This window comes from Sinosporangium siamense (assembly GCF_016863435.1).
GTDB lineage: Bacteria > Actinomycetota > Actinomycetes > Streptosporangiales > Streptosporangiaceae > Sinosporangium > Sinosporangium siamense.
The window spans coordinates 115,344-167,763 of record NZ_BOOW01000037.1; the positions used below are offsets into that span (position 1 = coordinate 115,344).

47 protein-coding genes (1 of these 47 running past the window's edge) are annotated in these 52,420 nt (G+C 68.2%); 26 read left to right on the forward strand and 21 right to left on the reverse strand.

What is annotated here, in order from left to right:
- The 4 genes from Ssi02_RS39440 to Ssi02_RS28750 form a co-directional block, all read left to right on the forward strand.
- On the forward strand, positions 1-1,374 hold the 3' portion of the coding sequence (locus Ssi02_RS39440) for an RDD family protein (protein ID WP_204030716.1). The gene continues 399 nt to the left of window position 1, outside the view; 1,374 of the gene's 1,773 nt are visible here — the last part of the coding sequence; its start codon lies beyond the left edge, outside the window; its stop codon occupies positions 1,372-1,374.
- Between the two features lie 1,441 nt (positions 1,375-2,815).
- On the forward strand, positions 2,816-3,145 hold the full coding sequence (locus tag Ssi02_RS28740; protein ID WP_204030717.1) for a histone-like nucleoid-structuring protein Lsr2: 330 nt from the start codon (positions 2,816-2,818) through the stop codon (positions 3,143-3,145).
- 326 nt (positions 3,146-3,471) lie between these two features.
- A complete protein-coding gene (locus Ssi02_RS28745) occupies positions 3,472-5,979 on the forward strand; it encodes an ATP-dependent Clp protease ATP-binding subunit (protein WP_204030718.1) in 2,508 nt (835 codons plus the stop codon).
- 464 nt (positions 5,980-6,443) lie between these two features.
- On the forward strand, positions 6,444-7,394 hold the full coding sequence (locus Ssi02_RS28750) for a sugar phosphate isomerase/epimerase family protein (protein ID WP_204030719.1): 951 nt from the start codon (positions 6,444-6,446) through the stop codon (positions 7,392-7,394).
- Positions 7,395-7,848: 454 nt separating this feature from the next.
- Here the strand turns inward: Ssi02_RS28750 and Ssi02_RS28755 are convergent, their stop codons facing one another.
- Positions 7,849-8,721: an HhH-GPD family protein gene (locus Ssi02_RS28755; RefSeq protein WP_204030720.1), complete on the reverse strand. Its 873-nt coding sequence runs from the start codon at positions 8,719-8,721 to the stop codon at positions 7,849-7,851.
- Between the two features lie 557 nt (positions 8,722-9,278).
- On the opposite strand from Ssi02_RS28755, the gene Ssi02_RS28760 reads away from it, so the two are divergent.
- Entirely contained in the window at positions 9,279-9,962 is a 684-nt protein-coding gene (locus Ssi02_RS28760) for a hypothetical protein (RefSeq protein WP_204030768.1), read from the forward strand.
- A gap of 91 nt (positions 9,963-10,053) precedes the next feature.
- Here the strand turns inward: Ssi02_RS28760 and disA are convergent, their stop codons facing one another.
- The 3 genes from disA to Ssi02_RS28775 all read right to left on the reverse strand — a co-directional run bounded on the left by disA (position 10,054) and on the right by Ssi02_RS28775 (position 13,599).
- Positions 10,054-11,139 carry a DNA integrity scanning diadenylate cyclase DisA gene (disA, locus tag Ssi02_RS28765; RefSeq protein WP_204030721.1) on the reverse strand — a complete coding sequence of 362 codons (1,086 nt, stop codon included), beginning with the start codon at positions 11,137-11,139 and terminating at the stop codon, positions 10,054-10,056.
- 296 nt (positions 11,140-11,435) lie between these two features.
- A complete protein-coding gene (radA, locus tag Ssi02_RS28770) occupies positions 11,436-12,848 on the reverse strand; it encodes a DNA repair protein RadA (RefSeq protein WP_204030722.1) in 1,413 nt (470 codons plus the stop codon).
- 52 nt (positions 12,849-12,900) lie between these two features.
- Positions 12,901-13,599, reverse strand: a complete 699-nt coding sequence (locus Ssi02_RS28775; protein WP_204030723.1) for a class I SAM-dependent methyltransferase — start codon at positions 13,597-13,599, stop codon at positions 12,901-12,903.
- Positions 13,600-13,768: 169 nt separating this feature from the next.
- On the opposite strand from Ssi02_RS28775, the gene Ssi02_RS28780 reads away from it, so the two are divergent.
- The 6 genes from Ssi02_RS28780 to Ssi02_RS28805 all read left to right on the forward strand — a co-directional run bounded on the left by Ssi02_RS28780 (position 13,769) and on the right by Ssi02_RS28805 (position 20,028).
- Positions 13,769-14,599: a sugar phosphate isomerase/epimerase family protein gene (locus tag Ssi02_RS28780; protein ID WP_239129941.1), complete on the forward strand. Its 831-nt coding sequence runs from the start codon at positions 13,769-13,771 to the stop codon at positions 14,597-14,599.
- A 4-nt stretch (positions 14,600-14,603) separates the two neighbouring features.
- Positions 14,604-15,266, forward strand: coding sequence for a TetR/AcrR family transcriptional regulator (locus Ssi02_RS28785; protein ID WP_204030724.1), 663 nt, complete (start codon positions 14,604-14,606; stop codon positions 15,264-15,266).
- A 207-nt stretch (positions 15,267-15,473) separates the two neighbouring features.
- Positions 15,474-17,597, forward strand: a complete 2,124-nt coding sequence (locus Ssi02_RS28790) for a (Fe-S)-binding protein (protein WP_204030725.1) — start codon at positions 15,474-15,476, stop codon at positions 17,595-17,597.
- Between the two features lie 161 nt (positions 17,598-17,758).
- Entirely contained in the window at positions 17,759-18,646 is an 888-nt protein-coding gene (locus Ssi02_RS28795; RefSeq protein ID WP_204030726.1) for a hypothetical protein, read from the forward strand.
- Positions 18,643-19,710, forward strand: coding sequence for a glycosyltransferase (locus Ssi02_RS28800; protein WP_204030727.1), 1,068 nt, complete (start codon positions 18,643-18,645; stop codon positions 19,708-19,710). The genes Ssi02_RS28795 and Ssi02_RS28800 overlap by 4 nt, the downstream gene beginning before the upstream one ends.
- Before the next feature lie 36 nt (positions 19,711-19,746).
- Positions 19,747-20,028 (forward strand): metal-sensitive transcriptional regulator, encoded by a 282-nt coding sequence (locus Ssi02_RS28805; protein ID WP_204030728.1) that lies wholly within the window; start codon positions 19,747-19,749, stop codon positions 20,026-20,028.
- 182 nt (positions 20,029-20,210) lie between these two features.
- Here the strand turns inward: Ssi02_RS28805 and Ssi02_RS28810 are convergent, their stop codons facing one another.
- From Ssi02_RS28810 to Ssi02_RS28820, 3 genes are all read right to left on the reverse strand, one after another.
- Positions 20,211-20,372, reverse strand: coding sequence for a hypothetical protein (locus Ssi02_RS28810; protein ID WP_204030729.1), 162 nt, complete (start codon positions 20,370-20,372; stop codon positions 20,211-20,213).
- A gap of 243 nt (positions 20,373-20,615) precedes the next feature.
- Positions 20,616-21,890 carry a hypothetical protein gene (locus Ssi02_RS28815; protein WP_239129943.1) on the reverse strand — a complete coding sequence of 425 codons (1,275 nt, stop codon included), beginning with the start codon at positions 21,888-21,890 and terminating at the stop codon, positions 20,616-20,618.
- A gap of 149 nt (positions 21,891-22,039) precedes the next feature.
- Positions 22,040-22,573: a gamma carbonic anhydrase family protein gene (locus Ssi02_RS28820; RefSeq protein ID WP_204030770.1), complete on the reverse strand. Its 534-nt coding sequence runs from the start codon at positions 22,571-22,573 to the stop codon at positions 22,040-22,042.
- 132 nt (positions 22,574-22,705) lie between these two features.
- Between Ssi02_RS28820 and Ssi02_RS28825 the strand changes: the two genes are divergently transcribed.
- On the forward strand, positions 22,706-23,827 hold the full coding sequence (locus tag Ssi02_RS28825) for a coiled-coil domain-containing protein (protein ID WP_204030731.1): 1,122 nt from the start codon (positions 22,706-22,708) through the stop codon (positions 23,825-23,827).
- 642 nt (positions 23,828-24,469) lie between these two features.
- Here Ssi02_RS28825 and Ssi02_RS39660 read toward each other — a convergent pair.
- The 3 genes from Ssi02_RS39660 to Ssi02_RS28840 form a co-directional block, all read right to left on the reverse strand.
- A complete protein-coding gene (locus Ssi02_RS39660; protein ID WP_307825814.1) occupies positions 24,470-24,772 on the reverse strand; it encodes a hypothetical protein in 303 nt (100 codons plus the stop codon).
- Positions 24,773-24,892: 120 nt separating this feature from the next.
- Positions 24,893-25,645 carry a GntR family transcriptional regulator gene (locus Ssi02_RS28835; protein WP_204030732.1) on the reverse strand — a complete coding sequence of 251 codons (753 nt, stop codon included), beginning with the start codon at positions 25,643-25,645 and terminating at the stop codon, positions 24,893-24,895.
- Positions 25,646-26,056: 411 nt separating this feature from the next.
- Positions 26,057-26,782, reverse strand: coding sequence for an IclR family transcriptional regulator (locus tag Ssi02_RS28840; RefSeq protein ID WP_239129945.1), 726 nt, complete (start codon positions 26,780-26,782; stop codon positions 26,057-26,059).
- 104 nt (positions 26,783-26,886) lie between these two features.
- Between Ssi02_RS28840 and Ssi02_RS28845 the strand changes: the two genes are divergently transcribed.
- From Ssi02_RS28845 to kynU, 9 genes are read left to right on the forward strand one after another with little or no spacing between them, the layout of a single operon-like run.
- Positions 26,887-28,341: a 2-hydroxymuconic semialdehyde dehydrogenase gene (locus tag Ssi02_RS28845; protein ID WP_204030734.1), complete on the forward strand. Its 1,455-nt coding sequence runs from the start codon at positions 26,887-26,889 to the stop codon at positions 28,339-28,341.
- Positions 28,334-29,131, forward strand: a complete 798-nt coding sequence (mhpD, locus tag Ssi02_RS28850) for a 2-keto-4-pentenoate hydratase (protein ID WP_204030735.1) — start codon at positions 28,334-28,336, stop codon at positions 29,129-29,131. Before Ssi02_RS28845 ends, mhpD begins: the two co-directional genes overlap by 8 nt.
- Positions 29,128-30,075, forward strand: a complete 948-nt coding sequence (locus Ssi02_RS28855; RefSeq protein WP_204030736.1) for an acetaldehyde dehydrogenase (acetylating) — start codon at positions 29,128-29,130, stop codon at positions 30,073-30,075. Before mhpD ends, Ssi02_RS28855 begins: the two co-directional genes overlap by 4 nt.
- Entirely contained in the window at positions 30,072-31,082 is a 1,011-nt protein-coding gene (gene dmpG / locus Ssi02_RS28860; protein ID WP_204030737.1) for a 4-hydroxy-2-oxovalerate aldolase, read from the forward strand. The genes Ssi02_RS28855 and dmpG overlap by 4 nt, the downstream gene beginning before the upstream one ends.
- Positions 31,079-31,858 (forward strand): 2-keto-4-pentenoate hydratase, encoded by a 780-nt coding sequence (locus tag Ssi02_RS28865; RefSeq protein ID WP_204030738.1) that lies wholly within the window; start codon positions 31,079-31,081, stop codon positions 31,856-31,858. Before dmpG ends, Ssi02_RS28865 begins: the two co-directional genes overlap by 4 nt.
- Positions 31,855-32,310: a RidA family protein gene (locus tag Ssi02_RS28870; protein ID WP_239129948.1), complete on the forward strand. Its 456-nt coding sequence runs from the start codon at positions 31,855-31,857 to the stop codon at positions 32,308-32,310. Before Ssi02_RS28865 ends, Ssi02_RS28870 begins: the two co-directional genes overlap by 4 nt.
- Positions 32,307-32,822, forward strand: coding sequence for a 3-hydroxyanthranilate 3,4-dioxygenase (locus Ssi02_RS28875; RefSeq protein WP_204030739.1), 516 nt, complete (start codon positions 32,307-32,309; stop codon positions 32,820-32,822). The genes Ssi02_RS28870 and Ssi02_RS28875 overlap by 4 nt, the downstream gene beginning before the upstream one ends.
- Positions 32,823-32,825: 3 nt before the next feature.
- Entirely contained in the window at positions 32,826-33,812 is a 987-nt protein-coding gene (locus Ssi02_RS28880) for an amidohydrolase family protein (protein ID WP_204030740.1), read from the forward strand.
- Between the two features lie 48 nt (positions 33,813-33,860).
- On the forward strand, positions 33,861-35,081 hold the full coding sequence (gene kynU / locus Ssi02_RS28885) for a kynureninase (RefSeq protein WP_204030741.1): 1,221 nt from the start codon (positions 33,861-33,863) through the stop codon (positions 35,079-35,081).
- A gap of 112 nt (positions 35,082-35,193) precedes the next feature.
- Here kynU and Ssi02_RS28890 read toward each other — a convergent pair whose 3' ends face one another.
- From Ssi02_RS28890 to Ssi02_RS28905, 4 genes are all read right to left on the reverse strand, one after another.
- Positions 35,194-35,562 (reverse strand): MmcQ/YjbR family DNA-binding protein, encoded by a 369-nt coding sequence (locus Ssi02_RS28890; RefSeq protein ID WP_204030742.1) that lies wholly within the window; start codon positions 35,560-35,562, stop codon positions 35,194-35,196.
- A 142-nt stretch (positions 35,563-35,704) separates the two neighbouring features.
- Positions 35,705-36,019, reverse strand: a complete 315-nt coding sequence (locus Ssi02_RS28895) for a hypothetical protein (RefSeq protein ID WP_204030743.1) — start codon at positions 36,017-36,019, stop codon at positions 35,705-35,707.
- Between the two features lie 550 nt (positions 36,020-36,569).
- A complete protein-coding gene (locus Ssi02_RS28900) occupies positions 36,570-38,126 on the reverse strand; it encodes an RAD23 family protein (protein WP_204030744.1) in 1,557 nt (518 codons plus the stop codon).
- Between the two features lie 42 nt (positions 38,127-38,168).
- Entirely contained in the window at positions 38,169-39,566 is a 1,398-nt protein-coding gene (locus Ssi02_RS28905; RefSeq protein ID WP_204030745.1) for a hypothetical protein, read from the reverse strand.
- Positions 39,567-40,227: 661 nt separating this feature from the next.
- Here Ssi02_RS28905 and Ssi02_RS28910 point away from each other — a divergent pair.
- Genes Ssi02_RS28910 through Ssi02_RS28920 form a run of 3 tightly spaced genes read left to right on the forward strand, consistent with a single transcriptional unit; the run spans position 40,228 to position 43,322 of the window.
- On the forward strand, positions 40,228-40,914 hold the full coding sequence (locus Ssi02_RS28910; RefSeq protein ID WP_204030746.1) for a hypothetical protein: 687 nt from the start codon (positions 40,228-40,230) through the stop codon (positions 40,912-40,914).
- 7 nt (positions 40,915-40,921) lie between these two features.
- Entirely contained in the window at positions 40,922-41,428 is a 507-nt protein-coding gene (locus Ssi02_RS28915; protein WP_204030747.1) for a DMT family transporter, read from the forward strand.
- 22 nt (positions 41,429-41,450) lie between these two features.
- On the forward strand, positions 41,451-43,322 hold the full coding sequence (locus tag Ssi02_RS28920; protein ID WP_204030748.1) for an MFS transporter: 1,872 nt from the start codon (positions 41,451-41,453) through the stop codon (positions 43,320-43,322).
- A gap of 243 nt (positions 43,323-43,565) precedes the next feature.
- Here Ssi02_RS28920 and Ssi02_RS28925 read toward each other — a convergent pair whose 3' ends face one another.
- Positions 43,566-45,032: a hypothetical protein gene (locus Ssi02_RS28925; protein WP_204030749.1), complete on the reverse strand. Its 1,467-nt coding sequence runs from the start codon at positions 45,030-45,032 to the stop codon at positions 43,566-43,568.
- Positions 45,033-45,672: 640 nt separating this feature from the next.
- Positions 45,673-45,966, reverse strand: coding sequence for a hypothetical protein (locus tag Ssi02_RS28930; RefSeq protein ID WP_204030750.1), 294 nt, complete (start codon positions 45,964-45,966; stop codon positions 45,673-45,675).
- Between the two features lie 265 nt (positions 45,967-46,231).
- Here Ssi02_RS28930 and Ssi02_RS28935 point away from each other — a divergent pair, with 265 nt between their 5' ends.
- The gene (locus tag Ssi02_RS28935; RefSeq protein ID WP_204030751.1) at positions 46,232-47,305 is read left to right on the forward strand and encodes a hypothetical protein; all 1,074 of its coding nucleotides are present in this window, start codon (positions 46,232-46,234) and stop codon (positions 47,303-47,305) included.
- Positions 47,306-47,494: 189 nt separating this feature from the next.
- Here Ssi02_RS28935 and Ssi02_RS28940 read toward each other — a convergent pair whose 3' ends face one another.
- Together Ssi02_RS28940 and Ssi02_RS28945 are read right to left on the reverse strand one after the other, a co-directional pair.
- Entirely contained in the window at positions 47,495-47,914 is a 420-nt protein-coding gene (locus Ssi02_RS28940) for a hypothetical protein (protein WP_204030752.1), read from the reverse strand.
- Between the two features lie 190 nt (positions 47,915-48,104).
- Positions 48,105-48,761 carry a hypothetical protein gene (locus Ssi02_RS28945; RefSeq protein WP_204030753.1) on the reverse strand — a complete coding sequence of 219 codons (657 nt, stop codon included), beginning with the start codon at positions 48,759-48,761 and terminating at the stop codon, positions 48,105-48,107.
- A 237-nt stretch (positions 48,762-48,998) separates the two neighbouring features.
- On the opposite strand from Ssi02_RS28945, the gene Ssi02_RS28950 reads away from it, so the two are divergent.
- Positions 48,999-50,168, forward strand: a complete 1,170-nt coding sequence (locus tag Ssi02_RS28950) for an ADP-ribosylglycohydrolase family protein (RefSeq protein ID WP_239129951.1) — start codon at positions 48,999-49,001, stop codon at positions 50,166-50,168.
- 190 nt (positions 50,169-50,358) lie between these two features.
- Here Ssi02_RS28950 and Ssi02_RS28955 read toward each other — a convergent pair whose 3' ends face one another.
- The 3 genes from Ssi02_RS28955 to Ssi02_RS28965 form a co-directional block, all read right to left on the reverse strand.
- Complete coding sequence (locus tag Ssi02_RS28955) at positions 50,359-51,135, reverse strand: hypothetical protein (RefSeq protein WP_204030754.1); 777 nt, start codon at positions 51,133-51,135, stop codon at positions 50,359-50,361.
- A 73-nt stretch (positions 51,136-51,208) separates the two neighbouring features.
- The gene (locus Ssi02_RS28960) at positions 51,209-51,439 is read right to left on the reverse strand and encodes a hypothetical protein (protein ID WP_204030755.1); all 231 of its coding nucleotides are present in this window, start codon (positions 51,437-51,439) and stop codon (positions 51,209-51,211) included.
- Between the two features lie 185 nt (positions 51,440-51,624).
- Positions 51,625-52,170 carry a DinB family protein gene (locus tag Ssi02_RS28965; RefSeq protein WP_204030756.1) on the reverse strand — a complete coding sequence of 182 codons (546 nt, stop codon included), beginning with the start codon at positions 52,168-52,170 and terminating at the stop codon, positions 51,625-51,627.
- Positions 52,171-52,420: the final 250 nt, after the last annotated feature.

Genomic DNA, 52,420 nt, shown 5'->3' on the forward strand with positions numbered 1-52,420 from the left:
ACGACCGCCTACCGGCGCTCGGCGGGTGCCACAGGCGAGCACGCCGGTGGTCAGGCCGGCTACGGTCAGGAGGCGTCCGGGCCACAGGGCACTGACCCGCGCGGATATGGCCCCCAGGGTTATGGGCAGGCCGTCGCCGGGCAATCCGGCCCAGGCACAGGTCCCGGTCAGCCGGCACCCGGCCACGCTGCTTACGCTCCGCAAGGGGGTCACCCTCAGGACCACGGTGTGCCCGGCGCCGGTGGACACGGCCAGGGGGTTTACGGTCACCAGGGTTATGGGCAGCCGGGTTATGGTCAGCCCGGGGCCCAAGGGGGCGCTCCCGGACACGGGCAGCCGGCCGCATATGGCCAGGCGGCTTATGCGCCGCAGGTTCAGGGTGGGCATGGCCAGGGCACGCAACCTCCCACCGGGCCGCAGCCCGCCTATGGGCAACACCCCGGATATCCGGCACCCGGCTTCGGGCAGCAGGGCTACGGTCAGCAAAGCCAGGGTCAGCCGGGCTACGGCCGGCAAAACCCCGGCGGGCCGGACTACGGTGCGCAGGGTTACGGCGGGCAGGGATATGGCGGTCAGCCCGGTTATCCGCCTCCACCGGGTGCGCAGCCGGTCTCCTATCAGCAGGCGGCGCCGCCTTACGGTCAGTCGCCGCACGGCCAGGCTCCCTATGCTCAAACGCCCTACGCTCAAGCTCCGTACGGCCAAGCCCAGTACGCCCAAGCCCAGTACGGCCAAGCCGGATATGGCCAGGCTCCCTATGGCCAGCACGGTCAGCCCGCCTACGGCCAGTCCGCCTATGCCCAGCACCCCTATGGTCAGATGCCATATGGCGGCCCCGTGCCCCCGGGTGCGCCGGCTCCACCGGCCGAGTGGTGGCAGCGGTTGCTGGCGCGGTTCATCGACGTCATCCCGCTCGCCTTACTGGTCGGCGCCTTCACCCTGATCATCAATGGTCTTCTCGTCAGGGGCGAGCGGTGGAACATGGAGACGCAGACCATCGACCCGGCGAGCGGCGGCACGCTCGCGAGCATTCTGATCGCCCTGTTCACCACCCTCGTCTACTTCGGCTACGAGTTCCTCATGCTCCAAAAGGGCGGGCAGACCCTCGGCAAGATGGCGATGCGCACCCGCGTGGTCATGGTGGGCGGCAGTCTCGCGCCGGGCGGGCTTCCGGTCGAGGTCGTGTTGCGGCGGGCCGGTGTGCTGTGGGGCGGGAGCCTGCTGACGATGGTCGCCGTGGGTGGCTTTCCCCTCGGCACTCTCCTTTTCAGCCTGTTCGCGCTGGTCAATGTGCTGTGGCAGTTCTGGGACAGGCCGCTCCAGCAGTGCCTGCACGACAAGGTCGCGCAGACGGTCGTGGTGAAGGTCCCCTAGTTCAACCGGCGCGCGGTCGAACCCGGCCGGGTCCGGCGGTGCGCTTTCGAACCGGCTGCCGTGCCTGAGGCGGGTCCGCCGGAGACGATGCCGGTTCTCCCAGCACGGTCATGGTTTGTACGGCGCCGCCCGCATGCCGGCCGGTCGGGTGGTGGAACGAAATGGCCAAGGGCTCGCGTCAAAGTCATGCAGGGAGTCGGCGCGGATCCACGTCGTCGTGTGGAACCTAGGGCCGATCAAGGCGTGGAACGAGTGCCGGCGAAGGGGAGGGACCGAGGACTCCTGTCCCTTTTCTCCTTATCTATAGGTAGGTGTGACAGTTCTATAGGCCCTAAGGTGTTGGGCAGGGGTTCCCGAGGGGACTCTCCAGAGCCGCGGCGTGGTCTGCGCCGGGCATGAAAGATCACTAACCATAGAGGTTGATCAGCTTTACCTGGCAAACCCCTCCGTGAGGGGAAAAGTGGTAGGAATGGTGACAGTTCGCTGGTGTAGCTCGGCCCGGTGATGTGGTTTCGGCCACCTCCGCTGGTTTCGTGCCCGCCGCCGGGCACCGTTTCCTTCCCCTGTGACCTGGACTCCGGTCCCTTCAAGCAAGCGCTGTTTCGCTCGAGCTCCGGCTCTTCGTCCAGGCGCCGGTTTAGTGTGCTTCCGCCGTACCTCGGGGGCTGTTGTCAAGTTGAACTGGAGCACGATCAGCGGGTGAAGTTGTTCTTGTTCCGGTGAGCACACAGGTGTCCTCAAAGTGGCTAGTGTGCACCTAGCGCAACGTCGCCCGAGTCTTCGGTATCACCTTTAACGGGTGAACGATTCCCGACCTCTTCATTCTCCTCCCTGCGTCGTGCCAGGTTGAGGAGCACATGTCGCGCTCAAGACCGCTGCCGCTGGTCACGCGACCAGTCTGAGGTGGGCCTTTCCGGTGAAGTGATCACAGGCCGCTTGACCGTGGGGGCCTATTGCAAGATTTAGGCAGCACATCCCGTAGCGCATCCGGTAAGGGGTCTGGAGAGACAGCCATTAAGCTGTTACCCGCCCCGAGGTGCGCAGATGGCTAGCCCTGCCCTGTGAGGGGTGCTCAGTCGCGCTATCGTCGTCTGTGGGGCATCTGCCCCCTGTCCTCGTCCTCCTCCCTGCGGCGCCCGCGCGCTTGTGAAAAAAGACCATGGCCCCGAAACAGTCTCCCGGCGCTGAGCGAGGACGAATGCCGGAACTATTGGAACCCTTCATACCCCTGCGGTCCGTCGCGTGCGCCTTCATCTAAGGTTGCTGAAGCCACACCGATCCTGGGCCGGCGGTCGTCGCCCAAACCGGGGCGATGGGGGCGACAAGCGGGCCTGAGCCCAGACGGTCACTCGAATCCTTCGGGTCGTGAATTGTGTGAGCGGCTTTTCCGGTATATGTTTGGCTCGCCAATGAAACAATGCCCCGCGAAAGGATTGCGTGCATGGCCAAGCAGATCCAGGAGATTCTCATCGACGACCTCGATGGTGGCGAGGCCAATGAGACCGTCACCTTCGCGCTTGACGGATCGTCCTATGAGATTGACCTGAGCAACGGAAACGCCAAGAAGTTGCGCGAGGCGCTCACGCCTTTCGTGCAGAGCGCGCGTCGGGCGAGCACGACCGTCACGCGCCGCCGCCGCGGCGGACAGCGGGCCCTCACCCGCGACAAGAGCGCAGAGATCAGGCTCTGGGCGAAGCAGAACGGCCTTCCCGTCAGCGAGCGCGGTCGAATCGCCTCCTCCGTCGTCGAGAAGTACGAGGCCGCGCACTAGGGTCTTACCTTCGGGGCGCGGCAGGTCCGGCTTCGCCCTCGGGTTCAGTGCATAGGCTTTTTGCCGAACCATGCGCTTATGACGACCGCCTAGGACCCCGGCGGTTGCCATAAGCGCATGATCGCGTTTTCGTGCTCTTGAAACCTCGTTCGCTTGCGGCGTAGCGGGAACACCCGACCCCCGACTAGTAGTTGGATGGAGGGTGAACGCCCTGCTCTCGGGGAACGTCTTCCTTGATAGAGCGGTCATCGAGACGGGGCTGGCATGCGGAATGATGGGGCCGGACTCCTCCGGGTCCGACTGACCGCTCTGTGAGGAGCGACGAGATGTTCGAGAGGTTCACCGACCGTGCGCGTCGGGTTGTCGTCCTGGCCCAGGAAGAGGCCCGGATGCTCAACCACAACTACATCGGCACTGAGCACATCCTTCTCGGTTTGATCCACGAGGGTGAGGGAGTCGCCGCCAAGGCACTCGAGAGCCTGACGATCAGTCTTGAAGGTGTGCGCCAGCAGGTCGAGGAGATCATCGGCCAGGGCCAGTCTGCGCCGTCGGGGCACATTCCGTTCACCCCGAGGGCCAAGAAGGTCCTTGAGCTGTCGCTCCGCGAAGCCCTGCAGCTAGGCCACAACTACATCGGCACCGAGCACATCCTGCTGGGCCTGATCCGCGAGGGCGAGGGCGTCGCCGCCCAGGTGCTCGTCAAGCTGGGCGCCGACCTCAACCGGGTGCGCCAGCAGGTCATCCAGCTGCTCCACGGCTATCAGGGCAAGGAGCCAGCCGCCTCCGGCGGACCGCAGGAGTCGGCTCCCTCCACCTCCCTGGTGCTGGACCAGTTCGGCCGCAACCTGACCCAGGCCGCCCGCGAGGGCAAGCTCGACCCGGTCATCGGCCGTGAGAAAGAGATCGAGCGGGTCATGCAGGTCCTCTCGCGCCGCACCAAGAACAACCCGGTGCTGGTGGGCGAGCCAGGCGTCGGCAAGACCGCCGTGGTCGAGGGCCTGTCCCAGAAGATCGTCAAGGGCGAGGTGCCCGAGACACTGAAGGACAAGCAGCTTTACACGCTCGACCTGGGTGCTCTGGTCGCCGGTTCCCGTTACCGCGGTGACTTCGAGGAGCGCCTGAAGAAGGTGCTCAAGGAGATCCGCACCCGCGGCGACATCATCCTGTTCATCGACGAGTTGCACACCCTCGTGGGCGCGGGCGCCGCCGAGGGCGCGATCGACGCGGCCAGCATTCTCAAGCCGATGCTGGCGCGCGGCGAGCTCCAGACCATCGGCGCCACCACGCTCGACGAATACCGCAAGCACCTGGAGAAGGACGCCGCCCTTGAGCGGCGGTTCCAGCCGATCCAGGTGGCCGAGCCGTCGCTGTCGCACACGATCGAGATCCTGAAGGGTCTGCGCGACCGCTATGAGGCGCACCACCGGGTGTCCATCACCGACGGTGCCCTGGTCGCCGCCGCCCAGCTCGCCGATCGCTACATCAGCGACCGCTTCCTGCCCGACAAGGCGATCGACCTGATCGACGAGGCCGGCTCGCGCATGCGCATCCGCCGCATGACGGCCCCGCCGGACCTGCGTGAATACGACGAGAAGATCGCCGTGGTGCGCAGGGAGAAGGAGTCCGCGATCGACGCGCAGGACTTCGAGAAGGCCGCCGCCCTCCGCGACCAGGAAAAGCAGCTCATGCTCAAGCGCGAGCGGCGTGAGAAGGAGTGGAAGGCCGGCGACATGGACGTCGTGGCCGAGGTCACCGAGGAGCTCATCGCCGAGGTGCTCGCGACCGCGACCGGCATTCCGGTCTTCAAGCTCACCGAGGAGGAGTCCCAGCGGCTGCTGCGCATGGAGGACGAGCTCCACAAGCGCATCATCGGCCAGGACGACGCGATCAAGGGCCTTTCGCGCTCCATCCGGCGCACCCGTGCCGGTCTGAAGGACCCGCGCCGTCCGGGTGGGTCGTTCATCTTCGCCGGTCCGTCCGGTGTCGGCAAGACCGAGCTGTCCAAGGCTCTGGCTGAGTTCCTGTTCGGCGATGAGAACGCGCTGATCATGCTGGACATGTCGGAGTTCATGGAGAAGCACACGGTTTCGCGGCTGTTCGGCTCCCCGCCCGGCTATGTCGGTTACGAGGAGGGCGGTCAGCTCACGGAGAAGGTGCGGCGCAAGCCGTTCTCGGTGGTGCTGTTCGACGAGATCGAGAAGGCGCACCCGGACATCTTCAACTCGCTGCTGCAGATCCTGGAGGACGGTCGCCTGACCGACGCCCAGGGGCGGGTGGTCGACTTCAAGAACACCGTCATCATCATGACGACCAACCTCGGCACCCGGGACATCTCCAAGGGGATCGGGGTCGGGTTCGCGAAGTCCAACGACGCCGAGTCCAACTACGACCGGATGAAGTCCAAGGTGCAAGAAGAGCTCAAGCAGCACTTCCGGCCCGAGTTCCTCAACCGTGTCGACGACATCGTGGTCTTCCACCAGCTCACGCCCAAGGAGATCATCCAGATCGTGGACCTGATGCTCGCCCAGGTGGCCGAGCGTCTGAAGGACCGCGACATGGGCCTGGAGCTGACGTCCGAGGCCAAGCAGCTGCTGGCCGACCGGGGCTACGACCCGGTGATGGGAGCACGTCCCCTGCGGCGTACTATCCAGCGCGAGCTGGAAGACATGTTGTCGGAGAAGATCCTGTACGGCGAGCTCCGTCCCGGCCAGACCGTCAAGGTCGCGGTCGAGGGCGAGGGCGACGCCGCGACGTTCACCTTCCACGGCGAGACGTCCCCCTCCCCGAGGGTTCCCGACTCGGCGGCGGCGATCGTCGAACCGATCCAGAAGTGATCCAGCACCGTCCCAGAACTTCGCTGGAACACCGCTCGCACTGATCGAGCAAGACCCGGGCAACGACCCGTTTGGCCAGGTCAGAGCGGCAAATAGCGGCAGACCCCGCGTGAGACTTCTCACGCGGGGTCTTCGCTATTCTGTGCCCGAAAGCTGTCGCACCACCACAAGTAGTACTACACTGTGTAGAGCGAATTCGGCCAGGTTTTCCTGCTGGGCGCGTCTGTGAGCGCCGCCCACATGCGGACTAGGCCGCATCCCCCCTGCGGTGTAGTAGGACTCCGCTGACGGGCGGATGTGGCGACCCAGACCGATCGGGCAGGCTACGTGTGGCGTGCCCGGGGGGCCGAGTTCCCGGTAGGGAGGGGATCCCTGCCCATGGGCGGGCCGCTGTGGGCGGTGGTTTCGGACATGGGTTGAAGACGGCACCCTTCATCGGTTTGCAAGCCTGTGGGAGGCACAAAATGCGGCTGCGTCATGAGGGCGGCACGCTCGTACACCTGGCCTACAACGCTGGAGTGCACCCCGCTGAGGACCTCGAGAACCTTATCGCGCACCTCACCCGCTACGCCGTCCCGGTGCGCAAGCGCCTCGGCGTCGAGCGCATGGGCATAGGTCTCTGGTTGGCCCCCAGCGTCGCCGATCACCTGGTCGCCGATCGCATCGAGCTCGTACGGCTGCGCCGCTCCCTTGAGGAGCGCGGGCTCGAAGTCGTGAGCCTCAACGGCACCGGCGGTCGCAACCACGACAACCCCGGCCCCGACTGGGCCAAGCCCGAGCGTTACCGCTACACGATGGCGCTCGCCAAGATCCTCGCGTTCCTGCTGCCCTCCGACGTGCGGTTCGGCAGCATCTCCACCATCCCCATCGGCTGGCGCCGCGACTGGCCGGCCGACCTTCACAGCATCGCCGCCCGCCGCCTGGAGCGCCTCGCCCGAGAGCTCCGCGGCCTCTACAGCGTCACCGGCAAGACGATCCGCGTCGGCTTCGAGCCGTGGCCCGGCTGCGTCCTGGAGACCACCGAGCAGGCCCTTGAGCGTGTCTGCGGCATCGACTCCGAGCACCTCGGCGTCAGCCTCGACGCCTGCCACCTCGCCGGCGGAGGCGAGGAACCAGGCGAGGCCCTCCGCGGCCTGGCCGAGGCCGGCGCCACGGTCGTCAAGCTCGGCCACGTGCACAACCACCAGGGCGAGGCCTGCCAGGAGCTCCCGAGCACCCGCTCGGTCCTGGAGGACACCCTCACCGCCATGCTCTCCGGCGCGGTGTACGGCAACGCCCACATCGAGGTCGAGACCCACGACCTGGCCGTCCCCCTGCGCACCAAGGGCCCCGGCGCGCTCGTCTCCATGCTGGCCGACGAACTCGACTGGGCCCGCACCAACCTCACCGCCCTCGGCCTTCAGCTCGCCGCCTGACCGGCGTCACCGAGCGGCACCCGATCGGTCCTTGGCCCGCGCCACACGCGGCCAAGGACCGCTGTTTTTCGGGGCGGCGTCACCCTGTTTTCCGGCCTCGCCCCGGGGGATGCCCGGACCGGGTCCGCGCCGCACCCGGTGCTCGCCGCCCGATCGGGCGTCACCACGAGGCACCCGAGCTGCCCGGCCCCCCTCTTCTCGTGCCGCCGTCAGGCGCGAAGTGCGGGTCAGCGCCCACAGATGGGCCCAGGGTCCATTAACAGCCCTAAACCGGGACGATTGGTAGGGGCGCCGGCTTCCGGCCTGAGAGACGCGTCTGAAGCGGCCGTACGTGTTCCGGGAAATCCGAAGAAACGGTCCGAGGGAGGCTCCTACCCCCCCGGCGGACAGGGGTCCTTGGCCAGGGGAAGGCGGCCAAGGACCGAGGGCGAACGGCGGGATCGCACGGGCAGGGTCAAACGGGCAGCCGGTAGGAATCACCATCCAGGGCCTCGGCGAGACCGTCGGAGATGAGGCCGTCCAGGGCTCGTTCGCGTTGGACAGAATCGTGCCAGACTACGTCCAGGGCCGCCTTGGGCACTGCGCCATGGGCCTGCCGGAGCACGGCGAGCAGGCGGCCGCGGCACTGGCGATCGGTGCCCTCATAGGTCTGGCCCTTGCGTGCCGGGCCGTCGTAGGCCGGTTTTCCGGCCAGGTGCCAGGCGCAGCGGGCCTTGATCGGGCAGTCGGCGCACCGGGGGGCGCGGGCCGTGCACACCAGGGCGCCGAGTTCCATGACCGCCACCGCCCACCGGGCCGCCCCCACTGGTGGGATCAACGCCTCGGCGATCCGCCGTTCGGCCGACGTGGTGGCGTTCGGCGGAAACTCCTCCGCGCTCACGGCACGCGCCAGCACGCGGCGAACGTTGGTGTCGAGCACGGCGTGGCTCTTGCCGTACGCGAAACTCGCGACGGCCGCCGCCGTGTAGTCGCCGATGCCCGGCAGCGAACGCAGGGTCGTGTAGTCGCTCGGCACCTCGCCGCCGTGGTCGGCCACGATCGCCTGGGCGCAGCCGTGAAGGCGCAGGGCGCGGCGCGGGTAGCCGAGGCGGCCCCAATGGCGCACGGCCTCCCCGGAGGACTCGGCGGCGAGGTCGGCGGGGGTGGGCCAGCGGACCATCCACATGGTCCAGATCGGGAGCACCCGGGCCACCGGGGTCTGCTGGAGCATGATCTCGCTGACGAGGACGCCCCAGGGGGTCGCGTCGGTGCGACGCCAGGGGAGGTCGCGGGCGTTCTCGGAGTACCAGTCGAGGATGGGCTCGCGGAGACGGTTCGGCTCGTACACCTGTCCGACCTTAGTCGGGTGATTCCGTGGATATGCCGGTAGCGAGCAAGGCGGTCGTCACTTTGACCAGGGCCATTTTTCTGATCCCACGCATCCTGTTGAGGGAACAATTACCCTAAAACGCCACTAAAGGCCGTAAAACACCGAAATCTCAAGATTGTCGGGAGCGATGGGCAAGAGGCTCCGCCGTCACCCGAGCCCGCCACCCCGCCGGCCCGGGTCTGACCGCCTGCCCGGGCGCGGTACGGCGAAGCCCGGCGGGCCGGATTCCCGGGAGAGCGCCGCAGTCCGGGTCACAGGGCGCGCTTCGTTCGCCCCGCCGAGAGGGCCTCTGCCGTACGGCATGGCCGGGCTGTGGGGGTGGTGCGGGCCGGGGCCGCCAACCCCCGCCAAGGGGGCTCGTGCCGTACGAAAGGGCAGGTCAGGCGGGGGATATATCCCGCCAAGAGCGGAGTGGACATGACGAACGCGCTGATATGCGCGGTCTTCGGTGCAGCGCTCCCCGGCGTACGGCGGGTCGCCGCCTGTGGGGGGCAAGGACTCTCCATACTGTGCGTATGGACCCGGACACGTTTCGTAGTGATGGCCTCGGTGGGCCGGACATCTACTGGCGGCGGCGCATGCTGGTGCTGGTCGCGCTGCTCGTCGTCGTGGCCGTCGTGGCGTGGGCGTGCTCGCGGAGCGCGAGCGGCCCTCAGCGGTCCGCCGCCCCCCTGAGCACCCCCGCCTCCGAGCCCGTGCTGGCCAACCTGCCGTCGCTCACCCCGACCCCGTCCCCGTCACTGGGCGCCTCCCAGACCCGGTCGCAGTCGCCCAAGGCCACCAAGGCCGCACCTCGTCCCAAACGCCCGGGAGAGCCCTGTGCGGAGCGTGACCTGGTGCTCAACCTGGAGGGACGCACCGAGGTCTACACCGGCGACAGCAGACCGGGATTCATGCTCACCCTGGTCAACACGGGCAAGGTCATGTGCACGACCGACGTGGGGCCGCGGGCGGTCGAGATCCGCATCACCTCCGGCGAGGACCGCGTGTGGTCGTCGGCCGACTGCATCAGCGGCGACGGCCTGGACATCCAGCGCCTTGAGCGCGGCATCCCCTACGTTCGCATGATCGAGTGGGACCGCCGCCGATCCGGCCGCGACTGTGTGGGCGATCGCACAGCGGCCCGTCCCGGCACCTATGTGGTGGGTGTGCGCGCGGGCAAGCTGACGGCGCCGAAGGCGGTCTTCCACCTGCGCTGAGCCCGGCGCTCCGCGACACAGCCGAGCCCACGCCGACGCGGGCCCGGGCCAGGGCGGGCGGTGCCGTAGCCCCATAAGCCGGCGGATCGGGTCAGACGTAGCGTTCGAGGATGGACGACTCGGCAAGCCTGGACAACCCCTCGCGCACGCTGCGCGCCCGCGACTCGCCGACGCCCCCGACGGCCTGGAGGTCGTCGACCCCGGCCGCCAGCAGCTTCTGCAGGCCGCCGAAGTGTTCCACGAGGCGGTCGACCACCGTGGACGGCAGTCGCGGCACCTTGGCCAGCAGGCGGAAGCCTCGCGGGCTCACGGGCGCGTCCAGGGCGGCGGGGCCGGTGTGGCCGAGCACCTGGGCGACGGCGGGGAGGTCCAGCAGCTCGGAGGCGTCGAGGTGGTAGAGGTCGTCCATGGCCTCCGACAGTTTGCGGGCGCGGCGGCTGGTGGAGGTCGGCAGATAGTCGCGGACGACGAGTTCGCGTTCGGAGTCGACGCCGGCGACGAGCTCGTCGAGCTGGAGGGAGAGCAGGCGGCCGTCCGTGCCGAGCTCGACGACGTAGCCCTCGATCTCGTCGGCGATGCGCCGCACCATCTCCAGGCGCTGGGCCACCACCGAGACGTCGCGCACCGTGACAAGGTCCTCGATCTCCAGGGCCGACAGGGCGCCGGAGACCTCGTCGAGGCGGAGCTTGTAGCGCTCGAGGGTGGCGAGGGCCTGGTTGGCCTTGGAGAGGATCACCGACGACTCGTCGAGCACATAGCGGATGCCGTCGAGATAGAGCGCGATGATGCGCATCGACTTGCTGATCGAGATGACCGGCATGCCGGTCTGCTTGGCGACGCGCTGGGCGGTGCGGTGGCGGGTGCCGGCCTCGTCCGTGGGAATGGAGGGGTCGGGCACAAGGTGGACCGCGGCGCGGACGATGCTGTGGTCGTCGCCGCGCAGCACGATGGCGCCGTCCATCTTGGCGAGCTCGCGCAGCCTGGTGGCGGAGAAGGCGACGTCGAGCTCGAAGCCGCCGCTGCACAGCTCTTCGACGACGGCGTTGTAGCCGAGCACGACGAGGCCGCCGGTGTGACCGCGCAGGATGCGCTCCAGCCCGTCCCGCAGGGCGGTGCCCGGTGCGAGGGCGGCGAGAGTGGCCCGGCGCCGCTCGTCGGCCCCCTTGTCAGCGATCATGTGTGGCCTGCTGGGGATGAAGAAGACTCACCGAGCATTTCCCCCTCCTAGGTGGTCCTTGTCGGCGGGAGGCCGATCGAGGCCAGGTCGGGTGCGGCTGGATCGGTTGGTTGTGGTGAGGGAACATGGGTGTACGGCGGCCTTTCCCCGACCAACCCGGTGCTTAAACGCGGTGCCCTCGTGAATCCATCACCACCGGTCGTAGCCACATGACCCCCGTTGGTCTCTTATCATGTCCATTTTAACGACCTGCCGCCTTACCCGGCGGCGGGGAAAATGAGCATTGTTCATGTGATCTATGTGACGTGTGTGAGTGCGTCCCACACGTTCTCAGCTTCTACGACGTCAAAACCGGGCGCGAGGTTCGCTGCGGCGCCGGAAACGGGCACAAGTGATCGCTGGCCCTGCCGCCCGGAGTTGCCGGTCGCGAGGGATCCGGTCGGCACAAGAGCCCTGGTGAAGCCGAGCCTCGCGGCCTCCATGAGCCTGCGGCGCACGTCCTTGACCGGGCGCAATTCGCCCGCCAGGCCGACCTCGCCCAGCACCACCAGCCCGGAGGGCAGCGGCTTGTCGCCGGCGGCGCTGGCGACCGCCAGCATCGTGGCGAGGTCGACCGCCGTGTCGCTGAGCCGGATGCCGCCGACGGTCGCGGTGAACACGTCGCAGCCGCCGAGCCGCGCGTTGAGCCGGCGCTCCAGCACCGCGAGCACCATGGTCACGCGGAACGGATCGAGCCCCGAGGTGCTGCGCCGCGGCTGCTGGGCCTCGGTGCGGGCGACGAGGGCCTGCACCTCGGCGGGGATGGGCCGGGTGCCCTCGACGGTGACGGTGACGCAGGTGCCGGGCACCGGCTCGGTGCGGCGGGAGACGAACAGGCCGCTCGGGTCGGTGATGCCTTCGATGCCCTGCTCGTGCAGATCGAAGCAGCCGACCTCGTCGGTGGGGCCGAAACGGTTCTTGATCGCGCGCACCATGCGCAGCCGGGAGTGCCGGTCGCCCTCGAACTGGAGCACCACGTCGACGAGGTGCTCAAGCACGCGGGGGCCGGCGATGGAGCCGTCCTTGGTCACGTGGCCGACGAGCACGGTGGACATGTCGCGCTCTTTGGCGAGCCTGATGAGCGTGGCCGCCACCTCGCGGACCTGGGTGACGCCGCCGGGTGTGCCGGTGCTCTGCGCCGAGCCGATCGTCTGCACCGAGTCGACCACGAGCAGCTTCGGCTGCACGTTGTCGACGTGGGTGAGCACGGCGGAGATGTCGGTCTCCGCGGCCAGGAAAAGCTGGTCCTGCAGGGCACCGATCCGGTCGGCCCGCAGCCTGACCTGGGCGGCGGACTCCTCACCCGTGATGTAGAGCACCGTCTCGCGCCGCGCGAGCTTGGCGGCGACGTCGAGCAGCAGGGTCGACTTGCCGATGCCGGGCTCGCCGGCGAGCAGCACGGCCGCGCCCGGCACCAGGCCGCCGCCGAGCACCCGGTCGAGCTCGCTCACACCTGTTGTGCGCGCGATGGCGATCTCGGCCTTGACCTGGCCGATCGGCACCGCGGGCGCGGTGACGCCGCCTGGGCGCACTGTGGCCGCCCCGGCCCGCACGCCCTCCTCCTCGACCGTGCCCCACGCCTGGCACTCGCCGCAGCGCCCCACCCATTTGGTCGTGCGCCATCCGCATTCGCCGCAGCGGTATCCAGGCTTCTGCCCCGCCTTCGCCATGAGGGCACGGTAGCGCCCCCGGCGGACATTCGAGCAGATGTGCGGGCCGAAACTAGAACTCGCGCCAGCGCAATACGTTCGGATAGTCGATCGACAGACCGGCGGTCTCCGCGATCGCCTCGCGGGCCACCTCTGGGGTGAACTCGATGCGCAGCACCGCCTCCAGGTCCGCCCGGTCGGTGAAGCTCATGCGCAGATCGAGCTCACGCCGCCGCCAGCCCTGCTTGACCCAGAACGCCTCCACGGCGGACGCCGAATAGGTCGGCACAGTGCGCTGAAACCACCGCCCGAAGGCTCCCCGCGTGGCGTCGAGGTCGACGACGAACGCCGCCCCGCCCCGCCGCATCACCCGCGCCAGCTCCTTCAGGCCCGGCTCGCAGCCGGGACCGAAGAAATAGGCCCAGCGCGCCACAGCCACGTCCACCGAGGCGTCGGGCAGCGGCACCGCCTGGGCGCCGGCCACGTGCACCGCGACATTGGCCAGGCCGCGGCAGCGCCGTACGGCTGCCGCCGCGAGATCGCCGTGCGGCTCGACGCCGGTGACCTTGGCCGCGGTGGACGCGTAGAAGGGCAGGTGATAGCCCGTGCCGCAGCCGATGTCCAGCACGTGGGCGCCGTGCCAGGGGCGCACGGCGGCGATCGCGGAGTCGGCGTGCCCCTCGGGGTCGACGGCGCGGTTCTCCACCTCGTAGACCTTGGGGGAGTTCCAGATGTTGGGGCTGGGGATCGCCCCTTTCACGATCCGCGACATGGGCACCACCTTAGGACCACGTCATGGGGGTGTTCGGGCGGCCGGTGAGGACGCGTGGAGTGGTCCGGGAGCGTTGGATACGCCACGCGGCATTCCTGCCGCTTAGGCTGAACTACGTGAACGAGTGCATCGAGTGGGAGGACAGGCACGTCGCGGGCGGGACGCCCAGGTGACCGGCGTCGTTCGCGTGCCGCGCGTCAAGCCGAGTGCCAAGATCGCGCTTTCGACCGCTTCGGTCTATCCGGAGCGCACCCCGGACGCGTTCGAACTGGCGGCCCGCCTGGGATACGACGGCGTGGAGATCATGGTCGGCGCCGACCCGGTGAGTCAGGACGTCGACGTCCTCGAACGGTTGAAAGATCATTATCAGGTGCCCATCCTGGCCGTGCACGCGCCGTGCCTGCTGGTCACGCAGCGTGTGTGGGGCAAGGATCCGTGGGCGAAGCTCGTACGCGCCAAGGACGCCGCCGAGCGCCTCGGGGCGCGGACGGTCGTGGTGCATCCCCCGTTCCGCTGGCAGCGGGACTACGCGCGCGACTTCGAGACCGGGCTGGCCCGGATGCGCGACGAGACCGACGTGGTGTTCGCGGTGGAGAACATGTTCCCTCTGCGGGCGCGGGGCAACGAGGTCGTTCCGTACTCCCCGGACTGGAACCCCGTCGACTACGACTTCCCCCATGTGACGCTGGACATGTCACACACGGCGGTGTCGGGTTCCGACGCGATGGAGATGGCGGGCAAGCTCGGGGACCGGCTGGCCCATCTGCACCTGGCCGACGGCAACGGGGTGTCCAACAAGGACGAGCACCTGGTGCCGGGACGCGGGTCGCAGCCCTGCGCGCAGATGCTGTCGAGGCTCGCCGACACGGGATACGGTGGTTTGATCGTGTTGGAGATCAACACGCGTAAAGCGGCGGGCAGGACGCAGCGCATCGACGATCTGGCCGAGGCATTGGCCTTCGCCCGGTTGCACTTCGCGCCCTCCCCGAGAGGTGTGTGAGGCGATGACGTCCGGTGGTGGGGGTGACGCGCGCGCGGGATCCGGCACGGTCCCGGGCGCGGACGAGGGGAAGCCGGCCGGGGAGACGCCGAAGCGGCGTCCGGGGCGGCGGCCGGGCCTCGTCGACACGCGTGGCGAGATCCTCACCGCGGCGCGTGAGGTCTTCGCGGCGAAGGGGTTCGACAAGGCCACCATCCGCGGCATCGCCCGGGAGGCGAAGGTCGACCCGGCCCTGGTGCACCACTACTTCGCCAGCAAGGAGGGCGTTTTCGTCGCGGCCATGGAGCTGCCCGCCGATCCGAGCCAAGTGGTGCCGTTGTTGCTCGACGGGCCGCGTGAGGAGTGCGGCGAGCGTCTGACGCGGTTCGTGCTGACGATGGTCTCCGACCCCGAACGGCGGAGCCCGGTGATGGCGCTGGTGCGCACGGCGATGACCAACGAGCGCACGGCGGTCATGATGCGGGAGTTCATGTTCGAGGCCGTGCTGGGGAAGGTGGGGGCGGCGTTCGGGGTGCCGCCGCTGCGTATGGAGGCGGCCTTCTCCCAGTTGTTCGGTGTGGTGCTGGTGCGCCATGTGTTGCAGCTGGAGCCGCTGGCGTCGGTGGACCTGGAGGAACTGGTGAAGCTGGTCGCGCCCACTATCCAGAGGTACATTGACGGGACCTGAGTTTGCCAATAGTTGCCTTGACGCCACCCCAGGGATATAAACCCGGAGCATTGTTCTAGCATCGGTGGTGGCGGCACTGCCGCGCGTCTCGCCTTGAGGGCCCTGCGGCCAGTATGTTACTGAGCAGTAGGATGCGTGGCGGCATGGTCGCCACCGTGGATGACCGGTGCGAAGCGCCGGTAGCCGAGGCCTTATGTGGGAGGGCGCGTGCTCTGGGTAGCCGTCATCGGGCTTGTAATGACCGTCGTCGCGCTCGCGCTAGTGGCCCGGCGAGTGCAGTTCCTGTTCAAACTCGCGACCAGCGGGCCCGGCGCCCCCGAGCGCATCGAGTTCGCCAAAGCCAACGTCGGCACCGAGATCAAAGCCCAGCTCGTCGAGGTCTTCGGCCAGAAGAAGCTGCTCAAGTGGACTCCGTCCGGCACCGCGCACTTCTTCGTGATGTGGGCCTTCTTCATCTTGGTGTCGGTCTACCTTGAGGCATATGGCGCCCTCATCCAAGGGGCGATCACCGGCACGCCCGACTTCCACATCCCGCTGATCGGCACCTGGCCCATCCTGGGCTTCCTGCAGGACTTCATCGCGGTCGCGGCCTTCCTCGGCCTGGTCGCCTTCGCCGTGATCCGCATTCGCAACTCCCCGAAGACGATGGGCCGCCAGTCCCGCTTCTCCGGCTCACATCTCGGCGGCGCCTGGCTCGTCCTCTTCATGATCTTCAACGTGATCTGGACGATGTTCCTGTTCCGCGGGGCCGCCGCCAACCTCGGCAACCTGCCTTACGCCTCGGGCGCGTTCATGTCCGACGCCACGGCGGCGCTGCTGCGGCCGCTCGGCACCACCGCCAACCAGTGGCTCGAATACATCGGCCTGCTGCTGCACATCGGCGTCATGCTGGTGTTCTCGGTCATCGTCGTGAACTCCAAGCACCTGCACATCTTCACCGCGCCCATGAATGTCCTCTTCTCCCGCCGCCCCGACGGGCTCGGCGCCGCGGACGTCATGCGCAGCAACGGCAAGGTGCTCGACTTCGAGGAGGCCGACCCCGAGACCGACCTCTTCGGCCGCGGCAAGATCGAGGACACCACGTGGAAGGGCTTCCTCGACTTCTACACCTGCACCGAGTGCGGCCGCTGCCAGTCGCAGTGCCCCGCGTGGAACACCGACAAGCCGCTGTCCCCGAAGATGCTCATCCTCGACCAGCGCGACCACGCCTTCGCCATCGCGCCCTACATCATGGCCACCGAGGCCGAGCGTGAGAACCTCCCCGCCGACGTGCTCGAACTCGCCGGCAAGCCGCTCGTCGGCGAGGACGGCGTCATCCACCCCGACGTGCTCTGGTCCTGCACGAACTGCGGCGCCTGCGTCGAGCAGTGCCCCGTGGACATCGAGCACATCGACCACATCCTCGACATGCGCCGCTACCAGGTGATGATCGAGTCGAGCTTCCCGTCCGAGGCCGGCGTGATGCTCAAGAACCTTGAGAACAAGGGCAACCCGTGGGGCATGTCCGAGATGAAGCGCGCCGAGTGGATCGAGGAACTCGACTTCGAGGTGCCGATCATCGACGAGAAGATGCCCGAGGACGTCGAATACCTCTTCTGGGTGGGCTGCGCGGGCGCCCTCGAGGACCGCGCCAAGAAGACCACCAAGGCGGTCGCGGAACTCCTGCACATCGCCGGGGTGAAGTTCGGCGTGCTCGGCCCCATGGAGGCGTGCACCGGCGACCCGGCCCGCCGCCTCGGCATGGAGTTCCTGTTCAACATGCTCGCCCAGCAGAACATCGAGACCCTCAACGAGGCCGGCGTCAAGAAGATCGTGGCCACCTGCCCCCACTGCTTCAACACCCTGGCCAACGAATATCCGCAGCTCGGCGGCACCTACGAGGTCGTGCACCACACCCAGCTCCTGGCCAAGCTGGTGGACGAGGGCCTGCTCACCCCGGTCACCCCGATCGAGGAGAAGATCACCTACCACGACCCCTGCTTCCTCGGCCGCCACAACAAGGTCTACTCCCAGCCGCGCGACATCATGGCCAAGGTGCCGGGGGTCAAGGCGCAGGAGATGCACCGCCACAAGGACCGCGGCTTCTGCTGCGGCGCCGGCGGCGCGCGCATGTGGATGGAGGAGCGTCTCGGCAAGCGCATCAACACCGAGCGCGTCGACGAGGCCCTCACCACCGACCCCGACACCGTCTCCACGGCCTGCCCGTTCTGCCTGGTCATGCTGGGTGACGCCATCAATGAGAAGAAGAACACCGGCGAGGCCAAGGAGACCCTCGAGGTCGTCGACGTGGCCCAGCTGCTGATCAAGTCGGTCAAGGGGGAGAAGGTCTGATCCCGGCGCGGCACCTTAACAGAATTCACGCGAAATATCTGACTTAGAGTTAAGTTTCAAATAAAGTGATCTCCGCGCGGAAACCTTTCTTTCGCATTACAACTGAATCACGGTAGCCTCAACGTCGCGCGGCTCATTCGGCGGGGAGGGGGCTTGAGGGGATGCGCGTGCTAGTCACGGACGCCGAGGTGACCTTGGCGGACGTCCTCTCGCTCCGGATTTCCGCCGAGGACCCCATCCCCGATGGCACCGACATGGTGCTGCGGCAACGCACCACCGGGGTCGAACGCCGGGTGCGCCTCGGTGCCCCGGGTGCCGAGGCGCGCGACGCGGGGCTCGCGGTTTCGCTGCCCCCGCTGTCGCTCATTCCCGGACGGTGGGACGTCTATTTCGCGCACCACGATCGGCATGAGGGCATACGGCACAGCCATGCCGGGCCCGATGGGGAAAGTCATGGCGTTGATCGGCGGGAAGTGCATGGCGAGGATCGGCGGGAGAAGAACGATCGGCGCTGGCGGGTCAAAAGCATCGACCCCGGATTCTCCCTCGACCACCTAGAGGCATACGCGTTGAGCAGACGCACCCTCGCCTACCGCGCCTACCGCACCCAGACCGGCTTCCTCGCCCTGAAGATCAGTGAGGCCCGCCCAGTCGCCGAGGTCCGCGCCGTGTGGTTCCGCGAAGGGCGGTTCGAGGTGACCGGCCAGCTCGCCTACACCGGGCTCGACGACGACGACGCGCGCCACTCGGCCACTCTCACCCTCTCGCGTGACCGCCCTGACGGCACCCTGGCCAGCGTGGCAACCGTGCAGGGCGTCAGATTCCACGCCGCGCTCTCCCTGTGCGACATGCTGGACGCGCACTACGGCACCTGGGAGCCGACGCTCGCTGTCGAGGGCCTGCCCGAGCCGCTGCGGCTGCGGGCCAGACTCGACGACGTGGACGGCAAAGGCCGCCGCCTCCACTATCCGGCCGCCGAGGTGGACGGCGTGGCGATCCAGCCCGTCTACACCGACGACGAAGAGCTCCGCCTTGAGGTGAACGGGTGAAGATCTCGCTGCTGGTGCCCTCGGCGTACGGCATGCGCGGCGACATCCGCTCGACGCTGAACCTCGCCACCGAGTTGTCCAAACGGCACGACGTCGAGGTGATCAGCGTCAAGCGGCAGCGGGAGAAGCCGTTCTTCCCGGTGGGGCCCAAGGTCACCATGCGGTGGTTGTTCGACGGGAGACCGGGGGTGCGGCATCTGTTCCCGTCCGGGCAGATGCGGGCGGACGTCGCCCTGTGGCGCACGCTTCGCACGCTCCGGTCCGACGTGCTCATCACCACACGGCCGGGCCTCGCCGTACAGGCCGCGCGTTATGCGTCGCGCGAGGTGACGCGCATCGCCAGGGAGTGGAGCAGACCTCCTGTGCCCGGACCGATCCGGCGTTTCTATCCGCGTCTGGACGCCGTCGTCGCCGCGACGGAGACCGGCCTGGCCGAATGGGACGCACTGACCGGCGCGTCCCCGCAGGTGCACCTCATCCCCGACGCGCTCCCTGGCGGGCCGTCGCCGCGGTCGCGCATGGACAACCGCATCATCGCCGCGGGCGGCCGGTGGGTCGCCGCCAAGGCATACGACAGGCTGGTGCGGGCCTTCGCGATCGTGGCGGGCAAACGCCCCGACTGGCGGCTGCGGTTGTACGGCTCGGGCCCGGAGGAGAAACGCCTCCGGCAACTCGTGGCCGACCTCAACCTGCACAACCACGTCTACTTCATGGGCACCACCCCGGACCTCAGCGGCGAGTTCGCCAAGGCGTCGATCGTGGCCACCGCCTCCCGCCAGGAGGTGCCCGGTATGACGATCATCGAGGCGCTCGGCTGCGGCGTGCCCGTCGTGGGGTTCGACAGCGCGCGCGGGCCGGGAGAATTCCTTGTCACGGGCTACAACGGAGTGCTTGTGCCGGAGGGCGGTGGCGAGGCCGAGAGCTATGCGCTCGCGCTGCTCGCACTGATCGACGACGAGCGTCGCCGCAGGTCGCTGGCGGCCGGCGCGTTGTCGACCGCGACGCGCCACGCCGCGCACCTCGTCGCCGAGCAGTGGGAGAAAACCATCGCGGACCTGCGTTAACAGAATCCTCATAGGGGTAGCGGGTACCGTTGTGTCATGCATGGGTACAGCGGCGACAAGCAGGCATATCTAACTCGGCTGCGGCGGATCGAAGGCCAGATCCGGGGCCTCCAGCGAATGGTCGAAGAAGACTCTTATTGCATCGACGTCCTGACGCAGGTGTCCGCGGCCACGCGTGCCCTGCAGGCCGTCGCCTTGGGACTCCTTGAAGACCACATATCGCACTGTGTGACCGACGCCATCAACTCGGGTGGCCCCGAGGCTGAAGCCAAGGTCAAGGAAGCGTCGGCCGCCATCGCCCGGCTGGTTCGCTCGTAATCTTGTCAGTAGTCGGAGCTGGGATATGTCGGGGGATTCGTATCACCCAAACGGACATGGTTCCCCAGAAACGATCTCACTAGCTAACTAGTCACCCTCGCCGCAGGGGGCTAGCAGGGCTCTCACAAAGACATGGGGTTCCGGACTCTCCGTGGTCCGGAACCCCGTTGATCGATGGTCTGTCAGCATCTCGCAGTGGTCCGCAATCCGAGCGCGTTGTCGAGCTCTTCCAAGGTCAGTCGCCTCTCGCTGATCGCAACGGCGCTGAGCACCTCGGCGATGAGGGCGATCTCATCCAACGCGACACGATCGTGGACCCGCGAGTCGAGCTCGTCGTGCCCCACCGCGTCGTCCTTCCTCCCGCAGCCCACACCCACTTCGAGGTTACGGTGGAGGGCCTTTCGGCGACATGGCCCATCGGGACCATTCCTTACGCCATGAGGCGGCGCCTTGGCGGATCATTTCCTGATTGTGAGATCACAATTCAATTAAGTCCTGGATGCAAATGATAAACGGGGGGTAGGGGAAAATAACAACTTTCTGTGTATACAGAGTCACGAGTGTTCTGCTGTGACTCCTGAGGTGGGCTACCGGGGGTCGTCCCGCTCGTGGATCAGGCACCCGACCACCGCAGACGCGCCGGTGAAGCCCCGTGTGGGCGGCGTCACACCCGTCAGTGCGCACCACGCGAGTCCCATCGCATAACCGGCGCCGAGGAGTGCCGCCGCGCGATCACGGCTTGGTGGACGGAGAGTTGTCGGCAACTCACCGTCACGCGGCCAATAGCCACGTAGTGGATGTCCTTCATCGTTCAGTACTGCATACACAATGTGCCGTAATTCCGGGTCAAGCCAGGCGGCGAGAAGATCAAATACTTGAGGAGCGGCAGTTGCGAGATCTGCTGCCAGCAACGCTCCCGCCGCGGCCCGTGGATCCACACCGCGTCCCGCCACGAAGTCCAGCGCCCGCACGACGTCGTAGACGGCATGGCGGAAACGGTCCCCCGGAGATGTCTCGCCCACCGCCGCGTCCCGCAGGTGCTGCGGACAGCGTGCCAGCCAGGCCTCACGAAGCGCCACGTCGCCGTGCTCCGCCGTACGGTGATCCAGGCCCGGGGAGCGTAGTTCCGGCTCCAGCATCGCCACCAGGGCCGCGGCCTTGGGCCTGAACCTCGCGTCGTCGGCCAGCACCTCCGCGGCGTCCGCCATCAGGGCCAGGAGGAACAACGCCGGGTCCTCGGCGCCGGCGCGCACGCGTTCGCCGTACAACCCGGCCAGATCGGTCAGGCTTGGCGGGACCAGCCAGCGCACCCAGTCGTCCCCCGGCAAGGGTTTGCCGAGGAACTCGCCGAACATCGACAACAACATCTCGTTTCCGTCGAACGCCGGAGAGTAGGCACACCACACGACCGTGCCCCAGACGGCGGCCACCGTGCTCGGGACGTCCTTCGCGAACTGCTCCGCGAACGGGTCGGCGGTGAGGGGGAAATGCTCGCGTGAGCGGCGCCCATGGGCCTTCAGAAGCTTTCGCACACCCTTGACCACCTCCAGGGGTACGTCGGGGCCTACGAACCCCTGCGTGGAGCCCCTGTCGTGGGTGAAATCCGGCCCCCTCGGGACAAGCTGCGGCACCAGCAGCGTCGTGCACCGGAGCACCCGCGCCGACGCCCGGACGCGGGCGTCCGCGGGCGGCGCGGCCAGGTGCCACCGCCCGTCGGCCGGATCCTGCAAATACCACCGCGCGTGCGCCCCGAACAACCACCTGCGGCCGTCCGCCGTCACGATCATCCGCGCCGCGATCTCCTGGGCCCGCACCCCCGGCGGCGAAACCCTCCACTGCGGATGCGCCACCAACGTCCGCACATCTACCTCAACCGCTGAAAAGCAGTCTCGACCACGCACGGCGCTCATGGTAGCCGCCCGCCCGAAAGTCACCCTGTGGCGTGGGGCTTCGCGTCGTCGATGTTTGTGATTTGGTCGTCCCGGCGCCGGCTCGAGGCCGGCCCGGACTCCTAGAGGGGTTTCGCCTGAGTGTGGCGTTGGGCTAGTGCCATGTAATGCGCCGGGGTGTTGGCGAATGTGGCCCGGTCGGCGTCGGTGAGTTCGCGGATGACGCGGCCGGGTACGCCCGCGACAAGGACACCCGGGGGGATCTTCTTCCCAGGCCCCACCAAAGCCCCGGCGGCGACCAGTGACCCCGCTCCAATGCGGGCGCCGTTGAGAACGATGGCCCCGATCCCGACAAGTGCCCCGGTCTCGATGTGAGCCCCGTGGACCATGGCCTTGTGGCCGAGGCTGACGCGGGGTTCGAGGACGGCGGGGTAGCCGGGGTCGGCGTGCATGCAGCAAAGGTCCTGGATGTTGCACTCGTCGCCGATGTCGATGGGTGCGTCGTCGCCCCGGATGACCGATCCGTACCAGACGTTGGCGCCCCGGCCGAGGCGGACGTGGCCGGTGATGACGGCACCGGGGGCCACGAAGGCTTCGGGGTGAATGTCTGGACCTGGGGTGTCCGGCAGTGCTGCGATGTACGGCCCAAGGTTCATGTCACTCATGCTAGTCGCCCGCTTTTTCCACAAGGAGGTGGGCCGTTCCGCTTGCGGACTTGGGCGGATAGCAGGAAAGTCGTGTCCTGACGTGTCGTTTTCCGACTCACCACGACCCCCACAGGCAGTGCCATGACAAACCAGCACGAGAGCTTTCCAGACCTGATGCAAGAGGACTCGTTCGAGGTCGTCATGCGCGGCTACAGCCGCCGTCAGGTTCACGACTACATGGTCCGCACCCGCAACCAGGTCCGTGACCTGGAAGAACGGCTAGCAAGGGCGATCGATCAGGCTGAGCAGGGCCGCATCGAGCTAGCCGAGGCGCGGCGGCGACTGGCCGAGGCACCCCAGGATTATGACGAATTGAGCCAGCGGCTCGCGCAAATCCTCAAACTGGGCGAGGAGGAAGCGGCAGCAAAACGTGAGACCGCGGACGCCGAAGCGGCGAAAACGCGGGATGAGGCCGCGCAGGAGGCCGAGCAGGTGCTCACCAGTGCCCGCGAGCAGTCCGAGCAGGTGTTAAGCGCCGCGCAGAACGAGGCGGAGCGCAGGGTGGGGGAGGCTACGGCGGCGGCGGAGCGCATGCTGGCGCAGGCGGGCTCCGACGCCGAGGAGACGCTCAACGCCGCCCGCGCGGAGGCCGACGACACGTTGCGTACGGCTCGCGCCGAGGCGGACCGCCTGGTGACGACGGCGCGGCACGAGGCCGAGAGCACGGTGGAGAACGCCCGTGCCGAGGCGGACTCCACGTTGACGGCCGCGCGCAACGAGGCGGAGGACACGCTCACCTCGGCCAGGTCGGAGTCGGAGAACATGCTGACGTCGGCGCAGCGGCGGGCGTCGAGTCTCGACGAGCACACGGGCCGCAGGGTCGCGCATCTGACCGAGACGCACAACGACGTCATGCGCCGCTTCACGGATCTCAACAAGGTGCTGGACGAGCTCATGCACCGGGAGAAGATCGCGGGTCCGCTGATCGACGAGGCCTCGGTGCTTCCCCCGCCGCCGTCGATCGTGCCGAAGCCGAGCCCGGTGCCGCAGGACGAGGAGCCGGCTGAGGAGCCCGACGTGGAGTCGGTGCGGGTGATCGTGGACGACGAGGATGTGCCGCGCCGTCTGCCGGAGGAGTCCGCCGACACGCACGGGCCCGCCGAGGGCAACGGAGGCGGCCGTTTCTCGGATGACACGGATGTCAACATGAGGCTCGGCGAGCCGTCCGAGGTGCGCGACCCGTTCACCCCGGTCCGGAAGTAGCGTCTCGATCCGGTTCACGCTGCGGGCCGCCGACACGGGAGACGTGTGGGGACGTGGTCCGTACGGTGCCCGCGGCGTAGCCGGGTCGGTCGGTTCGCGGGGGTGTGTGGTGCCCCCACGGGTGGGGCGATGTACGGTGCCCGCGGCGTAGCCGGGGTTGGTTTGTGGGAGTGTGTGGCGCCCCCACGGGTGGGGCGATGTACGGTGCCCGCGGCGTAGCCGGTCGGCTTGTGGGGGTGTGTGGTGCCCTCGCACGGGGGGTGCCCTCGCCCATGCGGTAGTGATGGCCCGCGATCACCTGGGGGCGTTTCCACCGGCGGAACGCCACCGTGATCGACCCGTTGAGCACACCGTCGCGTAGTCGCCGCTCGAACAGCATGGTGCCACTTTAGGTGGCTGTGCCGTACCCGCCCCCAGACCGGTGGCTGTGCTGTACCCCGCCCAGGGCGGTGGCTGTGCCGTACCCCTCAGGGCGGAAACCCCCGCCCCCGATTGGGTCGGGGGTTTCCGCCTGAGTGGGGCCCGGCGCCGGAGGCCGCTCCAGGCTGACCTCGGCACCGGGCGGCTTGGGTGTCCCGTGGCCCTCCCGCCCGGCGTGGGCCACGGGACGATGTGGTGATCGATGAAGATCACGTGGGTTGGTCAGGAATCGGGGCCAATTACCTCGGGTGCGTCGGGGCCGGTGAGGTCGGGGTCATGTACAAGCGGACTGCCGATGCCGAAATCCTCGACGTCCTCCGCGGTCACCCGGGACAACTGGTCGAGCAGTTGACGGCGCAGGCCGTCGGGATCGTCGGCGTCGATGGTCATGGCACATCCGGCGTCTCGTTCCTCGGGGGTCAGCGGGTGGTGGCGGGTGGCCCACCACCGGCCCGCGTCGCTACGCCAGATGGTCCACGCGGGAAACTCCCGGGCTATGTCCGCGAGATGCCGGTCAAAGGACATCTATTCACCCTTCTCGGGCCCGGTTTGCTCCGTTTCCACCATCGACGGTGCAGCACTTCTCTAGAGAAATCAATGATCGGGGTGGACAGGTCAACCTATCGGTAGGCTGTGAACTTGACTTCAGGCGTCGAAGTCGTACTGAAGTACATAAGCGGCGGAGTCCAGCACCATCTCGTTCAGCTCCACCGGCACCCCGCCCGCGGCATAGGCCGTGCGCCGGACGACGATCACCGGTGTGCCGGCCGGCAGGCCGATCAAGCTCGCCTCGGCGGGCATGGGCATCCGTGCCCGCACCTCCTCGGTGAAGGTCGCGGGGGCATAACCGAGGTCGCCCAGGCGGGCGTAGACGCCGCCAGGGCCGGTGTCGGGTCGGGTGATGGCCGTGCCCTCGACGAGGTCGGCGGGGAAGTAGGACGCGGCGAGCTGCACCGGTCGCCCGTCCACTGAGTAGCGGCGGCGCCGCACCCATACCTCCGCGGAGCCCAGCACGCCGGTCATGTCGGCGTCTGCGGGCTCACGCGTGACTCGTAGTTCGTCGACCGTATACGGACGACCTCGTGTGTCGGCGTCCCAGATGGATTGGCCCTGGGCCCATCGCTCGCGCGCTAGGCGCCGGGATCCGTGCCTCCTAATCGGGTTGAACTGGCGCACATAAACCCCCGATCCACGCTTGGGGACGGCAAGTCCCTCATTGATAAGAACCGCTAGTGCCTGACGGGCGGTTGCGCGGGCCACGCCGTAGCCCGCCATGAGCGCGTTTTCGCCGGGCAGTCGGTCTCCGTCACGCAGGTCGCCGGACAAGATCGCGGCGCGGAGTTCGTCGGCGATTCGTCGATAGATCGGGGGCTCGTGAGGTTCCGGGGTTTCCTGCACGTTATGATCACCCTCTGTTACCAACCAGCTTCGGCGTCTCCAGAGAACTTGCCCCGCCTTGTCCACGATCGCACAGATACACAGGTTGGTCGCGTGCTTCTTTTGAGTGGATCGTGCCCGTGTGGTGATCCTCGAGAGTTTTCGCAGACCGTTACCTTGGCACGGTCCTGACCGCTATTCGGCCGCGTGACCACATTTGGCTAACTGTCTGGGTTTGTACGACAGCCGCCGACGCTCCTGAGAACCATGGGACGTAGGACCGTTCCCTCCCGATGCCTATCCCTCGGGATACCGGAAGATGGCCTTCAAGTAAGGAGCGTCCGGTGGGCTTGCATTCCACATCCTGGATGCAGGGGGATGGAAGTTGGTGGCCACCTTGGCGATCATGTGAGCGTCAGGGAAAAAGGGGACTCACGCCAGTGACCGCGCGAGTGCCCGGGAGATGCCGAGCGCGGACGTCTTGACGGCGGGCGCGAGCCGGGTCGGCTGGAAGCGCGCCAGCGGCACCGACACCGACAACGCCGCCACCACCGCGCCCTCCCGGAAGATCGGCGCCGCGATGCACGCCCCGCCGAGCTGGGCCTCCTCGCGGTCGTAGGCGAGCCCGGACGCCTGTACCTGCCCGAGCGACTCCTCCAGCTGTTTGGCGTCGATGATCGAGTGCCGGGTCAGCCGCCGCAGCGGGCGCGACAACACCTCCTCGACGAACGCGGGGGAGGAGTAGGCCAGCAGCGCTTTGCCGACGCCGGTGCAGGTCAGCGGGAGGCGCCCGCCGACGCGGGACGGAAGGGCGAAAGATTCGTGACCGCGGATCTTCTCCACATAGACCACATCGAGCCCGTCCCTGACCCCGAGGTGGATGGTCTCGTGCGTCGCCTCGAACAGGTCGTGCATGAACGGCAGAGCGGCATGCCGTAAATCACGCTCCAGCGGCACGATGCTGCCGAGTTCGAACAGCCGGCGGCCGAGGTAGTAGCCGTCCCTGCGCCGCTGGACGGCACCGACGGCCGTCAGTTCGGTCAAGAGCCGGTAGGCCGTCGTTTTCGGGAGATGGCAACGTTCGGCCACGTCGATCAGGCGTATCGGCCCGCCACTGGGCCGGAACGCGTCAAGAACGAGCCAAGACTTCTCCAACATAGAGAGCCGATCCGGGTTCCGTGTCACGGAACCCATTGTTGTCTAGCCGGGACCGCTGCCTCTATACCGGGGGTGAGAGCTTTTCGCGGTGTGAGGAGAACCCGTTGTCTGACCAGGTAGCCCACTTCATCGGTGGAGCCCCGGTCGCCGAGGGCCCCCTGTTCCCGGTGCACGATCCGGTGACCGGCGCAGTCGTGCGCCAGGTCCACGAAGCGGACCGTGCGACCGTGGACCGGGCGGTGCGGGCGGCCCGCGCGGCGTTGCCCGCGTGGGCGGGGTTGTCGGTCGCCGAGCGGGCCCAATGGATGCGCCGTCTCGCCGACGCGATCGAGGAACGTTTCGAGGACCTGGTGGCGGCCGAGATCGCCGACACCGGTAAGTCCATCACCCAGACCCGCACGCTGGACATCCCACGCGGTGCGGCTAATTTCCGGTCGTTCGCCGAGATCGCGGCTCAGCGCCCGGACAGCGCCTTCCACCTGCCGGGCGTGCTCAGCTATACCGTGCCCAAGCCGCTCGGCGTCGTCGCGGTCATCGTGCCGTGGAACCTGCCGTTCCTGCTCATGACCTGGAAACTCGGCCCGGCCCTCGTCGCCGGCAACACCGTTGTGGTCAAACCCTCGGAGAACACCCCGGGCTCGGCAGCCGTGCTGGCCGAGATCGCCGCCGGGATCGGCCTGCCGCCGGGCGTGCTCAACGTGATCCACGGATACGGCGGGAGCTCGGCCGGCCAGTTCCTCGTCGAGCACGACGGCGTGGACGCGGTCACCTTCACCGGCGAGAGCCGTACCGGCTCCACCATCATGAAGTCGGTTGCAGACCGGGTGAAACCCATCTCGTTCGAGCTCGGCGGGAAGAACGCCGGGCTGGTCTTCGCCGACGCCGACCTCGATGCGGCGGTGGAGGGCTGCGTGCGGTCGGTGTTCACCAACGGCGGGCAGGTGTGCCTGTGCACCGAGCGGCTCTATGTGGAGCGGCCGGTCTTTGAGGACTTCACCGCGCGGCTCGCCGAGCGGGCGCGGGCGCTCGTCTTCGGCAGGCCGCAGGATGAGAACACCACCATGATGCCGATGATCTCGGCCGAGCACCGCGACAAGGTGCTTTCCTACTATGACCTCGCCAAGGCCGACGGGGCGAAGGTGTGGGCCGGCGGCGGGGTGCCGAGCTTCGGCGACGACCGCGACTCCGGATACTACGTCGAGCCGACCGTGCTCACGGGGCTCCCCGCCGGCTCGCGGGTCAACCGCGAGGAGATCTTCGGCCCCGTCTGCCACATCGCGCCCTTCGACACCGAGGCCGAGGCGGTCGCGCTCGCCAACGACAGCGAGTACGGCCTGGCCGCGACGCTGTGGACCACCGGGCTTGACCGCGCCCACCGGGTCGCACGGCAGCTTGAGGCTGGGCTGGTCTGGGTGAACACGTGGTATCTCCGCGACCTGCGCACCCCGTTCGGCGGGGTGGGGCTCTCGGGCATCGGCCGCGAGGGCGGTGTGCATTCGCTCGATTTCTATTCCGAGCCGACGACGATCACGATCAAGTTGGGAGAGGCCGATGGATGAGTGGTCCGAGGCGGTCGACGCCATCACCGAGGCCGCCGACCGCCTGCGCGAAGCCGAGCGCTCCGGCAAGCCGTGCGCGCCGGTGCGTGAGCTGCTGACGAGGAAGGACGCCGGGACCGGCTACGCCGTACAGGAGATCAACACGCGGCGGGCGCTTTCCGACGGGCGGCGGCTCGTGGGGCGGAAGATCGGGCTGACGTCGCAGGTGGTGCAACGCCAGCTCGGAGTGGATCAACCAGACTTCGGCATGCTTTTTGCGGATATGGCCTATGCGGATGGGCTGCCGATCCCGACGGAACGTTTCCTCCAGCCCAAGGCCGAGGCCGAGCTCGCGCTCGTGCTCGGCCAGGACCTCTCCGGCGGGCCGTTCACGGTCGCCGACGTGATCCGCGCGGTGGACTTCGTGCTTCCCGCGATCGAGATCGTCGACAGCCGCATCGCCGGATGGGACATCACCCTGGTCGACACGATCGCCGACAACGCCTCCAGCGGCGCCTTCGTGCTCGGCAACACGCCGGTCGGCCTGCGCGGCCTCGACCTGCGCCTGGCGGGCATGACGATGACCTCACGCGGCAAGGAGGTGTCGACCGGCGCCGGCGCGGCCTGCCTCGGGCATCCGCTCAACGCCGCGGTGTGGCTCGCCGACGCGCTCGGCGGCACCGGCTATCCGCTGCGGGCCGGCGACATCGTGCTGACCGGCGCGCTCGGGCCGATGGTGCCGGTCGCGGCGGGTGACGTGTTCGAGGCGCACATCGACGGTGTCGGATCGGTCAGGGCGGTGTTCCAATGAGTGTCCACACACGTGAGTTCTCCGGCGCGAGAGCGAAGATCGCGATCATCGGGTCCGGCAACATCGGCACCGACCTCATGTTCAAGGCCCTGCTGTCCCGGCGGGTCGAGGTCGTGGCGATGGCCGGCATCGACCCCGGCTCCGACGGCCTGGCCAGGGCCCGGCGGCGCGGGGTCGCCACCACCCACGAGGGGGTGGACGGGCTGGTCGCGCTGCCGGAGTTCGCCGACGTGGACATCGTGCTCGACGCAACCTCGGCCGGGGCACACGCCTACAACTCGGCCACCGTCCGCGAGCACGGCAAACGCGTCATCGACCTCACCCCCGCCGCGATCGGGCCGTATGTGGTTCCGCCCGTCAACCTGGAGGAACACCTCGCCGCGCCGAACATCAACATGGTGACGTGCGGCGGGCAGGCCACGATCCCCATCGTCGCCGCCGTCGCGGGCGAGACACCCGTGCACTACGCGGAGATCGTCGCCTCGATCGCCTCGAAATCGGCGGGTCCCGGCACCCGGGCCAACATCGACGAGTTCACCGAGACCACCTCACGGGCCATCGAACAGGTCGGCGGCGCCCAGCGCGGCAAGGCCATCATCGTGCTGAACCCCGCCGAACCCCCGCTGATCATGCGTGACACGGTCTATTGCCTGGTGAGCGACTGCGACGAGGACAAGGTCGCGGCGGCGGTCGCCGCGATGGTGGAGAAGGTGCAGGGCTATGTGCCTGGATATCGCCTCAAACAGGCTGTGCAGTTCAGCCCGGTGCCACCGGACGAGCCGGTGTGGACGATGGTCCCGGGCGTGCGCGGCGGAACCAAGGTGAGCGTGTTCCTCGAAGTCGAGGGTGCCGCCCACTACCTCCCTGCTTATGCCGGCAACTTGGACATCATGACCTCGGCCGCGCTGCGTACGGCCGAGCGCTTGGCGGAGGTGTCGGCATGAGGCTCTATGTGCAGGATGTGACGCTGCGGGATGGCATGCACGCCATCCGGCACCGCTACACCGTCGATCAGGCCGCCGAGATCGCCGCGGCCCTCGACGCCGCGGGCGTCGCTGCCATCGAGGTCGCCCACGGCGACGGCCTCGCCGGCGGCAGCTTCAACTACGGTCCCGGCGCGCACACCGACGAGGAGTGGATCACCGCCGTGGCCGGCGCCGTACGGCACGCCAAACTCACCACGCTCCTGCTGCCCGGCATCGGCACTGTGCACGACCTGCGCAAAGCCCATGAACTCGGTGTGACCTCGGTGCGGATCGCCACCCACTGCACCGAGGCCGACATCTCCGCGCAGCACATCGCGGTGGCCCGCGACCTCGGCATGGACGTGGCGGGATTCCTCATGATGTCGCACATGGCACCCGCTGAGGAGCTCGCCCGGCAGGCCAAACTGATGGAGTCGTACGGCGCGCACTGCGTCTATGTCACCGACTCCGGCGGCAGGCTCACCATGGACGGGGTTCGCGACCGGGTCCGGGCCTACCGCGAGGTGCTCGCGCCGGAGACAGAGATCGGCATCCACGCCCACCACAACCTGGGGCTCGGGGTGGCCAACTCGGTCGTCGCCGCAGAGAACGGCACCTACCGGGTGGACGCCTCCCTGGCGGGCATGGGAGCCGGGGCGGGCAACTGCCCGATCGAGGTGTTCGTCGCGGTCGCCGATCTGATGGGCTGGGACCACGGCTGCGACCTTCATGCGCTCATGGATGCCGCCGACGACCTGATCCGCCCGCTTCAGGACCGGCCGGTGCGTGTCGACCGGGAGACGCTGACCTTGGGTTATGCGGGTGTCTACTCCAGCTTCCTGCGGCACGCCGAGACCGCCTCGCAGCGCTACGGGGTCGACACCCGGACGATTCTGACCGAGGTGGGACGCCGCCGCATGGTCGGGGGACAGGAGGACATGATCGTGGACATCGCGCTCGACCTGAGCCGGGGAGGCACGGCGTGAACCGCGCTCAACTTCTCGACGAGGCCGCGCGTACGGCGAAAGCCGTCCCGCAGCCGGCTCCCGGAACCGGCAGGGAGGAGGACGAGGTCCTCGCGGCCTACGGCGTACAACGCGAGCTGGTGCAGCTCAGGCTTGACCGCGGGGACCGGCTGGCCGGGGTGAAGCTCGGGTTCACCAGTGAGGGCAAACGCCGCCAGATGGGGGTGCACGACCTGATCCTCGGCCAGGTGACCGAGGGCATGGCCGTGGCCGACGGAGCGGACATCGATATCTCGGGTTTCATCCACCCGAGGGTGGAGCCTGAGGTCGTCTACCTCCTCGGCCGCCGCATCGCCACCGTCGCCGACGCCCTCGCCCCCGACGCGGTCGTCGCCGTGGCCCCCGGCATCGAGATCATCGACTCGCGTTACGAGAACTTCCGCTTCTCGCTCGCCGACGTCGTCGCCGACAACACCTCGGCGGCCGGATTCGCCGTCGGCCCCTGGCAACCGTACGACCCTGGGGCCTGGAACCGCGGGGTCGTCTTCGAGCTGGACGGCCGTGCCGTACACGTCGGATCGACCGCCGCCATCCTCGGCGACCCGCGCAGGGCCGTCGTGGAGGCCGCGCGCCTCGCCGCCGCGGTCGGCGTCGAGCTCGAACCCGGCTGGTTGCTGCTCGCCGGCGCCGCCACGCCCGCCGAGCCGCTCGTCCCCGGCAGCCACGTGCGCACAGAGATCCAGGGGCTGGGGTCGGTTTCCTTCACCGCGCGCCCCGCGGCGGAGGTGGCCGCATGAACCAGAGCCGCATGAAAAACACCAGTTCGCCGCCGCAGGCACTGACCGTCGCCGGCAAGGCCACCCCCCGGGGCAGGTTTCCGCACGTCAAACGGTCGGGGGACTTCGTCTTCGTGTCGGGCACCAGCTCGCGCCTGCCCGACAACACCATCGCGGGCGCGCGGGCGGACGAGTTCGGCACCGTGGAACTCGACATCCGCGTGCAGACCCGCGCCGTCATCGAGAACATCCGCGACCTGCTACGCGCGGCAGGTGCGGATCTCTCCGATCTCGTGCAGCTCACCACATATCTGGTGAACATGAATGACTTCGGAGGCTACAACGAGGTCTACGCAGAGTATTTCGACGAGACCGGACCCACACGCACCACGGTCGCGGTCCATCAGTTGCCACATCCGCATCTGCTCATCGAGATTCAGGCCGTCGCACATCGGCCGGAGGAGCGCGCATGATACCCCCGATCGACTTCAACAAGTGGATCGACGAGAACGCCCACCTGCTCAAGCCACCGGTGGGCAACAAGGTCATCTTTGAGGACGCGGAGAACCTCTTCGTCATGGTCGTCGGCGGGCCCAACAAGCGCACCGACTATCACGTCGACCCTTATGAAGAGCTGTTCTACCAGGTGCGCGGCAATATGCACATCAACATCATGACCCCGGACGGGCCGGATACCGTGCACGTCCGTGAGGGGCAGATGTGGCTGTTGCCGCCGAACCTCCCGCACTCTCCGCAGCGTCCGGAAGAGGGCTCGGTCGGCTTCCTCGTGGAGCGTGTGCGGCCCGAAGGGGTGCTGGAGAGCTTCCGGTGGTATTGCGAGGAGTGCAATGCGATCGTGCACGAGGTCGAGTTGCAGGTCCGCGACATCGTGGCCGACCTGCCTCCCCTCTTCGAGACGTTCTACTCCGACGAGAAGGCCCGTACCTGCGGCAACTGCGGTGCACTCCACCCGGGCAAGGGCTGATCGTTGATCATTGACGTACACTCGCACTACGTGCCCCGCGGCTGGCCGGACCTCGGCTGGCCGCTGGGGCCCCGGCTCCGCGTCGACTCCGAGCGCGAGGCCACGATCATGGTGGGCGATCAGGAGTTCCGCCGCATTCAGGACGACTGCTGGAACCCCGCGCGGCGGCTTGAGCAGATGGACGCTGACAAGGTGGACGTGCAGGTCGTCTCGCCCACTCCCGTCTTCTTCGCCTATGACCGGCCCGCAATGCAGGCCGCGGGCATCTGCCGGGTCTTCAACGACCTCGCCCTCGACATCTGCACTGATCCCAGGCTTGTGCCGTTCTGCCAGGTGCCGCTGCAGGACGCCGACCTCGCCTGCGCCGAACTCGACCGGGCCATGGCGGCCGGCCACCGGGGTGTGGAGATCGGCAACCACGTCGGCGACCAGGACCTCGACGCCGAGGGCGTCGTGCAGTTCCTCCAGCACTGCGCGGAGGTCGGGGCACCGGTCTTCGTGCACCCGTGGGACATGCCCGATGGGCCCCGGCTCGATCGCTGGATGGCCCGGTGGCTGGTCGGCATGCCGGCCGAGACCCACCTGTCGGTCCTCGCCATGATCCTCGGTGGGGTCTTCGACCGCCTTCCCGACTCGCTGCGCATCTGCTTCGCGCACGGCGGCGGTTCGTTCGCCTTCTGGCTCGGCCGGCTTGAGAACGCCTGGCACCGTCGTTCGGATGTGATCGGGGTGTCGGAGTTCCCTCCTTCGCACTATGTGAACAGGTTCTCGGTGGACTCGGTGGTCTTCGACGAGCGGGCCCTCCGCCTGCTCGTGGACGTGATGGGCGAGGACCAGGTCATGCTCGGCTCGGACTTTCCGTACCCCCTGGGTGAGTCACCGGTGGGGACCGTGATCCACAAGGCGGAGTTCCTGTCGAGTACGGCACAGGCCAAGGTGCTCGGCGGTAACGCACAGCGGTTCCTGGCGTTGGAGCCGAGTCCGGCATAACGTCCCCTAAGAAGGTCAGATCGGCCTCATGGGGTATTTGGGAGAGTGATGATGACCCGCGAGGAATGCGCGGCACTGGACGCCGCCGACCCCCTGAAGCACTTCAGGGATGAGTTCGCCCTGCCAGACGGCATGATCTACCTGACGGGCAACTCCCTCGGCGCCATGCCCAAAAGCGCACCGGAGCGGATCTCTGCCGCCGTCAACGACGAATGGGCCAACCGCCTGGTCGGCGGCTGGAACAGCGCACGGTGGTACAACCAGCCCACGGACCTGGGCGACGGCATCGCGCCCCTCATCGGCGCCGGCCCGGGCCAGGTCGTGGTGGGTGACTCGACAAGCGTCGTGATCTACAAGGCGATGGCCGCCGCCGCACGCCTCAGGCCCGACCGGCGGGTCATCGTCTCCGATCTGAGCAACTTCCCCACCGACCGCTACGTCGTCGAAGGGCTCGTCAAGGGCCTCGGCGGCGGCTATGAGATCCGCGACATCGGCGACCTCGGCACCGCCCTCGGCGACGACGTCGCCGCCGTGCTGCTCTCGCAGGTCGACTATCGCACCGGCGCCCGACGCGACATGGCGGCGGTCACCGCCCAGGTGCACGCCGCCGGCGCGATCATGGTGTGGGACCTGTGCCACAGCGTCGGGGCGTTTCCCGTCGACGTCGGCGACGCCGACTTCGCGCTCGGCTGCACCTACAAATATGTCAACGGCGGCCCCGGCTCACCCGCTTTCCTCTATGTCGCGCCCCGCCACCAGGCCGACGCCGAGAACGTGCTGTCCGGGTGGTATGGCCACGCCGAGCCCTTCGCCTTCGAACCGCACTTCCGCCCCGCCGAGGGCGTCCGGCGTTTCGCCGTCAGCACCCCGCACGTGCTCTCGGGCGTCGCCCTGTCGGCCGCCCTGGAGATGTGGAAACGTGTCGACCTGCACGCGGTGCGGGCCAAGAGTGTGGCGCTCACCAGCCTCTTCATCGACCTCGTCGAGGCCGGCGGCGACCGCGGCCTCACCCTGGCGAGCCCACGCGACCCCGATGAGCGCGGCAGCCAGGTCAGCTTCCTGCACCCCGACGGCTATCCCGTGATGCGCGCCCTCATCGACCGCGGCGTGCACGGCGACTATCGAGCTCCCTCACTGCTCAGATTTGGCTTCGCGCCGCTCTATCTGCGCTATGTGGACGTGTGGGACGCGGCGGCCTTGATCGGGGAGGTGCTGGACAAGGAGCTGTGGCGCGACGAGAGGTATGCCCAGCGGCTGGCCGTCACCTAAGTCATGTCGAGCACCTAAGGCATGTCGAGACCTAGGCGCATCGAGACCTAGGGTGTGCCGAGACCTAGGGCGTGTCGAGCTGCGCCACTCGAGACCCAGAGTGTGCTGAGACCTAGGGCGTGTCGAGCTGGGCCACCAGTCGTTTGGGTGCGACCGAGCGGTAACTCTCGTCGACCCAGTCGAGGAACACCTCGGTGCCGGGGCCGCCCTCGGTGAGCGGGATCGTCACCCAGCCAGACCGCCCGAGGCCATATGCCGTCGGCGTGGCCCCGGGCAGGGAGAGCGCGTGGCCATGGGAATCGGGCAGCTTGACGGTGAACCTCGGCTCCCAGGCGGGTGTGGGATTGTCGGGGCCGAGGAACAGGAAGATCTTCTTATTGACCTTGACGACGGTGTCGCCCCACGGGTGATCCTCGTATGCCTCCGGCATGCCCAAGGCGAACGCCCGGAGCTCTTCGAGGGTGTCCTGCCAGTCGCTCATCCGGCCATTGTGGCCCTCGGCACCGACAGTTTCCGCGAGATGCCGCAGGCCTTTGCGGGAGGATGGCTTTCGGGCACGGCGTCGTGCGCCGCGCCCGAGGCCCATCCCTCAGGGCCGGCCACGTCCCTGGGGCGGCGCGGGTTCAGCGGTCGGAACCCGCGAGCCGCCCGGGGCTTTTGTCGGCAAATGTGTCGGTGTGGTCGAAATTCATCCGTTCATGGGGAAACTCGCTATCCTTGTGCTCGGCACTGAGCTGAGCTTGCCGTTGCAGTTTCCCGATGAGGATCGCTGCGGTGTCCGCGTCCACCGTGTTTGCGTATCCGTCGAACGGCTGACTTCCCGACACCGCACCACGACGAGTGGCATACCAGTTGCCGGCATCGCTATTCCAGATGAACCAGTCAGGCCATTGCCGGCGTAGCTGCTCTAGCTGGGCGGATCGAAGGCGGATGCTCATGCTGTCACCTCGGGGTATGCCCGACCTGGTGGGGGGTCGGAGAGGATTCACAGGCCGGTCATGACCAGGACGCTACGTGCGGCGCTGAGCGATACACAACATTTGTTCATATTTTTTGAGAGATCCACTTTCAAAATGAGCCATGTAATACCGACAGGCTCGATAGGGTTACTCAGCGGCATGATCACGTCTGATGGACATAGTCAGCACGAAGTGCCACAAGAATGGGATGAACCCCTCCCCAAGGGCTCCCACTAACAACGCCCACAACCGGGCCGCCGTCCACCTCCTCGGCGAACACCTCTCCCCAAGGGCTTACCACTAACGAGGCCCACTCGTACGGCGGAGCCCCGGCCGCGGACTCCCGTCACTTGTCCACGATTCCGCCCTGGTTGTGCTGGCTTGCGCCGTACCGGCTTGCGCCGTACCGGCTTGCGCCGTACCGGCTTGCGGTGGTCCGCATCCCTTTCATCGCGCCGGGGGTCCACATGACTGTGGCCCCCACGCCTTGGCGGCGGAGGGGCCACAGGTGCCCGTCAGGGCGGGGGAGTCAGGGGACGTAGACGTAGACCTGGCCCGCGACGTCGGCGATGGCCTTGAGGTCGTCGGCGACGCTCCGCTCGACCTCGGCGGGGTTGAAGGAGATGCCCACCGAGCGCAGGGCCTTGCGGGCGCGGAGGGAGTTCCACACGGCGTTGCGCTCGATGCCCTCGTTCATGAGGCGCCACGTGTTGTTGTCCCACGTCTGCCGCCAGGTCCACAGGACCACGTGCTGGACGCCGTTGCGGAGCGGCAGGTCGACGCGGGCCTTGACCGAGGCCTCGGCGCTGTCGGCGGTGAGCTTGGAACTCGCGCCGGCGTGGGCCAGGCCGATCTCGCGGGCGCCGATGTAGAGGCCGGGCACGCGAGTGGCCCAGTTGCGGGTGCGCAGGCCCATCCAGTGGGCGCGGGTGGCACGGTCGGGCGTGATCTTCCACTGCTGGTAGAGGCTGGTGAACAGGCCACCGGACACGTTGACGGCGTCGACGGCGCCGGTGAGGACATACTGTTCGACGTTGGCCAGCGTGAGCAGCGGATACTTCGCGCGCATGGCCTCAAGGCAGGCCTTGTTGGTGCCGCAGCCGAGTTCGGGGATCACGACGTCGACGGCGATCTGCCGCCCGGCGGGCAACACGGCGCGGAGGGCCGCCGACGCGTCGGCGACGAACTTACGCACCTGGGTGGGTTTGGTGAACCCGCCGCGCATGCCCAGGTCATAAGCGATCTTGACTCCGAAGACACCGGGCTTGGCGGCGTGTTTGGCGAGCCTCGCGGCGGCGGCGTTCAGCTGGGCGCGACCGGCCTGCCAGGAGGCGACCAGATCGGTTTCCAGCCAGATGCGCAGGCCCAGGGTGTTGGCCTCCTTGAGGGCCTGGCCGACCACGTCGCCGGGGGCGACGGTCGGGCTGGGGGAGGGCGAGGCGGTCGGTGACGCGCTCGGCACGGCGGTCGGCGCCGGCGACGGGAGGATCGACCCCTCGACCGTGGGAACGGCTGAGGGATCGGTGGACGGGTCGGGCGACGGGTCCACGACCGGCTCGGGGTCGGCTTGCTCCACGGGCCCGCGGGCGGTCGGCGCCGGGGTGGGCATGGTCCTGCTCAGCGTGTTGTCGCCGCACACGAAGTCGGGGTTCTGCTCACACACGCTCCGCGGCGGGTTGACCTTGCGGCCGCGGGCGTCCTGGCAGGTGTACTTCCCGACGGCGTCGTCCCAGACACACGTGATCTTGCGCGAGCACTCGCCGGCGCCGGCGGTGTCGGAGGTGCTCGTGCCGTCGGCGTTCACGCAGAAGGTCGTCGGCGGGCGCACCTCGGCCTGTGTGGCGGTCGGCTGACCGCCGCCGTCGCCGTGACTGCTGACGAACTCCAGGTTCTCTTCCGGCTCCACCATGTAGAACGTGCAGTTGTTGTATTCCGCGCTGTCCTTCTCATAGAGGTCGGCGCACCGGTCGGTCGCTCCCCCTCCCGGGATCCGGTCGGCCACGGCCATCCCGGTGGGGATGGACACGAGCCCGGTCAGGATGATCGCCACGATGGCGATGATCCATTCCCGTTTGTGCAGGCGCATCCGAGCTCCTCGATTCATTTACACGGACGTCATTACCAGGGGTTAGCAGGGGCGATAGTTGGTCAGAGTGATGCTGAGGTTGTCGCTCTTGCGCACGCCCTTGTTCACGCCCGACCACTGCACGTAGACCGAGCTGCTGTACGGCGCACCGCATTTGACCTCGCTCGGGTAGCCGCTCGTGGCCGCCGTGAGGGTCAGCGACGTGCTGGCTCCGTTGCTCAGCGATCCGCTGCTGGGGGAGACGCCGATGCTGACGCTTCCCGTGCCGGACACCGACCAGGTGACGTCGCCGGTGGCGGTCAGGGTGACCGAGCCCGACGACCGGTCCGCGATGTGCAGGGAGCCCGGAGAGGCGCGGAGCGCGGGCGGCGGCGGGGGCGGCGGCGCCGCCGGCTTGGGGGCGGGGGCGTTGGTCGGCGGGTTGTTGGGCTGGGTCGGGGCGGGACGTTGCGGTTCACCGCCCCGGGGCGGCGGGGGCGGGTTCACGGGGCGGCGGTTCGGCTGCACCTGGTTGTTCTTGGTCGGCCGGGCTCTCGGGGTCGCCTTGGGGCTCGGGCGCCTGGCGGAGGGGGTGGCCGCGGGGCGCCGCGCCGGGGGCGGCGGCGCCGCGGCATGCGGCACCCTGGTGTGCGGCGCGGGTGACCCGGCGGGTGGCGGGGCGAGGGTCCCGTGGGGGCCGGTGGGCACCGGCATGCTCGGCGCCACTTCCGCGCCGCCCGGCGGGGGTGGGGGCGCCTGGAGTTTCACCGGGTCGTCCTGTGCTTCGAGGTGGATGGTGCGCGGGGCGCTGATGTTGGTGGCGGGCACCGTGGGCGGCTGGGCGAAGAGCATGTCGCCGACGAGCAGCATCACGAGGATGCCGGCGGCGGCCACGAGGGCGACGCGGCCGAGGCGGATCGCGGGGCGGGTCCGGTCGGCCGGCGCCTCGTCGTCCTCGTCGAGGTCGCTCAGGTCGTCGCCGTGCCAGTTGTAGCGCGTGGGCGGGGTGGACTCGCGGCCCTTGCGGGCACCGGCGCCGGGCTTCGCGTCGCCGGGCTTGTCACCGCTGCGCTTTCCGCCGCCGGGCTTTCCACCGTCGAGCTTCCCGTCACCGGACTTCGCGTCAACTGAGCGGGCACTACCTGAGCGGGCACTACCGGACCGGGCGCTGCTGGATCGGGCGCTGCCGGCCTTGGCACTGCCGTACGGAGGGCTCCCGGCCGGCGAGGACACGGATCGGGCGTCGGATTCCGGGCCGGAGGCGCCGCGCGATTCGATCTCTTCGTCGGAAGCGGCGCCGGATGAAGGATTGTCGGCAGACTCGGCTTTGCCCAGGGAAGGGGGGCGCTGCTCGTGGGGGAGGTCGTACTCGTTCTCCGCCCAGAAGCGCGCTTCCTCGTCATTCCGCTTATCGGCCTCTAAAGGGTCTTTCTCCTCATGCCGAAACTCGGGTTTCGGCATGGCCGAATCATGGCCATCGCCATATGGGTGTCGCCCGCGCGAGGAGTCAGACATGCCCGCCTCTCCTTATGCCCACCAACCCGGGGGATGTCCTTTGATCCCTGTAAAACAAGGAGTAAACGTGACAGTAGGCTAGCTACGGTGATTTATGCGCATCCATGCGGTTGCTGAGACGGATGGGGATTGTGTCCGTTCTGTAACCGAACGGGCTGATGGGCCGTGCCTCTCGGCTGCTTGCCCAAGATCCAAGGCTCATGGTACGGCGTGCTCCCGCCGTACCGCCGGAGAAGTCGGATATCCGCAACATCGCCCCTGATCGCAGTCAGAGTGGCCGTCACGACCTTTGTCAGGATCGCTCAGTCAGGTTGTCAAGTTCGCTTCCGCCAGACAGGCACCGCAAACCCACTGAAGAGCGGCTACGCCGCGTGGCGAACACTTCCCTCACTGTCCCTGAAAACTGGACATAGGCCCATAAGCAGCTACTAACCCCCGCAACCCCTGTCACAAAATGGTCACAATGTAAGGTCTGTCATTTTTCCTTACTGTCGTTGTCATATTTCCCTGCCTACACTCCGTTTGACGAACTTGACAAGAATGCAAGGCAGTCAGTCAAGACAGCGGTAACCGCTATTCGTCCCTTCGATGGAGTGGAGGCGGTCGTATGGCCGGAGAGACCCTGCCCCAGGTGGTCGAGCGAATCTGCGCACGAGTGGTCACGGCGGCGGAGGTGCGGGTCGCACCCCTACCCCGTGGCGGAGTACGCATCTGGACGGAAGGGTGGGAAAGACCCGGCGACCGCTGGATCGCCGACCACCAGATGCTCCGCGAGCTCCGCCTGGTCGGCTGGGAGACGGTCGTCGAACCCGGCATCGGCCTCATGGTGCTCGGCTGGAACGCCACCAACCTCGCCCACCGCGTCCACACACTGCGAGTCGCCCTCGGCGGCCTGCAGAACTCGCACCTGCGCACCGCCGCCGTCGCCATCTCCGTGACCGAGGGCTACCGCGACGCCTTCCCCGGCTCGGCCCTGTCCGAAATCGAACCGTCGGTGCTGTCCCATATCTCCACGCAATATCTCCGCTGGCCCGCCAGGATCAGCGACATCTCCGGCCTCACCCGCGTCGCCAGGGAATCGGTGCTCGCCCTGCTGCTCGCCCAGGCCGCCCAGCTCGAAAAAGACGTCATGAACCTCTGCGACCAGCACTTGGCGGTCGCCAAGCACACCGTCGAAACCCTCTGGTACGGCCTGTCCCCCGACGCCCCCAGCCAGGAGGCCGCCCGGCACACCGCCCTGCGTGAGGCCAGCCTCCTGACCGACCGCCTGCTGTCCGCACGTCATGCGTCGTGAGCAGACGATGGCCTGGCTCCTGCTCACCCTGGCGATAGTGACGGAGGTGATCGCCACCTCCGCGCTGAAGCTCAGCGACGGGTTCGCCCACCGCGGCTACAGCATCGTGGTGATCCTCGGCTACGTCACCTCCTACATCGCGCTCGGCCGCGCGCTCCGCCTCCAGCTTGAGGTCAGCGTGGCCTACGCGATCTGGTCGGGAGTGGGCACGGCGGCGATCGCCGTCATCGGCGCCCTGTTCTTCCAGGAGTCGGTGAACATCGTCAAGACCGTCGCGATCATCATGGTCATCTCCGGCGTCGCGCTGCTGAACCTCGCCCCCTCGCCCGACCCGGCGGCGAGTGGCGCGCAACCCGTCGTCACAGCCCGGCCCGACGCCGCGGTAGCGCTGGTCAGAGCACTGGGCGACCTCAGCGGCGCCATCACGGACCTCCGCACCCGCGAGCCCGTCGGCACGGCGGCGCCAAGCGTCGTGGCGGCCGACGCCGTACCCCGCATCCCGACAACCAGGTAGGTAGCGACACCGGGAGTGCCCGATGGCCAAGAAGTCGGTCAGCATCGTCCCCCACGAATCGGCCAGAGCGCGGCGGCGCGGCGCGACCGCCTCGCGGCCGCGCAAGGCACTGGTCGTCGCGGTCTGCTCCGGCACGATGGCCCTGGCCACGGCCGACTCGATCGCCGCGGTGCTCAGCCTCACCGCCATGGCCGAACTCGCGGGCACCCAGATCCCCGCCGGCGGGCATCAGTGGATGGGCGTCGCCTACATCGTGCCGTTCGCCGCTCTTCTGGCCGCCGCCGGGCGCCTCGCCGACCTCCTCGGCCGCCGGCTGCTGCTGGGGCTCGGCCTCGCGACCTTCACGGTGAGCGCTTTCGCGGCGGTGGCCTCCGACTCCTGGACGTTCCTGATCGCCGCCCGCGCCGGGCAGGGCATCGGCGCCGCCGTCATGATCCCCGCCTCACTGGGGCTGATGTTGTGCGAACTTCCCGCCGCACGCCGCCCGATGGCCGTGGCGATCTGGACCGGCGCCTCCGGCTTCGGCGGCCTGCTGCTGCACGCCGGCGGCTGGTGGCTCGCAGGAGGGTACGGCTGGCGCGCGCTTTTCCTGCCGATCGTCGCGGCCGGCACCGTATTGCTGCTTTCTGCGACGGGCCTGCCGAGGTCGCGCGGCTCCCGCGGGCGGCTGCCCGACCTGCTCGGCCTGTGCCTGCTGGTGGTCGGCGTCGGCACGCTGACCCTCGCGATCTCCCGCGGCACCGCGTGGGGCTGGACCTCGCCGCAGGTAGCCGGCTGCGCGGCGGGCGGCCTGGTGTGCACGGCCCTCGCCGTATGGCGGGGGCGGCGGCACTCCGTGCCCGTCGTCGAGGGCGCGATGTGGGGCCGCAAGGGGTTCGTGCTCGGGTGGGCGGCTTCCGTGCTCTACGGCCTCATGTCCTTCCCGCTGCTCATGGTCGCGCCGGGTTATCTGCGCGAGTGGGGCTTCGCCTCGGCGCAGGTCGGGCCCATCATGGTCGCCGTCTTCGCCGGGCTCGTCATCTCCGGGCCCATGGCCGGGTGGGCCGGTAGGCGCACCGGCCCCCGCTGGCTGATCTACATCGGGGGATTCCTGATCAGCGTCGCCTGCGTGCTCCTGCTCACCGGCTCAGGCCCCTCGTCGTTGTGGCTCGCCGCCGCGGAGGTGCTCGGCGTCGGGCTGGGCGCGCTCAGCATCGGCGCCTTCAGCGTGGGCACCCTGCCCGCCTACCCCTCGCAATACGCCGCCGCCGTCGGCGCCCACATGACCGGGCAGCAGCTCGGCGGCGTCCTCGGGGTCGCCGGTGCCGCCGCCATCCTGGAGAGCCCGTTCCTGCCCGGGCCGCTCCCCGGCTATACGTCGGTGTTCGCGGCCTGCCTGGCCTGTGCCGTACTCGCCGGGATCTTCGCGCTCACCGCCGTCGCGGCGGAGGCCCGCGCGTCCCGCCCTCCTCGTGAGTCCAGGGCGGCGCGTGAGGCCCGGCTACAGCAGGAGCCGACCGAGATGGTCGCGATCCCCCGGCGGGTCCTCGTCGGCCTGCGCACCGCCCTTGTGGACGTGGCCGCGGTCGCCGACGCCCTGCTGCCGGCCGAGGCGACAGGCGCCGGCGAGACCTTCCGCTGCGACTGCCACCCGGGGCTCGACCCCCTCGCCGCCAGGCTTGTGCACGAGGCCCTCGCCCACGACCAGGTGGTCGCCGAAGCCGAGGTCTATCGGGAGAAGCCACCGATGGCGGAGTTCGCCGCACTTCCGCCGTACGGCGGCGGCCGCCGCAGCATCGAGACCGGCCCCATCCCCGCCGTCCGCGGCACCCTCCCCGGCAGGACGACCGGTCCCATGCCCCGCATCCCCGCCGCCTTCGGCGCCCTCGCCTCCGCGCAGGACGGCGGAAGGTGAGGGGTACGGCGGAGCCCGGCCGGTCCCTGGCCTCGCCGCTCTCGCCTCCGCGCAGGACGGCAGGGCGTGAGGAGTACGGCGGAGCCCGGCCGGTCCCCGACTCGCGTCCTCGCCGCGTTCGGCGCTCTCGACGCCGCACAGAGCCTGAAGAAGGTACGGCGGAGCCGGGGGTCGGCGGTCCGGGAAGTACGGCGGAGCCGGCCCCGGCCCCGCCGTGTCCGGAGAACGGCGGGGCCGGGGAGGTCAGCGGCGCAGGACGGGTGGGTCGATGCCTGAGGCGCGCAGGGCGCCGTAGGTGACCGACTGGTGGAGGCGGGTGCGCCGTTCGATCAGGGAGATCGTGCGAACGCCCGCCCGCCAGCAATGCATGATCATCTCATTGCGGCGGGCTCGCGCGCGCAGTTCGTCGCGTTCGCTCGCCTCCGCCTTGGCCGCCATGCGGGCCAGCACCTGGTGGGCGCGGCGGATGAGGCGGTCCTTGATCATGGTGCCTTGGTGTACGGCTGTCGCCGAGTCGGCCAGCATGGTGAGCAGGCGTTCGCGATCGCGCGTGACAGCTGCGCCGTACATCGCGATGGCCCGGGCGAGGCGGGGACGTCCGATGCGCCCGGTGTGGCTGACGACGTTGGTGGTCGCCCCCGCGCGCCAGCACGCCACGGCGAGCTCGTCGCGCTCGTCGCCCCGCTCCGCGGCCAGGGCGAGGAGCGTGAGCAGGCGCTCCCGCTCGGCGGCCACCTCGGGGAACGCCGCGGCCACCCGCTCGACGCGGGCCCGCGGCAGGCCGCCGGTGCGGGCGAGCAGGCCGACGCTGCTCACACCGGCGTTCCAGCACTGGGCCACGAGGCGGTCGCGTTCTCCGGCGGCGGTGTCGACCCGCCGGGTCACCGCGGTCAACTCGTCGAGGAGGGTGCGCCACGGCGACAGCTCCTCGGGGTGGCGTACGTCGGTGCGGAGCACCTCCTCCCCGGTGACACGGGCGAGTCCGGCGGCACGGCACAACGTGGCGACCTCCCTCGCGCCCGCCATATGCAGGGCGCGCAGGAGGTCGGCCCGCGCGTGCTTGTTGCGCAGCGCCCGGTGCTTGGCCGCGCGCCAGCGTTCGGCGGCGGTTTCGGCCGCCGCGAGGGCGCGTGGCACGACGCACAACTTCAGTGCGCCTTCCTCGCGTAGTCGTGCTACGGGGCGGGCCAAGTGCACCGGGTGCGGGGTCATCACCAGCCATGCCGGTCTTGTCTCCGATAATCGACGACAGAAGTTGGTGAACGCATCGATGACGCCGGTATCCCGGTAGGCGGCGAACTGTGAGGGACCACGTATGCCGCCCGCCATCATCAGGGTGATACCGCCCCCCAGTGGAACGATGTCGCCGAACCAGATGGACGCCCCCGCCTGCTGCGCCTGCAGGCGCAGCTCCGGGTAGCGGTGGCGCCGCCACTGCGCGAGCTCTTCCGGGTCGGTGCCCGCGCCGAAGGAGCGGGGGTGGGCCGGCCAGAGGCCGAGCATGCGCAGCAGCGACGGGACGGCGAACTCGCCAAGACGCACGTTGTAGCGCGTCGCGATGAGGTCGCGCACCACCGCCAGGGTCCACAACGCGCAGGTGAGCCCGTGTTCACGGGGATCGCCGGTGAGCGTCGCGGTGATTTCGGCCATCTGGGGGCCGGAGAGCGTGTGAGGGTGCCCGTCGACCGGGTCGCGGTTCAGCGTCTCCACGTCGCCGGCCCGCGGAATCGGGGGGCCGGTCGCCCCGCGTCTGCACATGTCAGGCGGACGCCTGGCAATGAGTCACGATGCACTGTCAATCAAGTAGCACATGGTGATCTGTCGGCGCAATTCTTGAGCTGTCCCAAAATGTGAGGCAAGTGAGGCATGTGAAGCATGGGAATTGAGGGGTTGAGCTGGGTTGATGCCCCTGGAGTGAACCTCTGGGGTCCGGTCCGAAAGCCGTCCGAAGGCTTTTCGGACTGGGGGCCACTGTGTGTGATTGGGGCGAGGGTGACGGTCTTGTGGCTGCGGGGGCTGTGCGGAAGGAATGAGAGATGGGGGGAAGTGGCCTATTGTGACGGAGAACACAGTGGGGAAAGGCTGATTGCTGGGTTAGATGGGTTTAGCAGCGCAGCATTGCATGGCATTTACCGACTTTAAGTGGCATAGCGGACGTAGCGGGAACAAGCGGATTTATCGTCATAAATCCTGCGATAATTCCTGGGGGGTGCCGGGAGATTGCCTGGGTGCTCGGAAGGTCGCCGTAAAAATGTGCACATTGGCGGCGGACATCGGGAGAGTGGGCCACACTGCCGCGTTCGGGCAGTCACAATGGACTTTCCTGCGGTGTTCGCACCGGCGTGCCAGGTCAGCTGCTCCTTGCTCCCTCGGCTGCCATGGTCCGGGCTATCTCCGAGATGGCTCCGCACACGAAGTAGTCCTCCGGTGCGTCGAACACCACGGTGAGCATGGCGACAAAACTTAGTCGTGGATCGTTCTCCACCCCGTTGAGCAAGTTGGCGACATGTGTATGACTGATGGTGACTCGGCCGCCGGAGGCCGCCGCCATGGCCGCCGCTACCTTCCGTGTCGACCACGGACCGCCGTCCGGGGCACGGGTGGTGCTCCAGAGGTAGCGGAGTTTTGCCGAAAAGTCGTCCATGATCCCTTTTCTTTTTGTCCTATCCAAAACTCGCCCGCGCCGCCGCCTAGAAAAATGTCCGAGACCAGGGGTGTTCACTGTAGTTGACAGCCTCGGAGGTGACCTATCAAAGTGATCTATCTGGCCATATCCCCTCACAAAACAGCACCCTCACAACACGCAAAGGACAATGGTGGGCGATTGGGTAAGCACGTCTGACGATCGCGTGCCCCCCCGGCCCGACCTCCACTTCCCTACAGGGGAGTGGGCGGTCGACGGAGTGGTTATGCATGGCCTGTACTACCGCCGCGGAGCACAGGGGATTCGCGAGGGAGTGGCATGCTGGAACGGTCACCTGCTCTGGCAGTGGGAAGAAGTGGAATGTTCCCTTCCGGTCTTCGACTCCTCCCTGCTGAGCCCATGGAATCTCGTTCTGGCCGAGCGGCTGGCCATGACCACGGCGGCGACGCCGTACGGCGGCGACGGTGACGCCTGGGCGAACGCCTGGAAGGCGCAGGCACTCCTGGCGGGGTGGGTGCCGTTCGCCTCTTTCAGCCTCGACGGTCCCGACGCGCTCTCCTGGTGCGAGCGCGCCGGCGCGGCGGGGCTCATCTACACCTTCGAGCGAGAGGAATACATAGAAGGAGGGAGGATCCGCAACGATCGGCTGCATATCATCGCGGGGCGGGCGCAGACGTATGGCGAACTGTTTGATATCCCTGCGGTCATCGACAGATACCGCGCCGCCCTCCCGGCGGGCCTCGCGGAACAGCAGATCGCACCGCTGAAACAACACCGTGACGTGCCGGTGGCGACCTACGTGTCGGCGAAGGAACGGCTGCTGGAACGCGCGCCGCGTGCGGTGCAGGGGCTGACGCTCGGCCATCCCCTTGAGATGACGATCATGCATGTCGTGGACTCTGTTCCGATCATCGCCGCTCTGCGGCCAGCGGACGACCCGAAGGACATGCCCGTTCTGCCCCCTGAGGCCATGTGGCGCCCACCGATCTCCAGGGTGCAGAGGACCGCCCTCCCACGCTGCCGCCACCCGGACGAGCACGAGCGGATCGGAGCGGCGGGCAACCTTGTGCTCGGGGGCGAGCTGCTGGCCTTCGTCCAGGCCCATTGGCCTGCGGAATTATTGCCTTCGATGGTGCGGAGCGTGGCCGAACTCGCCACGCGCGGCTATGTGCTGGCGACCGCCTATACGCATTATCTGATCACGCCTATCCCGGCCCGCCGTCTGATCAGTCCGGAACTCCACCAGTACATCTGCTGTGTGCTGCGGGGCCTCGGACGGTCGCCGGAGTCGATCCATCTGGACGCGGAGGTCAATCGGGCGTTCCTCCAATCGGTTTAACGAAATCTGTTCCACGAAATCGCGCCGAACCGGCCGACGGATTTCGGTCGGCTCGACGATTCTATGATCACGGTCCGGTCCGGGCTGCCGTTGAAGACCGATCCGGGCCGACAGGGGGAATCTTTCCCGGCCAGTCCCGCATGCTCCCGGCCGATCCGGCAGTAAGCGGAGTGCGGCTGCGGAAAAATTTCACCGCAGGGCGATGTCGATATCGGCCACCGCCTGAAGAGCGGCGTCTCGAAGGCGGCGAAGCGCGAGACCGACATCGATATCAGGCCCTGCCTGCGGGGAGCCTCCGCCGTAGACACCGTGCTGCACCGGCGGGCCGGCGAAATCACCGGGCCCGGCGAAGCCGGCGTAGTCGGCGGGGGTGGGCGCCGAAAGCGGACCGGTCGCGACGACGGCAGGAAACTGCATCGTGGCGGCGTCGTCCGCGGTCGCGTGCCTCGGCAGCGGCGAGTCGTTTTGCCGGCGCGGCCGGGAAAGGTTGTCGAAGAACGGTGTGAACTGTTCTTGAAAGGGCTGTTCTGGGTGAGAGACCGGCTCGGGTCTCGCGTGACGCCCACGCGGCTTCGCCCGGGCCAACTCCTCAAGTTCTATGGGTGTCATGCACGTCTCCTCACCGCGACTACAACAAATCATCGAGGATTTGACAAGTGCCTGTCAGGTCATCGAACTGATCGTAGGCATTGCGGACGGCGATCCGGCAGTCCCATACCACAATGGCAAAGCGATGTGATCTAAACGTGATGCGGCATGCCGTACCGCATTCCCCGGCCTTGAGATAGCGGGGGACCCGTCAGCGTCCCCCGGGAGGCGGCGGCGGCTCCGTCGGCCCGGTGCCATGGTCGTTGCCGTACGGCGAAGGCGGCGGAGGGGCGACAGTCGGGCCGGTGCCCGGATATCCCGTCGGCCGTCTCGTCTTCGGCCTGGGTGTCGCCGTCGGGCGAGTGGCCCTCGTCGGGCGCGGAGTCGCGGGAGCCCGCTTCACCACCGGCGGCTTTCTGGTCGGCCGGACCGCCGGCCGCGTGGCCGCAGGGGGCGGAGGCCCGGGCGGCGTCGCGACGGGCTTGGTGGCGAGAGGCTCGTCGGCTGTGGGGGCTTCCATACCCGGAGGCGGAGGGGGCGTGTCGATCACGGGGCTCGGATCGGCGGGCACCGGCGCGAACGCCGCACTCGTCGTCGGCGAGGCGACCGGAGAGGCCACCCGCCCGGCCTCCGGATCCGGCCACCCGAGCCACACCCCGAACACGATCACCGCCACCACCCCGGACACCGCGACGAGCGGCAGCAACTTCGGCTTGGCGCGCGGGCGCTCACCGGGCGGGGGCGGGGGTTCCTCGTCGTCGTCCTGCCAGGTATCCCAGGCGCGCCAAATGTCGTCTTCTTTGGACACGGGTCTGCCGTAAGGCGGCCGGAGCCGTGCCTTCGAACGGTCGGCGTGCTCCTCGGCCATCCACGTCCTCTTCCCCCGGGGAGTCCCAGTCTCGCTCGGGTCTCAGCGGTCAGATTTTCGCGCAAGATTAACCAGGTAACCATGACATGGGCATCATGTGTCCCAATTGCAGCAGAAATCAGGGTAGGCGAAAAAGACCCGAACGCCACAGTGACCAGGACATAGCTCCACGTGTATGGACATGTCGTGATCCGGGATCTCGGCTATGGTCAGGTGACCATGGGAGGAACTGGTTTGGTGGCGAATGCTCGACTTGTCTATCAGAGCAGGGTTCGCGGATGCCTACTGGGCGGCGCCATCGGCGACGCGCTCGGCGCACCCATCGAATTCGACTCAACCCTCCGAATCCGCCAAAGGTACGGCACAGCCGGCATCACCAGCCTCGTCCCGGACAACTCCGGCCACCTCGGCCTGATCACGGACGACACCCAGATGACCCTCTTCACCGCGGAAGCCCTGATCCGCGCCAACGTGCGCGCCCACAGCGTGTCCGGCGAACTTGGCGGCGGCGACAGCCGTACCGGCTACGGTGACGACCGTGAGGGTTGGCTGGGCCTTGGCGGTGACGAGGCCGACATCGTGCACCGCGCCTATCTGCGCTGGCTCGACACCCAGCAGTATCCCGGCCCGCCGCCCCAGGACGACGGCATACGCAACGGCTGGCTGCGCCGCCAGCACTGGCTCTACTCCCGGCGAGCCCCAGGCAACGCCTGCCTGTCCGGCCTCAGCCACCGCCGCTTCCGCGGCGCCGCCCCCGAGTTCGGCTGCCCCGGCCCTGTGAACAGCGGCTCCAAAGGGTGCGGCACCGTCATTCGCTCCGCCCCCTTCGGCCTGGCCGCCGAGACACCCCGCCACGCCTTCGAGCTGGCCGCCGAGTGCGCCCAGATCACCCACGGTCACCCCACCGGCTACATAGCCGCAGGCGCACTGGCGGCCCTCGTGAACGTGCTGAGACAGGGCCTGCCGCTGCGCGAGGCCGTGGAGGCCACCCTCGACCTCCTCGTGACCTATCCCGCCCACGAGGAAACCGCCAACGCCCTCCAGTCGGCCATAGCCCTCGCCGGGCGTGGCGACCCCACCCCCGAGAAAATCGAATCCCTGGGCGGCGCCTGGATCGCCGAAGAGGCCCTCGCCATCTCCGTCTACTGCGCCCTGGTCGCCGGGCAGCCCGAGGAAATGCGCCGAGCTCTCCTCCTCGCCGTCAACCACTCAGGCGACAGCGACTCCACCGGCGCCATCTGCGGCAACATCCTCGGCGCCCTCCACGGCGACCAGGCACTTCCGGCCGACTGGCTGGTCCCCCTCGAAGGCCGCGCCGTCATCACCGAGCTCGCCGACGACTTCGCCATTGAGTTCTCGGGCCCCGACGTCAAAGACCTCTGGGGGGCCAAGTATCCGGGCGATTGACCGGCCCCCCATTCCCATTCGGCCGATCGCCTCTCGTTCGGCCGATCGCCTCTCGTTCGGCGGGTCGGCTCTCGTTCGGCGGGTCGCTCCTGGTGGGCCGGTCGGCGTGGCGTGAGCCGTACCCCTGCTTGGCTGCGGCGCCGGGCACTCACTCGAATCGAACCGGCGTGCCGGGAGAGGGCCTGGTGCCTTATCGGGAGGTACGGCAGGCCGGTTTGGTCCGGGAGGTTTCCCAGATCTGGAAGAGCTGCCCGCTGACGGGGTCGTAATCCACCTTGGCGCAGACCGGAGCGGTGCTCCTCTTCAGGGTCTTGGTGAGCGCGCGTGTGTCGCACAGTTTGGTGCCGAGCCCGCCTGGGCCGGCATTGCGGGTGCCGGCCGCCCACGCGTCTGCGCACCCTTTGGTGGTGCGGTTGAAAGTCACGATGGTGTAGCCGAGTTTGGCCGAGGACTTCCCCCGCTGGAAGATCACGGTTGTGTTGTTGTGGCGCTTGAGGGTGCCGTAGGCGCTCTTCTGGTCGCGGGGCGGAGTGAGCAACTCGTGGATCACCGGCCGGCCGCCCGCTGTGGCCGGTGGGGTGAATCGCACGGGGACCGGGCCGAGTTCAAGGGCGAACGCGAGGTCGGCCGCCTTGCACGGGGTGGTGCCCAGGCCGTCGCGGTCGACTTTGGCGACGCCTTCGGTCTCCTTCAGGTCGCACTTGGCGGTCACACGGCGGAAATCCACGTCGGTGTAGTCGATCTGCCGCTCCAACGCCCGCGCAATGGGGGTCAACTCGTGTTGGGGCGCCACACCTTTGACTCGCTTGATCTTGGCCTTGGCGGGGGCGACGCGCAGAGTGGAAGGGCCGTCCGACCAGGCGTAGCCGTACACCACGTCGGAGGTGGCGGCAGAGGCGGAGGAAACCGGGAGGACCGTGGCGCACAGGGTGAGTGTGGCGCAGGCGGTGCTAAGCAAACGGAACATGCAGACAAAACTCCCTTATCGGTGTGTTCACCGAATGAGAGTCGTCCGAGTGGGAAAAGGTTCGCCCGCCGGATCAGGTGTGCCGTGTGAGCGAGTCGCAGAGGGGGTCCTCGCGGGTTTCCGTGCTGGTGAACACATACAGCTTGACCTTCGGACGGTTGTCCGCGAACAACACCGGGACCGCCTCGACCGGCAACCTCTCCATCGCGCTCGTCATCTCGGGCGTCGTCGACAACGGCCGGATCGCCAGGACCAGCCCAAGGAGAGCTGCACAGGTGGTGAGAGCGGCGGTTGACCTCTTCATGGGGGGAAGCCCTTTCGGGGAGCATAGGTCTCTTGACCTTGTTCTACTACATGAGGGGTAAGCGCAGTGTTTGATTCCCTGTTGCACCGGCTTTATAGCGAAATGGGGCCACGGCGCATGCTTCATCCGTTTAGGGAGTGTGCGAGTGCGTGTACTAGTGGCGGAAGACCCGGCACGAGCCCGCGTCAGGCGCCCGTCTTGCCATCGATGCGTTCGCGGAGTAGGTCGGCGTGGCCGTTGTGGCGGGCGTATTCGGCGATCATGTGGAGCAGGATGCGGCGCAGGGAGACGGGACGGCCGGTTGAGCGGCGGATGCAGGTCTCATCCAAGGACGGGGCGCGGGCCACGATGTCCCGTGCGGCGGCGCATTCCGCCCGCCACGCCGCGAACGCCTCGTCGACGTCGCCGCCCAGGCTGTTGAAGTCGGCGTCGGGGTTGTCGTCCGTGTAATAAAGATCGGGAAGATTCTCCCCGGCGAACTGCTGGCGGAACCACCACCGCTCCACCTCCGTCAGGTGGCGCACCAGGCCGTGCAGACTCAGTGTGGACGGGGGCACACCCTTTTCGGACAGCCGTTCGCGGGGCACACCCGCGCACTTCAGCTCGAAGGTTTCCCGGTGGTGGTCGAGGAACGCGGTCAGCAGCTCCCGTTCGTCACCCATCTCCGGCAACTCGCTGCGTGAGCCTTCGGCCCATTCGTGTGGATAGATGGGCTGCGGGGTGTCCGTCATGCGGGCCAGCCTGCCACGCACCACCGACAAGAAGCACTTGCATTTGCCCTGCGGAGGCCCCCGTGCTCGTGTGCAGGCACTCCGCCCGGTGACCGGCCGGGGGAGCGCTGAGAAATCGGCTTACAGCTCCCGGTGGGGAAGGCCGGGAGCCGTCGGGACGGGTACGGCGGAAGCCGGGGTAACGGGTCGGTGAGAAAAGGCGCCACCCGTGCTTGGCACCCCGGGAAGACGCTTGGCACCCGGAAGACAA

Excerpts from the sequence above, each read along its gene's own strand:
- Ssi02_RS28825 (WP_204030731.1), top strand. The coding sequence starts at position 22,706 with ATGACAAACCAGCACGAGAGCTTTCCAGACCTGATGCAAGAGGACTCG.
- Ssi02_RS28775 (WP_204030723.1), bottom strand. The coding sequence starts at position 13,599 with ATGTCGCGGATCGTGAAAGGGGCGATCCCCAGCCCCAACATCTGGAAC.
- Ssi02_RS28820 (WP_204030770.1), bottom strand. The coding sequence starts at position 22,573 with ATGAACCTTGGGCCGTACATCGCAGCACTGCCGGACACCCCAGGTCCA.
- Ssi02_RS28965 (WP_204030756.1), bottom strand. The coding sequence starts at position 52,170 with ATGACGGACACCCCGCAGCCCATCTATCCACACGAATGGGCCGAAGGC.
- Ssi02_RS28915 (WP_204030747.1), top strand. The coding sequence starts at position 40,922 with ATGGCCTGGCTCCTGCTCACCCTGGCGATAGTGACGGAGGTGATCGCC.
- Ssi02_RS28900 (WP_204030744.1), bottom strand. The coding sequence starts at position 38,126 with ATGCGCCTGCACAAACGGGAATGGATCATCGCCATCGTGGCGATCATC.
- Ssi02_RS28945 (WP_204030753.1), bottom strand. The coding sequence starts at position 48,761 with ATGGCCGAGGAGCACGCCGACCGTTCGAAGGCACGGCTCCGGCCGCCT.
- Ssi02_RS28895 (WP_204030743.1), bottom strand. The coding sequence starts at position 36,019 with ATGAGCATCCGCCTTCGATCCGCCCAGCTAGAGCAGCTACGCCGGCAA.
- Ssi02_RS39660 (WP_307825814.1), bottom strand. The coding sequence starts at position 24,772 with ATGTCCTTTGACCGGCATCTCGCGGACATAGCCCGGGAGTTTCCCGCG.
- Ssi02_RS28875 (WP_204030739.1), top strand. The coding sequence starts at position 32,307 with ATGATACCCCCGATCGACTTCAACAAGTGGATCGACGAGAACGCCCAC.
- Ssi02_RS28920 (WP_204030748.1), top strand. The coding sequence starts at position 41,451 with ATGGCCAAGAAGTCGGTCAGCATCGTCCCCCACGAATCGGCCAGAGCG.
- disA (WP_204030721.1), bottom strand. The coding sequence starts at position 11,139 with ATGATCGCTGACAAGGGGGCCGACGAGCGGCGCCGGGCCACTCTCGCC.
- Ssi02_RS28795 (WP_204030726.1), top strand. The coding sequence starts at position 17,759 with ATGCGCGTGCTAGTCACGGACGCCGAGGTGACCTTGGCGGACGTCCTC.
- mhpD (WP_204030735.1), top strand. The coding sequence starts at position 28,334 with ATGGATGAGTGGTCCGAGGCGGTCGACGCCATCACCGAGGCCGCCGAC.
- Ssi02_RS28940 (WP_204030752.1), bottom strand. The coding sequence starts at position 47,914 with ATGACACCCATAGAACTTGAGGAGTTGGCCCGGGCGAAGCCGCGTGGG.
- Ssi02_RS28905 (WP_204030745.1), bottom strand. The coding sequence starts at position 39,566 with ATGCCGAAACCCGAGTTTCGGCATGAGGAGAAAGACCCTTTAGAGGCC.
- Ssi02_RS28955 (WP_204030754.1), bottom strand. The coding sequence starts at position 51,135 with ATGTTCCGTTTGCTTAGCACCGCCTGCGCCACACTCACCCTGTGCGCC.
- Ssi02_RS28870 (WP_239129948.1), top strand. The coding sequence starts at position 31,855 with ATGAACCAGAGCCGCATGAAAAACACCAGTTCGCCGCCGCAGGCACTG.
- Ssi02_RS28750 (WP_204030719.1), top strand. The coding sequence starts at position 6,444 with ATGCGGCTGCGTCATGAGGGCGGCACGCTCGTACACCTGGCCTACAAC.
- Ssi02_RS28890 (WP_204030742.1), bottom strand. The coding sequence starts at position 35,562 with ATGAGCGACTGGCAGGACACCCTCGAAGAGCTCCGGGCGTTCGCCTTG.
- Ssi02_RS28935 (WP_204030751.1), top strand. The coding sequence starts at position 46,232 with ATGCATGGCCTGTACTACCGCCGCGGAGCACAGGGGATTCGCGAGGGA.
- Ssi02_RS28960 (WP_204030755.1), bottom strand. The coding sequence starts at position 51,439 with ATGAAGAGGTCAACCGCCGCTCTCACCACCTGTGCAGCTCTCCTTGGG.
- Ssi02_RS28785 (WP_204030724.1), top strand. The coding sequence starts at position 14,604 with ATGACGTCCGGTGGTGGGGGTGACGCGCGCGCGGGATCCGGCACGGTC.
- Ssi02_RS28930 (WP_204030750.1), bottom strand. The coding sequence starts at position 45,966 with ATGGACGACTTTTCGGCAAAACTCCGCTACCTCTGGAGCACCACCCGT.
- radA (WP_204030722.1), bottom strand. The coding sequence starts at position 12,848 with ATGGCGAAGGCGGGGCAGAAGCCTGGATACCGCTGCGGCGAATGCGGA.
- Ssi02_RS28745 (WP_204030718.1), top strand. The coding sequence starts at position 3,472 with ATGTTCGAGAGGTTCACCGACCGTGCGCGTCGGGTTGTCGTCCTGGCC.
- Ssi02_RS28855 (WP_204030736.1), top strand. The coding sequence starts at position 29,128 with ATGAGTGTCCACACACGTGAGTTCTCCGGCGCGAGAGCGAAGATCGCG.
- Ssi02_RS28805 (WP_204030728.1), top strand. The coding sequence starts at position 19,747 with ATGCATGGGTACAGCGGCGACAAGCAGGCATATCTAACTCGGCTGCGG.
- Ssi02_RS28910 (WP_204030746.1), top strand. The coding sequence starts at position 40,228 with ATGGCCGGAGAGACCCTGCCCCAGGTGGTCGAGCGAATCTGCGCACGA.
- dmpG (WP_204030737.1), top strand. The coding sequence starts at position 30,072 with ATGAGGCTCTATGTGCAGGATGTGACGCTGCGGGATGGCATGCACGCC.
- kynU (WP_204030741.1), top strand. The coding sequence starts at position 33,861 with ATGATGACCCGCGAGGAATGCGCGGCACTGGACGCCGCCGACCCCCTG.
- Ssi02_RS28740 (WP_204030717.1), top strand. The coding sequence starts at position 2,816 with ATGGCCAAGCAGATCCAGGAGATTCTCATCGACGACCTCGATGGTGGC.
- Ssi02_RS28760 (WP_204030768.1), top strand. The coding sequence starts at position 9,279 with ATGGACCCGGACACGTTTCGTAGTGATGGCCTCGGTGGGCCGGACATC.
- Ssi02_RS28840 (WP_239129945.1), bottom strand. The coding sequence starts at position 26,782 with ATGTTGGAGAAGTCTTGGCTCGTTCTTGACGCGTTCCGGCCCAGTGGC.